This window comes from Pseudomonas huaxiensis (genome assembly GCF_003231275.1).
Lineage (GTDB): Bacteria > Pseudomonadota > Gammaproteobacteria > Pseudomonadales > Pseudomonadaceae > Aquipseudomonas > Aquipseudomonas huaxiensis.
Genome location: NZ_QKVL01000027.1, coordinates 1 through 57,671 on the forward strand (window position 1 = coordinate 1; position 57,671 = coordinate 57,671).

The 57,671-nt window shown below is 61.0% G+C and carries 48 protein-coding genes (1 of these 48 running past the window's edge); 12 read left to right on the plus strand and 36 right to left on the minus strand.

Annotation, left to right across the window (positions count from 1 at the left end):
• Positions 1 to 2,626 (plus strand): RHS repeat domain-containing protein (locus DM374_RS22890; protein ID WP_177431594.1); only part of this gene is annotated, 2,626 nt, incomplete at its 5' end.
• A 188-nt stretch (positions 2,627 to 2,814) separates the two neighbouring features.
• On the opposite strand, the gene DM374_RS22895 is transcribed toward DM374_RS22890, so the two are convergent.
• The 6 genes from DM374_RS22895 to DM374_RS22920 all read right to left on the minus strand — a co-directional run bounded on the left by DM374_RS22895 (position 2,815) and on the right by DM374_RS22920 (position 10,911).
• Positions 2,815 to 4,275 (minus strand): Ig-like domain-containing protein, encoded by a 1,461-nt coding sequence (locus DM374_RS22895; protein WP_157969737.1) that lies wholly within the window; start codon positions 4,273 to 4,275, stop codon positions 2,815 to 2,817.
• A gap of 167 nt (positions 4,276 to 4,442) precedes the next feature.
• On the minus strand, positions 4,443 to 6,641 hold the full coding sequence (locus DM374_RS22900; protein ID WP_225422565.1) for an autotransporter outer membrane beta-barrel domain-containing protein: 2,199 nt from the start codon (positions 6,639 to 6,641) through the stop codon (positions 4,443 to 4,445).
• Positions 6,642 to 6,889: 248 nt separating this feature from the next.
• Positions 6,890 to 8,836, minus strand: coding sequence for a hypothetical protein (locus tag DM374_RS22905; protein WP_110971940.1), 1,947 nt, complete (start codon positions 8,834 to 8,836; stop codon positions 6,890 to 6,892).
• Between the two features lie 231 nt (positions 8,837 to 9,067).
• The gene (gene sixA, locus DM374_RS22910) at positions 9,068 to 9,523 is read right to left on the minus strand and encodes a phosphohistidine phosphatase SixA (protein WP_110971941.1); all 456 of its coding nucleotides are present in this window, start codon (positions 9,521 to 9,523) and stop codon (positions 9,068 to 9,070) included.
• Entirely contained in the window at positions 9,520 to 9,867 is a 348-nt protein-coding gene (locus DM374_RS22915) for a DUF4389 domain-containing protein (protein WP_110971942.1), read from the minus strand. Before DM374_RS22915 ends, sixA begins: the two co-directional genes overlap by 4 nt.
• 18 nt (positions 9,868 to 9,885) lie before the next feature.
• On the minus strand, positions 9,886 to 10,911 hold the full coding sequence (locus DM374_RS22920; RefSeq protein ID WP_110971943.1) for an NAD(P)H-dependent glycerol-3-phosphate dehydrogenase: 1,026 nt from the start codon (positions 10,909 to 10,911) through the stop codon (positions 9,886 to 9,888).
• 99 nt (positions 10,912 to 11,010) lie between these two features.
• On the opposite strand from DM374_RS22920, the gene DM374_RS22925 reads away from it, so the two are divergent.
• From DM374_RS22925 to fabB, 5 genes are all read left to right on the plus strand, one after another.
• Complete coding sequence (locus DM374_RS22925) at positions 11,011 to 13,155, plus strand: TonB-dependent receptor plug domain-containing protein (RefSeq protein ID WP_110971944.1); 2,145 nt, start codon at positions 11,011 to 11,013, stop codon at positions 13,153 to 13,155.
• Positions 13,155 to 14,048, plus strand: a complete 894-nt coding sequence (locus DM374_RS22930) for an ABC transporter substrate-binding protein (protein WP_110971945.1) — start codon at positions 13,155 to 13,157, stop codon at positions 14,046 to 14,048. Before DM374_RS22925 ends, DM374_RS22930 begins: the two co-directional genes overlap by 1 nt.
• A complete protein-coding gene (locus DM374_RS22935) occupies positions 14,045 to 15,970 on the plus strand; it encodes a response regulator (RefSeq protein ID WP_110971946.1) in 1,926 nt (641 codons plus the stop codon). The genes DM374_RS22930 and DM374_RS22935 overlap by 4 nt, the downstream gene beginning before the upstream one ends.
• Before the next feature lie 204 nt (positions 15,971 to 16,174).
• A complete protein-coding gene (fabA, locus tag DM374_RS22940; protein ID WP_095157108.1) occupies positions 16,175 to 16,690 on the plus strand; it encodes a 3-hydroxyacyl-[acyl-carrier-protein] dehydratase FabA in 516 nt (171 codons plus the stop codon).
• 11 nt (positions 16,691 to 16,701) lie between these two features.
• The gene (fabB, locus tag DM374_RS22945; protein ID WP_095157107.1) at positions 16,702 to 17,922 is read left to right on the plus strand and encodes a beta-ketoacyl-ACP synthase I; all 1,221 of its coding nucleotides are present in this window, start codon (positions 16,702 to 16,704) and stop codon (positions 17,920 to 17,922) included.
• Positions 17,923 to 18,257: 335 nt separating this feature from the next.
• Here the strand turns inward: fabB and DM374_RS22950 are convergent, their stop codons facing one another.
• The 3 genes from DM374_RS22950 to DM374_RS22960 form a co-directional block, all read right to left on the minus strand.
• A complete protein-coding gene (locus DM374_RS22950; RefSeq protein WP_110971947.1) occupies positions 18,258 to 19,883 on the minus strand; it encodes a methyl-accepting chemotaxis protein in 1,626 nt (541 codons plus the stop codon).
• 137 nt (positions 19,884 to 20,020) lie between these two features.
• A complete protein-coding gene (locus DM374_RS22955; protein WP_095157105.1) occupies positions 20,021 to 20,485 on the minus strand; it encodes a DUF3859 domain-containing protein in 465 nt (154 codons plus the stop codon).
• A gap of 69 nt (positions 20,486 to 20,554) precedes the next feature.
• Positions 20,555 to 21,559, minus strand: a complete 1,005-nt coding sequence (locus tag DM374_RS22960; RefSeq protein WP_110971948.1) for an amidohydrolase family protein — start codon at positions 21,557 to 21,559, stop codon at positions 20,555 to 20,557.
• A 106-nt stretch (positions 21,560 to 21,665) separates the two neighbouring features.
• On the opposite strand from DM374_RS22960, the gene DM374_RS22965 reads away from it, so the two are divergent.
• Positions 21,666 to 22,526: a pirin family protein gene (locus DM374_RS22965; protein WP_110971949.1), complete on the plus strand. Its 861-nt coding sequence runs from the start codon at positions 21,666 to 21,668 to the stop codon at positions 22,524 to 22,526.
• A gap of 44 nt (positions 22,527 to 22,570) precedes the next feature.
• On the opposite strand, the gene DM374_RS22970 is transcribed toward DM374_RS22965, so the two are convergent.
• The 4 genes from DM374_RS22970 to DM374_RS22985 form a co-directional block, all read right to left on the minus strand.
• Entirely contained in the window at positions 22,571 to 23,296 is a 726-nt protein-coding gene (locus DM374_RS22970) for a dienelactone hydrolase family protein (RefSeq protein WP_110971950.1), read from the minus strand.
• Between the two features lie 176 nt (positions 23,297 to 23,472).
• Positions 23,473 to 25,377, minus strand: coding sequence for a molecular chaperone HtpG (gene htpG, locus DM374_RS22975; RefSeq protein ID WP_110971951.1), 1,905 nt, complete (start codon positions 25,375 to 25,377; stop codon positions 23,473 to 23,475).
• A gap of 109 nt (positions 25,378 to 25,486) precedes the next feature.
• A complete protein-coding gene (locus DM374_RS22980) occupies positions 25,487 to 25,948 on the minus strand; it encodes a PaaI family thioesterase (RefSeq protein WP_110971952.1) in 462 nt (153 codons plus the stop codon).
• Complete coding sequence (locus tag DM374_RS22985) at positions 25,945 to 26,421, minus strand: PaaI family thioesterase (protein ID WP_110971953.1); 477 nt, start codon at positions 26,419 to 26,421, stop codon at positions 25,945 to 25,947. The genes DM374_RS22980 and DM374_RS22985 overlap by 4 nt, the downstream gene beginning before the upstream one ends.
• A 157-nt stretch (positions 26,422 to 26,578) precedes the next feature.
• Between DM374_RS22985 and DM374_RS22990 the strand changes: the two genes are divergently transcribed.
• Entirely contained in the window at positions 26,579 to 26,875 is a 297-nt protein-coding gene (locus DM374_RS22990) for a hypothetical protein (protein ID WP_095157098.1), read from the plus strand.
• 48 nt (positions 26,876 to 26,923) lie between these two features.
• On the opposite strand, the gene DM374_RS22995 is transcribed toward DM374_RS22990, so the two are convergent.
• The 12 genes from DM374_RS22995 to sdhC all read right to left on the minus strand — a co-directional run bounded on the left by DM374_RS22995 (position 26,924) and on the right by sdhC (position 41,348).
• Positions 26,924 to 27,325, minus strand: coding sequence for an MAPEG family protein (locus DM374_RS22995; RefSeq protein WP_110971954.1), 402 nt, complete (start codon positions 27,323 to 27,325; stop codon positions 26,924 to 26,926).
• Complete coding sequence (locus DM374_RS23000; protein WP_095157096.1) at positions 27,322 to 28,062, minus strand: DUF599 domain-containing protein; 741 nt, start codon at positions 28,060 to 28,062, stop codon at positions 27,322 to 27,324. Before DM374_RS23000 ends, DM374_RS22995 begins: the two co-directional genes overlap by 4 nt.
• Before the next feature lie 235 nt (positions 28,063 to 28,297).
• Positions 28,298 to 29,611 (minus strand): branched-chain amino acid transport system II carrier protein, encoded by a 1,314-nt coding sequence (gene brnQ / locus DM374_RS23005; protein WP_110971955.1) that lies wholly within the window; start codon positions 29,609 to 29,611, stop codon positions 28,298 to 28,300.
• 405 nt (positions 29,612 to 30,016) lie between these two features.
• Positions 30,017 to 30,901, minus strand: coding sequence for a succinate--CoA ligase subunit alpha (gene sucD, locus DM374_RS23010; RefSeq protein ID WP_003254203.1), 885 nt, complete (start codon positions 30,899 to 30,901; stop codon positions 30,017 to 30,019).
• Positions 30,901 to 32,067, minus strand: a complete 1,167-nt coding sequence (gene sucC, locus DM374_RS23015; RefSeq protein WP_038613110.1) for an ADP-forming succinate--CoA ligase subunit beta — start codon at positions 32,065 to 32,067, stop codon at positions 30,901 to 30,903. Before sucC ends, sucD begins: the two co-directional genes overlap by 1 nt.
• Positions 32,068 to 32,242: 175 nt before the next feature.
• Entirely contained in the window at positions 32,243 to 33,679 is a 1,437-nt protein-coding gene (gene lpdA / locus DM374_RS23020) for a dihydrolipoyl dehydrogenase (RefSeq protein ID WP_095157094.1), read from the minus strand.
• A 96-nt stretch (positions 33,680 to 33,775) separates the two neighbouring features.
• Positions 33,776 to 34,999 (minus strand): 2-oxoglutarate dehydrogenase complex dihydrolipoyllysine-residue succinyltransferase, encoded by a 1,224-nt coding sequence (odhB, locus tag DM374_RS23025; RefSeq protein ID WP_095157093.1) that lies wholly within the window; start codon positions 34,997 to 34,999, stop codon positions 33,776 to 33,778.
• 42 nt (positions 35,000 to 35,041) lie between these two features.
• Entirely contained in the window at positions 35,042 to 37,873 is a 2,832-nt protein-coding gene (locus DM374_RS23030) for a 2-oxoglutarate dehydrogenase E1 component (protein WP_110971956.1), read from the minus strand.
• Positions 37,874 to 38,107: 234 nt separating this feature from the next.
• Positions 38,108 to 38,812 (minus strand): succinate dehydrogenase iron-sulfur subunit, encoded by a 705-nt coding sequence (locus DM374_RS23035; RefSeq protein WP_095157091.1) that lies wholly within the window; start codon positions 38,810 to 38,812, stop codon positions 38,108 to 38,110.
• 11 nt (positions 38,813 to 38,823) lie between these two features.
• Complete coding sequence (gene sdhA, locus DM374_RS23040; RefSeq protein ID WP_095157090.1) at positions 38,824 to 40,596, minus strand: succinate dehydrogenase flavoprotein subunit; 1,773 nt, start codon at positions 40,594 to 40,596, stop codon at positions 38,824 to 38,826.
• A gap of 3 nt (positions 40,597 to 40,599) precedes the next feature.
• Positions 40,600 to 40,968 carry a succinate dehydrogenase, hydrophobic membrane anchor protein gene (gene sdhD / locus DM374_RS23045; protein ID WP_009396297.1) on the minus strand — a complete coding sequence of 123 codons (369 nt, stop codon included), beginning with the start codon at positions 40,966 to 40,968 and terminating at the stop codon, positions 40,600 to 40,602.
• The gene (sdhC, locus tag DM374_RS23050) at positions 40,962 to 41,348 is read right to left on the minus strand and encodes a succinate dehydrogenase, cytochrome b556 subunit (RefSeq protein ID WP_170946391.1); all 387 of its coding nucleotides are present in this window, start codon (positions 41,346 to 41,348) and stop codon (positions 40,962 to 40,964) included. Before sdhC ends, sdhD begins: the two co-directional genes overlap by 7 nt.
• Before the next feature lie 351 nt (positions 41,349 to 41,699).
• On the opposite strand from sdhC, the gene gltA reads away from it, so the two are divergent.
• A complete protein-coding gene (gltA, locus tag DM374_RS23055; protein ID WP_095157089.1) occupies positions 41,700 to 42,989 on the plus strand; it encodes a citrate synthase in 1,290 nt (429 codons plus the stop codon).
• Positions 42,990 to 43,097: 108 nt separating this feature from the next.
• Here gltA and DM374_RS23060 read toward each other — a convergent pair whose 3' ends face one another.
• The 9 genes from DM374_RS23060 to DM374_RS23100 form a co-directional block, all read right to left on the minus strand.
• Entirely contained in the window at positions 43,098 to 43,700 is a 603-nt protein-coding gene (locus tag DM374_RS23060) for an START domain-containing protein (RefSeq protein ID WP_110971957.1), read from the minus strand.
• A 35-nt stretch (positions 43,701 to 43,735) separates the two neighbouring features.
• Complete coding sequence (locus DM374_RS23065) at positions 43,736 to 43,990, minus strand: YkgJ family cysteine cluster protein (protein ID WP_095157087.1); 255 nt, start codon at positions 43,988 to 43,990, stop codon at positions 43,736 to 43,738.
• Between the two features lie 121 nt (positions 43,991 to 44,111).
• Positions 44,112 to 44,636: a translation initiation factor 2 gene (locus DM374_RS23070; RefSeq protein ID WP_110971958.1), complete on the minus strand. Its 525-nt coding sequence runs from the start codon at positions 44,634 to 44,636 to the stop codon at positions 44,112 to 44,114.
• 69 nt (positions 44,637 to 44,705) lie between these two features.
• The gene (locus DM374_RS23075; RefSeq protein ID WP_095157086.1) at positions 44,706 to 46,151 is read right to left on the minus strand and encodes an aminotransferase-like domain-containing protein; all 1,446 of its coding nucleotides are present in this window, start codon (positions 46,149 to 46,151) and stop codon (positions 44,706 to 44,708) included.
• A 212-nt stretch (positions 46,152 to 46,363) separates the two neighbouring features.
• On the minus strand, positions 46,364 to 47,173 hold the full coding sequence (locus tag DM374_RS23080; RefSeq protein ID WP_110971959.1) for an OmpA family protein: 810 nt from the start codon (positions 47,171 to 47,173) through the stop codon (positions 46,364 to 46,366).
• Positions 47,170 to 47,523: a DUF4398 domain-containing protein gene (locus DM374_RS23085; protein WP_110971960.1), complete on the minus strand. Its 354-nt coding sequence runs from the start codon at positions 47,521 to 47,523 to the stop codon at positions 47,170 to 47,172. The genes DM374_RS23080 and DM374_RS23085 overlap by 4 nt, the downstream gene beginning before the upstream one ends.
• Positions 47,524 to 47,532: 9 nt before the next feature.
• Positions 47,533 to 48,324, minus strand: a complete 792-nt coding sequence (locus tag DM374_RS23090) for a substrate-binding periplasmic protein (protein ID WP_110971961.1) — start codon at positions 48,322 to 48,324, stop codon at positions 47,533 to 47,535.
• Between the two features lie 158 nt (positions 48,325 to 48,482).
• Positions 48,483 to 49,412, minus strand: coding sequence for an electron transfer flavoprotein subunit alpha/FixB family protein (locus tag DM374_RS23095; protein ID WP_110971962.1), 930 nt, complete (start codon positions 49,410 to 49,412; stop codon positions 48,483 to 48,485).
• Positions 49,413 to 50,162, minus strand: coding sequence for an electron transfer flavoprotein subunit beta/FixA family protein (locus DM374_RS23100; protein ID WP_110971963.1), 750 nt, complete (start codon positions 50,160 to 50,162; stop codon positions 49,413 to 49,415).
• 545 nt (positions 50,163 to 50,707) lie between these two features.
• Between DM374_RS23100 and DM374_RS23110 the strand changes: the two genes are divergently transcribed.
• Complete coding sequence (locus DM374_RS23110) at positions 50,708 to 52,372, plus strand: electron transfer flavoprotein-ubiquinone oxidoreductase (protein WP_110971965.1); 1,665 nt, start codon at positions 50,708 to 50,710, stop codon at positions 52,370 to 52,372.
• A 73-nt stretch (positions 52,373 to 52,445) separates the two neighbouring features.
• Here the strand turns inward: DM374_RS23110 and DM374_RS23115 are convergent, their stop codons facing one another.
• Both DM374_RS23115 and DM374_RS23120 read right to left on the minus strand, forming a co-directional pair.
• Positions 52,446 to 53,756 (minus strand): MFS transporter, encoded by a 1,311-nt coding sequence (locus DM374_RS23115; RefSeq protein WP_095157134.1) that lies wholly within the window; start codon positions 53,754 to 53,756, stop codon positions 52,446 to 52,448.
• A gap of 93 nt (positions 53,757 to 53,849) precedes the next feature.
• Positions 53,850 to 54,335: an ANTAR domain-containing protein gene (locus DM374_RS23120; protein ID WP_110971966.1), complete on the minus strand. Its 486-nt coding sequence runs from the start codon at positions 54,333 to 54,335 to the stop codon at positions 53,850 to 53,852.
• 371 nt (positions 54,336 to 54,706) lie between these two features.
• On the opposite strand from DM374_RS23120, the gene DM374_RS23125 reads away from it, so the two are divergent.
• Both DM374_RS23125 and DM374_RS23130 read left to right on the plus strand, forming a co-directional pair.
• Complete coding sequence (locus DM374_RS23125) at positions 54,707 to 55,885, plus strand: efflux RND transporter periplasmic adaptor subunit (RefSeq protein WP_110971967.1); 1,179 nt, start codon at positions 54,707 to 54,709, stop codon at positions 55,883 to 55,885.
• Positions 55,886 to 57,671, plus strand: partial view of a MacB family efflux pump subunit gene (locus DM374_RS23130; RefSeq protein WP_110971968.1) — the 5' portion only. Its footprint extends 179 nt past the window's final position; 1,786 of the gene's 1,965 nt are visible here — the first part of the coding sequence; its start codon is at positions 55,886 to 55,888; the stop codon falls past the right edge of the window.

The window sequence follows — 57,671 nt, forward strand, 5'->3', positions numbered from 1 at the left end:
CATCGCCCATGCTCTCTACGACCCGGTCAGCATGACCCGTCGCACCTGGCAGGAAGGCACCGACGGCAAGCGCGGCAACGTCGATCGGGTGGTCTACAACCTGTTCGAAAAACCGCTGAAAAGCGAAGTGCTCGACAGCCAGGACAAGGTCGTCAGCACCGCCGAAATGCGCTACGACGGCCTCGGCCATTGCCGACAGGAAATCAGCGTCCTGGGCAAGAGCACCTTCTACCGCTACGACCCGTGGGACCGTGTCAGCCTGACCGTGCTGCCGGACGAAACCCAGATCGTCCGCGCCTACGCCGAGCACAGCAGCGCCGAACTGGCGATCAGCATCGATGTGACGCCGGGCGGTGGCAACCGCACCACCCTGCGCCTGGGCAAACAGCAGTTCGATGGCCTCGAGCGCCTGACCCGCGCCGATGTCGGTCCACGCAGTCAGCAGTACCGGTACACGAGCGGCCAGTTGCAGCCCGATGAACGGATTACCGCTGGCGGCCAGAGCATCCACTACGAATACACCCCGAACCTCACCCAGCAGCCGGTCGCCCTGATCGCCCTGGACGAAGACGCCAGCTACACCTACGACCCTGACAACGCGCAGTTGATCGCGACCAAAAACAACCAGGGCCGTCGCGAGTTCGACTACGACAGCGCCAGCTACCTCAGCCATGAACGCTGGGTCGTCGACGGCACGACCTGGGAAGCGCTGTCCACGTACTCGCTGGCCGGCCGCCTGATTCAGCACACGGACGTGAACGGCCAGCAAAGCGTTTATGGGTACGACCAACAAGGCCGCGTCGAGACCATCACCCAGGGCCGCCTGCACGCCAGCTTCGCCTACGACAGCCTGGGCCGGGCGTGGCGCACCACCACCCGCGACCTGGACGCCGAAACCGAACTGGTCACCTCGCTGACCTTCGACGACCATGGCCGGGAAATCGAGCGCGCCCTGGCCCTGAGCGGTCAGCCTACGCAGACCCTCACCCAGACCTGGCGCCTCGACAACCGCCTGCAGAGCCGGCACCAGCAAAGCGCCGGCTCCTCGCTGCTGAAGGAAGTGTTCGATTACGACGTGCGCGGCCGGTTGATCAGCCACGTCTGCTCGGGGCAAACCCTGCCGACGGATCGCTACGGCAACGCTATCGCCTCGCAAAGCTTCAAATACGACGGCCTGGACAACCTGCTGCAGGTGAGCACCCGCTTCGCCGATGGCAGCAACGATGAGTCGACGCGCAGCTTCGCCGACGACGATCCGTGCCAACTGGTGCGTATCACCCACACCCACGCCGACCACCCGACCAGCCAGGACCTGAGCTACGACGCCGACGGCCACCTGCTCGCCGACGAAAACGGCAACGGCCTGCACTACGACAGCCAGGGCCGCCTGCTACGGGTCACCGGCAAGAGCGGTCAAAACATCAGCCAGTACCACTACGACGGGCACAACCAGTTGACCGGCGTCACCCACGACGGGGAGGCACAGACCCGGCGCTTCTACCAGGGCAATCAGTTGGGCAGCACGGTGCAAGGCAACACCCGCATCAGCTACCTGTACGACGGTGATCGGCCGCTGGGCCAGCAAAAGATGAATGCGCCCGCCGAAACCCTGCTGCTGCTGACGGATGCCAACCGCAGCGTGCGCGGCGAAAGCCAGCAACAGACACTGCGCGAAACCGCCTACGGTGCCTATGGTGAACGCGGCAATGACGGCATGAAAACCGTGCTGGGCTTCAACGGTGAAGTGCGCGACAGCCTGTCCGGCTGGTACCTGCTGGGCAAAGGCCACCGTGCCTACAACCCGGAACTGAAGTGCTTCCACAGCCCCGACTGGCTGAGCCCGTTCGGCGCCGGGGGCCTTAATCCGTATATGTACTGCGGAGGCGATTCGGTAAACCGCAGCGACCCTACCGGGCAATTCTGGCAAGGTGCGGGTTGGGTAGGCCTTGGCCTGGGTGTCCTCGGGGCGGGGCTGACCTTACTGTCGTTCGGCGGCCTGGCGCCCGCCTATACACTGATGATGAGCGGCGGCCTCGCGGCAGCGGCACAGGGTGGCGCAGCGTTGACCGCCATTGCTGCCGGCGCGGGCGCGTTGGGCACGGGGGTGGCGCAGTCACTGGTCAGTGACAAGCAGACAAAGAAGGTCCTGGGCCAGCTGAGTTTCGGGTTGGGGATCGTTTCGATGGCCGCGGGATTGGGTTCGTTGAAGTTCAATGGGTTGAAAAAGGGCTCATCGTCAGGCGATGACCTGGCGACCGGTACTCGCGAGCAACTGCCCTTCAATCACGAATACAGACCTCATCGCTTTGGCCGTCCAGTGCCTAAGGCGCCAACTGAAATACTTACGACCAACCCTCCTCCAGTTACGTCACCGTCACCGCCACCGTCACCGCCACCGTCACCGCCACCACCCAAGGCAACAGGGCCGTTGCCCGATGCATCTGTTCCTAAAATCTCCGTTCCCAAGAGCAAGGGAGCCCGTCCTGGCGGACCACACCCTGAAGATCTATATAGTTCGGAACTGAAAAGCGCTACGGAGGCTATGAGCAAGACCAATAAGGTAGGTAAGACTGTTGCCGAAGTGCGGAGCAAGCATCAGTTTAAATCCGCCTTCAAAGTTAACTGAAAATCCAGAGAGCCTGACGCCCCAGTCGTCAGGCTCTCTGGCCCGGGGACTTCTGGCAACGGCTAGCTACTTGCATCACTCGCGATTAGCACCCCGGCATATTCACAAACCGAATCACGATCGCAGTGGAAGCGACTTGCCCTTCATCACGGACAACAACTCAGCCAGGGTGCTCATCACCTGCCTCCTTAGCTCACCAGGTTGAGATCGAGGGACCGGAAATCCAGGTAAGTCTCCCCGTCATCGAAACTGACGGCGGCACGTATGGCGAAGACCTTGTCAAGTTGCAACTTCAGCAGGTCGGCCCTGGGCAATAACGCCGTCACCGGAGAGGAGTCCCTGGGCACATCCTTACCGTCCATCAGGGGGAGACTGATCGCCCCGCCCTGATGATCCAGCCCGGAGACCCAGAGGTTGATGCGCATGCCGTCCGCCAGCGGTTTGTACGGCCAGGGGTCCATCCACAGGTTGGCGCCCTGCGGCACGCTGGCGAGACTGAGCTTGCTGCCCACCGCCTGAGAGCAACGGAGCAACATCATGTTGATAGTCGCCAGCTTCTGGACGGTGAGGAGATAGATCGCCGAGATTTCCGGCTCGCCGGTCGGCCATTTCACGCTGTAATAGACCTCGACCTTGCGCCCCATATTGGCGGGAATTGCGCTCGCGGGGATCTTGAAGTCCATGCCATCCGGCGAGCTGGGCGTGGCGGTCTGGAACGAGCCGAGGTCGCCGAAACCACGCCAGTGCAGGGTCAGGGTTGCGCCGCTGATATCGTCCTGCTGCGCGGGGACCCGGGCGGTGACGCCGCCGGTGGTGTTCGCCGGATTGATGTGGCCTTCGCCCGGGTTACCGGGCGTGGCCAGCAACACCGTTGCCAGCGGTCGTGGTTCAGGAGGACGGATGTTCACCCTCAGTATTTGGGATTTGGACAACATGGACTCGTTGCCGGCACGGTCCTGCAGCACGTAAGTGATTGCCCGGTCGCCATTGCCCTCGCGCTTGATCATCTCGCCATCAAAGAACACGGACAGGTCCGGGGTCAGCTCGACATCGATGACCTCGTTCTTGCCATCCGCTGACTTCTTCCAGAACCCTTTGAGACGGTCGCCGGGCTTGAACGCATAGGAGGTCTCGGGCACGGTGGCCTCGACTCTGTTGTTGTTGTCCTCCAGGTAGCGGTTGGTGATCCCGCCAATAACGACCTCCGCAGGAAAGATCAACTTGTCGGGATTCAAGGGGTACGCTGGCGGTATGGTGTCGATGGTGATCGTCAGCGGCAAGGAGCGATGGCTGTTGCCCGCCCAGTCAACCACCTCGTAAAGCAGTTGATGAGGACCATCCGGCGCCAGGTTTTCCTTGGGAAGCATGATGAACAGGTCATTGTCGGGAATGGGCGCCGTCCAGCGTTTGCTGGCCGCCACCCGACCGTCCCACAGCAGGTCAAGGCGCTCCTCACCCAGCCCGGGGCTGGACGTCGGCCACTTGTCGAAATCGACTCTCAAGGGTGCAATGAGTGCAGCCCTCGGCAACAGATTTTCGTCACCGCCGGGAATGGGGTCCAATACCGCCGCCACTCTTGGCGCCGGTAGTTCGAGGAGGTCGGACACGGACGTCGAGGCAGAATCGGATGGAGGATGGAAATCATTCATGGCAGCTCACTCGTCAGGGTTTGGAGCCCCATTGAACAATAGGGTGGAGAAGTGCCGAAACTGACAGAAATATCAGGTGGTCGCCCTTTTACAGCGCATTACTCCAGGACGAAAAAAGCCGGAGGCCGATGCCGTCGATGGCACCGGGCTCCGGCTTTCAAGGTTACTTACCAGCTATAGCGAACGCCGAAGTTGGCACCCCAGGGTTGGTCGATCTTGTCGCCGTTGCTGTAGTCAAAGTCCGCATGCACGGCGATGCGATCGGTCAGCGACAACGCGATCCCCGCGCCCAGTTCGCCACGCGATCCCGACAGGTCGTTGTCGAAGCGGTTGTCGTTGACCTGGGCTTCGTTGTTGTTGATGAACTCATGGGCCAGCGCCGCACGGACATAGGGCTGAACCCGCATCTGGTTGTTCATGAGAATGTCACGGCCAACCGTCACACCGACTTTGCCGAGCAACGAACGACTGCGGTCGCCATCGACCTGCATGCCGTTGTTCAGGTCGTAGCTCTGCCCCTGGATGACCGCCCCGATCAACTGGCCATAGGGCTCGACGAACCAGCCGTGGTTCAGCTTGATATGCCGACCGGCTTCCAGTGAGGCAGTGACCGCGCCATTGTCGAAATCCCCCTTGGCCTTGGTGCCGTCGCTCAAGTGCACATCGGCCTTGTTCTGGAAGCGGTTGAATTTCAGCACGCCATCGACGTAGTAGCCGGACTCCGGTTGCAGCCAGGTGCTGTACACGCCTGCGTAGTAACTGTCGATCTTGCCGGAGGTGCCGCGCCCCATGTCCAGGTCGGAGGTGCTGTAGCCGCCGAGCAGACCGATCAGCCACTGGCCGTCGCCGTAAGGCAGCGGCGCATCAGCACCGAACGCAAGTCCTTGCTGCACCTGGTTGTAGCTGCTGCCCTGGGCGGTCACGTTGAACTTGTTGCCGTAGGTGCGCATCCAGCCGCCGGCCTTGCTGTCGTTCAGGCGGATCTCGCCCATGCGGCTGCGCAGGGTGCTCAGTTCGCCGTAGAGCACAGTCGGACCGGCCTCGAAAATCGCCAGCGCAGTGCGGGCGCCGGGGCTGATCTTGCGAGTGCTGGCATCGAGGTACCATTTGTTGCCGTCCTGGGCCAGGCCGTAAGACCAGGTGCCCAGGTCCACTTCGCCGCCCAACAGGGCGAACTGCGCATTGCCGCCGGCGATTTCCACCAGTAACAGGCGGGCGTCGGAGAGTGGATCGGCGCCGCTGCTGTGTACGAGGATTTCATGATTGCCGTCGGCGACACCGGTCACTTCGAGTTTGTCGGACAGGCCTTGGGAAAAGTCAGCCTCCATTTCGAAAATGCCGTTGCCCGAAAGGTTTTCCACCGACAGGGTGTAGAAGTCGCCGGGGTTGCCGAACTTGATGCTGCCACCGCTGCCCATTTCCAGGTTCTGCACGGTCGAGTCCTCGACCATCACCCATTGCGCCGCGCTGTCGACGCTCAGTGCCTCGACGTTCTCGAGCCGCCCGGTCAGTACCGAACCATTGCGCAGATTCACTGCGCCACTGCTGCCAGCCTCGATGATCACATCGCCGGTGAGTAGGCTGCTGGACACATTGAACGTCGCACTGCCGCTATCGACCACCTGCAGCAGCACGCCGTCGGCGCCTTGCAGTTGCGAGCCATTGTTGACGTTGATGGTGGCTTCAGGATCGCCCACCAGACCGTTGACCAGAATGGCCGGGCCGCTTCCGCCGAACACCGTGCTGTTGTCCAGCGTCAGCACGCCGACGCCATCGCCACTCGAATCCGCAAATATCTGCACGCCACTCTTCGCGCCCCGGATAACCGTGCCATTGCCTGCCACGACCGTACCGCTGACCAGGCGCAGGCCCTCCTCGGTGGTGCCGGTCACTTGCGCGCTGTTCAACTGCAGGACGCTGTGCTTCGAAACCGAAGCGCCGATCGTCCCGGTAATGACTGTGCCTGTCACCGTGGCCTTGGATCCGGTGCCCGTACCGGCGACTCGTGCCAACGCCAGGCCGGTCGCGTCAGCGGAGGTAATAGACCCGCCAATGATCGTGGCAAAGCTGTCGACCAGCCAGACTCCGCTTTGCCCCGACCTGGCCACGATCTTCGTACCATTGAGGTTGACCGTGGAGCCACTTCGCGCACTGATATTGAACGCACTGCCACGGGTCATGTTCAGTTCCGACTGGTTTTTCATGTTGATCGAGTCGGCGATATCACGGTCGGGGGTCGGGTTGAATATCTGGCGATCCAGTTCGAGCGCCATCGCCTGCTGTCCGGCGAACAGCAACGGCGCGAGGTACATGAACTTACGGGCAAAGGGAAAACGGCGCGAAACAATTAGTGACGAGCTAGCCATGAATTTATCCTTGACTGGTTTAACGTCCGACTGGCAGGCGCACTGATGAATAACCAACGCCACTTTCGGAAAGGCCCGAAAGAATAAGCACCCATCACTTATGTATATGTAGGGCTTTTCAACAAGAGCCATAGCCAAACTCAGCAGGCATCATCTCGAATAATGAAAAAACGGCACGATCAGGTCTTGTCTGTAGGACCTGATCGCGCCGTAATCATTGCCTCTTCAACGGCCGCTGGCCGGGCCTGTCAGGGCATAGGACACTGAGGGTTGACCCCGATGTACTCGGCTGCCGTCGCCGACGAAACAAGTTCGCCCCCCGCGATCACACGGAAATGAGCATTGGAAAGCCCGACGCCATTGGTTGTCTCCGTATAAGCGGGCAGGATGCACGTTGCGTAAGGCTGAACGAAGAACTCGATACCATTGGCCTCATGGTTGGTATCGAGGGTGAGCCGGCCAGTGAACTCGGTGCCGGGAACTTTTCCACCGCCACCGTCGACCAGCCATTCATCCACCCACCAGTCCAGGGTCACTTCCACGCCGGCCTTGAGGTATTTACCATCAGGCGCGATACGAACGACGAAGCCGTGCTCCCCATCGCGGCTCCGAATCGAAGTGCAGTTCAGGACTTTGCCCCCATCTGGGCGTACATAAATATCCGGGAAGGTGGGAGCAGGGAAGGTGATGATTTCGACCTGCACATCAACGTCCGTCACTTTCGATTTCTGGTAGTTGACTCCAGCCAGGTCAGTAATCAGGTAATGCACGGGCAGGTCCGTACGGTTGCCGGTCTGCTCGATCAACGCCCACGGGATGGTCATTTCCACAATGTCTCCAGGGACGTCGCCTGGATTGACCTCGTAATACTCGGGAATACGCATCCCATTCCAGTAAAGCCAGATCATGTCACCCTCTTTGGCCGACTCATAAAGAGGAATGAAGGCCGTGGCGTCTTTTCCGTTGTCGGCCTGGACCAGCTTGTTGTCCTGCCCCGACTCGCCCTGGACCACAAACACCGGCAGATTAGGATTGACGGGGTCGGGAGCACCTGGGTTCTCTGGCCCGACCACCTCGAAGTTGACACTGACGTCCGTGGTCAGCGGTGCTTCGGGGAATGACAGGCTCCCCCGCTTCACCTCATAGCTCACCACAACTGACTGAGCGCCGCCCGTGTCGAAGTCGTAGACATCTCTCATGATTGCCCAGGGCACTTGCACTTCCAGCGGGAAGCTAGGTGAAGGGCCCAGTGGATAGGCCGCCAGTTCCGTCGCGCCCCACTTCACATGGATCAGGTCGCCGTTCTTTCCGCCATCGAATGCCGGAATCTCCACTACTACGCCAAGTAAAGCGTCATCGCGATCGATGCCGTCACCCAGAGCCAGCGGCACTACCGGATCCTTGAGATTTTCCGGCAGCGCCCCCAGAGCCACCGACACCCTGGTCGGGTAGGAGAGCCTGCTAAGGTTTCCAGCCCGGTCCTGGAGCACGTGCAGGGCATACCAGTCACCATCACCAGCAGTGGTCAGAAATTCCCGGGTGAGTGTGAATGCCATGGTCGCATCCAGATCGATCATGCCATCGAAAGAGATACCATCTATGACGTCCGGTACGTACTTGAGCCAAAATAGATAGGCAGTTTCACCTGCTTCTTTATCAGGATACGCCGCGACAGTTGCGAGTAAATTTCCCCCGTGTTCATCAAGCCAGGCGTCTGTGATCACCGTAGACTCGATTGCCAGCGCAGGAGGAGATTGAAGGTCGTAAGGTGGTGTAGTGTCCAGTCTCAAGCGAAGGTCTTGCGAATTAATGGGGTCCCCAGTCCAAAGCACCACCTCATAACCCAACAACCTGCGCCCTTCAATGAAGTCCTCGACCGGGATTGACAGCTCCAAGGGAAAGGTCACGCCGGCAGGTACCGACATGTTAAGAATTGTCAGGTACTGATCACTTCCCTGCTGCGCCCAGTACAGCGTCAACGTCTCCGGGAACGGGAAATCCGGGCCTGAGCGCCAGTTCGGGATCGTGACTCTCAGCGGTTTGGCGAGCACAGAGGCCCGAACCAGACCGTCGGGATCGCCGGGGATGATATCCGGAACAGTGGGTGCCGCCATTTCGTTCCGGCTTTCCCTCAGTTTGCGCCGGTAATCGGCACGTACCTGCTGCGCGATGGTCAGCGGATTGAATGTGTTCATGGTCCTTCTCCTTTGGGTTTCGCCGTCTGCACCTGCATCGCATTCCTGCTGGGGTGACTGGAGGCACTAATGGACGCCGACACTGGCGAGTAGCGTGGCCGGCGACTGCATGACGACGAGTAAACGCCAAACACCGAAGGCCCGAAACTGACAGAAATGCTAGGTAGCGCGCGCACGCGACGCCGTGAAACACGGCATCGGTGTGCTGCAGCGGAGAAAGGAGAAAGACAATCAGGCGTGGTGCAGGTGACGCAGTTTCATCAGCCCAGCCAGCGGGAAGTCACCTTCCAGTTCTGCCAGGCTCGCGGTACTCATCGGAGCGCTCTCCTGGCGCGAGCCCTTGGTCAGCAGACCAATCAGTTGCCCCACCAGCGGTTGATGGCTGACCAGCAGAACGTGGTCGAGACCGAGCCCCTCAAGCTCGTCGATGACCCGCGCCGGGGCGCTTTCCGGAGTGAGCCAGGACACGGTGACCAGCGGCTTTGCGAACCCCAGCGCCTCATGTACCAATCCCGCTGTCTGCTGGGCGCGGACATAAGGGCTGACCAGGATCGCGTCAAGCGGCTGGCCCAGCAGGTGCGCGGCACTGCGCAGCACCTGCTGACGACCGTGGGCGGTCAGGTTGCGCTGGTCGTCGCTGCGGGCGTGCGGCTCGGCTTCGCCGTGGCGCAATACCCAGACCTTCACAGCTTCGGCTCTTCGTCACGCACCGGATGGGCCGCAGGTGGCACGCTGTGCGGCGCTTCGCCCTCGGCCGGACGCGGGGTCGGCCAGTCGGCGAACGGCCACGGTTTCTGCTCGGTGTGGAAGCTGCCGAAGCGACCGATCTGGGCGAGGAACTGGCTCAGGCTGTCACCAAAATTCATCAGGCTGCCGTTCGGCGCGCCGTAGACCAGGCGGTAGATCAACTGCAACAGCACCAACACGCCGAGCAGGGTCTGGGCAACCTGCCAGACCAGCAGGAACAGCAGCATCCAGAGAACGCGCAAAACGATCGACTCACGTTGCGCCTGGTTGGGGGACTCACTCATGTCGTGCTCCTGTATCGCTTAATTGAAACCGCTGGTGGAAATGAAATCGACGTCAGTCTTGGGCTCGCCGCGCATCAGCAACTCGATCACCTGGGCGAGGGTCCGCCCTTCGAACAGGATCGCGTGCAACCCGGCCACCAGCGGCATGTAGATCTGCGCCTGCTGGGCCTTGGCCTTGAGCACCTTGAGGGTGTTGACACCCTCGGCCACCTCGCCCAGGCGGTTGACCGCCTCGTCCAGGCTCAAGCCCTGGCCGAGAGCGTAGCCCACCTGATAGTTGCGGCTCTTGGGCGAGGAACAGGTGACGATCAGGTCACCAACGCCGGCAAGGCCGAGGAAGGTCATCGGGTTGGCGCCCTGGCTGACGGCGAACCGGGTCATTTCCGCCAGGGCCCGGGTGATCAGCATGCTCTTGGTGTTTTCGCCCATGCCCAGGGCGACCGCCATGCCGGCGATGATGGCGTAGACGTTCTTCAGCGCGCCGCCCAGCTCGACACCAAAACGGTCGGCGCTGGCATAGACGCGGAACGTGCGGCCGTGCAGCACGGCCTGGACCCGCTGGCACAGCGCTTCGTCTTCACTGGCGACGACGGTGGCGGTCAGCGCGTGCTCGGCCACTTCTCGCGCAAGGTTCGGCCCGGAAAGCACGCCGATGCGTGCCTTGGGGGCGATCTCTTCGAGGATCTGGCTCATCAGCTTGAAGGTCTGCGCTTCGATGCCCTTGGTCAGGCTGACCAACATCTTGCCGCCGAGCAATTCGGCATGCGGCGCCAACACGCTGCGCAGAGCGCTGGACGGCAGGGCGACGAAGATCAGTTCGCTGCCCTGCAGGGTGCCGAGCAGGTCACTGACCGGCTCAACCGCCGGATGGATCTTGATGCCTTTGAGGTAACGCGGGTTTTCCCGGGTGGTGCGCATGGCCTCGGCCTGTTCGGGATCGCGCATCCATTGCCGTACCCCGATACCGTTTTCGGCCAGCAGGTTCGCCACGGCAGTGCCGAAACTTCCGCCTCCCAGAACCGCAACAGGCTGCTGTTCAGTCATATCCAATCCGTTAAAACCATAAAAAGTGGCGAAGCCAGCATTATACGGAGCGCCGCGACCAGCGCCAGATCACTGGAAAATGCCGGGCGGTCGGTTAACATGCCCGCTTGTCCTTCCGATCAAGGCCGCCTTGTGTCCTCTGGCCCTCGCCCTTCACACCCTTATCTGCTGCTGGCCGCCCTGCTCGGCGGCCCCGCCGTGGCCGACGACCTGTTCATCGACAGCCAGGCCGTACCGGAAGTTCTGACCGCCACCCGCCTCAAACAATCCCCGGCCGCAGTGCCGGGCAGCATGACCGTGCTCGACAGCGAGCTGATCAAGGCCAGCGGCGCTCGCGACATCCCCGAACTGCTGCGCCTGGTGCCGGGCATGATGATCGGCTACGGCGCCGGCAACCAGCCGACGGTCAACTACCACGGCAGCAACGTCAACGACGCCCGCCGCATGCAGGTGCTGATCGATGGCCGCTCGGTGTACCGCGCGGGCCTGGCGACCGTGGACTGGAGCGACATCCCGTTGGCCATGGAAGACATTGAGCGGATCGAGGTGTTCCGTGGCCCCAACACCGTCAGCTACGGCGCCAACGCGCTGATGGCGGTGGTCAACATCCTCACCCGTAGCCCGGCCGACAGCCATGGCACGCGCCTCAAGATTACCCGTGGTCAACGCGGCATCGACGATTTCTACGCCAGCCAGGGCATCGGCTGGGACGGCGGCGACCTGCGCCTCTCGCTGTCCGGCATGCAGGACGACGGCTTCGACAACAATCTGTTTGGCGCGGACTACCGCGACAGCCGCCGCCTGACCCGCTTCAATATCAGCGCCAGCCACACCCTGGACGCGAGCCAGAGCCTGGACTGGCAGCTCTCGGCCAAGGAAGGCAGCGACCAACGCCCCTACACCTACAAGCCGGTGTTCTATGGCATCACCGACAACGGTGACAACTCCGACGTCAACGCCAAGGACTACGCCGGGTCGCTGCGCTGGAACATCGATTTCAGCCCGCAACACAGCCTGTATGTCCAGGGCTCAGCCCAACACTGGGACCGCCAGCAGGTCTGGCGTGCCTGCGACGCGGCGATTTCCTTCAGCCAGGAACTCACCCAGCTCTGGCAGTTGAACCCCAACTACACCGAGCAACTGGCGCGCAACATCACCGCCCCGATTCCGCAAGGCACCGGCGAAGAACAGCGCCTGGCCGGCATCGTCAAGCAACAGTGGGAAAACGGCGGCAAACAGCCGGTCTGCGGCGACATCGATCAAAGCACCCGCGAGACCCGCTACGACCTGGAAATCCAGGACACCCTGAGCCTCACCGACAACCTGCGACTGCTCAGCGGGGTCAACTACCGCTATGACCGCGCCAACTCGCAGACCTACTTCAACGGCAGCCTTGATGACCAGACCTGGCGCCTGTTCGGCCAGCTCGAATGGCGGGCCGACGACCACTGGATAGTCCAGGGCGGCGCGATGTACGAGTCATCGCAACTGGCGGGCGATTCGCTGACCCCGCGCATGGCGGTCAACTACCTGATTACTCCGCGCCACGGCCTGCGCGCGGTGTACTCCGAAGCCGTGCGCTCGGCGGACATGTTCGAGAACAACGTCAACTGGAGTTACCGGGTCACCAACCTGAATCCTCCTGCCCTTGGCCAGGGCACCGGCGAGTACTTCGTCAAGACCCGCGGCCCCGGCAACCTCGACCAGGAACGCATGCGCTCGCGGGAGCTGGGCTACAACGGCTATTTCGCCGAGGTGGACCTGAGCGTCGACTTCAAGCTGTTCCACGACGAAATCAGCGGGATGATCAGCGAACCGCTGCGCAACAACCAGTACATCGCCAGCAACAGCAACAACGCCCGCTTCACCGGTAGCGAAACCCAATTGGACTGGCGGCTGGGCAGCGACGACCGCGTGCGCCTCACCTACGCTTACGTCGACGCCGAGGCCAGCAACCCCGACGACCAGCGCCTGACCGCCAGCAACAGCGGCTCGGCCGGCTGGATGCACGACTGGGGACGGGGCTGGTCGAGCGCCCTCTTCTATTACGGGGACGACGCACTGAACCAGTACCGTTTCGAGCGGGTCGATCTGCGCGTGGCCAAGCGTTTCGCCCTGCCCCGCGCCAGCCTGGAGCTGGCCGGAACCTTGCAACAGCGCCTTGACGATGAGCCCCTCACCAAAGCCGACAACCGCTACGACAGCCGGCACCTGCTGTATTTCAGCGCGGAGCTGGAATTCTGATGCGCAGGTTGCGGCGCTGCCTGTTGCTGGTCCTGCTGTGGCCCCTGGCATCGCTCGCTGGCGGCGAGATTCTGCTCACCGGCGCTCAAGACAACGACAGCGTGCACGACTTTGTCGAGGCACTGGCCGCGCGGCGCCCGGCGGATACCGTGCGCTTTATCCCGATCGAACAACTGCCCGCCCCCGGCCAGGTCAAAGCCGGTACCCGGCTGATCCTGCTCGACCTGCCCGCACTGGACTGGCGCCTGCGCGAGCCGGCCGGCCCGCCGGCGCTGGTCCTGCGTATCAGCCGGGTCCAGGCCTACCAACGCCTGGGCGATCTGCGCCCGCCTTACCTCAGCCTGCTGTGGAGCGATCCACCGCTACCTCGGCAATTGCAGTTGATCCGCTACCTGCTGCCGCAGGCGCGGCGGGTGGGCGTGCTCTACAGCGAACACAGCCGGTTTCTGCTCGATGAACTGCGCCATGCCGCCCAGCCACTGGGCCTGGAAATCGACGCACAACCGTGGCCCGACCTGAAGGACAACCGGCCCTTGCAGGCCCTGCTGCGGGACACCGATGTCCTGCTGGGCCTGGACGATCCACAGCTCTACAACCCGAAAACCGCGAAGAACCTGCTGCTCAGCAGCTACGCCCGGCAGATGGCGCTGATCGGCCCCAACGCCGGCTTCGTCCGCGCCGGCGCCCTGGCCAGTACCTTCAGCGACCAGAACAATTGGCTCGCGGTGCTCGACCGCCTGCTCGACAAGCCTGCGGACCAGTGGCCGCGCATGCATTACCCGGAATATTTCAGCGTTTCCGGCAACCAGCAGGTCGCCCGGGCCCTGGGCGTCGAGGCAATCGACCCTGATGCCGCCAGTCAGGCCGTGGCCGCAGGAGAATCCACCCGATGAAAGCCGTGAGTTGGGACATCAGCACCCGCACCCAGATCATCAGCCTTGGCCCGGCCCTGGTGCTGACGCTGCTGCTGATCAGTTTTTTCACCTTTGTACGTATTCAGGACCTGCGTCAGGAGTTGAACCACACCGGTCAGTTGATCGCCAACCAGTTGGCACCGGCTTCGGAATACGGGGTGATCGCCGGTAACGACGAAGTGCTGGAAAGCCTGATGCGCGCCACCCTGACCATCCCCCATGTGCGTTTTCTGGAGGTGCAGGACAACGCCAATCACATCCTGGTGTACGTCGAACAGCCCGATGAGCACGTCAACCGCGCCCAGCAGGTCGAAGTATTCCAGGCACCAATCCGCCTGCAACGGATCAACCTCGACGCCGATTTCCTGCAAGAGGGGGAAGAACCACCGAGCATCATCGCGGACGACTACCTGGGCCGGGTGATCGTCGGTATGTCCAACGACGCCTTCAGCCAGCGCCAGCAGGAGATCGTGATCAAGGCCGGGATCCTCGCCCTGTTCGCCCTGCTCTTCACCTTCCTTCTGGCCCGGCGCCTGGCGCGCAGCCTCTCGGAGCCGATCCGCGACATGGGTCATGCGGTCAAGGCGATCCAGAAAGGCGACTTCAACACCCCGCTGCCGGAGGTCGATGACAGTGAGCTGGGGCACTTGGCCCGGCACATCAACAACCTCGCCAGCGGCCTGGCCCAAGCTTCCCGCGAGCAGGCAGAAGCCATGGCGCAAATGACCCAGGCGCGGGAAGAAGCTGAGCAGGCGAACAAGGCCAAGTCGGAATTCCTGGCGATGATGAGCCATGAGCTGCGCACACCGATGAACGGCGTGCTGGGCATGCTGCAATTGCTGCAGACCACCGAGCTGAGTGACGAACAGGTCGACTACACCAACGTTGCCAGCGAATCCACCGGACACCTGCTCAAGGTCATCAACGACATCCTCGACTTCTCCCGCATCGAGCGCACCACGCTGGAGCTGGAGCAGATCGACTTCAACCTCGCCGAACTCATCGGCAACAGCGTGCAATCGTTCCTGCACACCGCCCAGCAACGCAACCTGACGCTGGAGCTGGAAATGCCCGAGAGCATGGAACAGCTCCAGGTGTGCGGTGATCCGACCCGCATCCGTCAGGTACTGGTCAACCTGATCGGTAACGCCCTCAAATTCACCGAAGCGGGCCGGGTGCAGGTCCTTCCGCGCTGGCAGATACTCGACCGGCAACTGATCTGGTTCACCTGCGCCGTGCGCGACACCGGCATCGGCATCGACAATTCGCGCCTGGAAACCATGTTCGTTGCCTTCCAGCAGGCCGACAGTTCGATTTCCCGCCGCTACGGCGGCACCGGCTTGGGTCTTTCAATCGCCCGAAACCTGGCCGAACGCATGGGTGGCAGCCTGCGCGCCGAGAGCCGCGTGGGCGTCGGCTCGACGTTCACCCTGGAAATGCCGCTGACGCTCCAGATGCGCCCGGCGCTGCTGACCATCGCGGGCAACACGACACCGAGCGATGCCGCGGGAAAACCGGTTCTGCTGGTGGAAGACAACCCGGTGAACCAGACGGTGATCCAGGCCATGTTGCGTAGCCTGGGCTTTGACGTGTGTGTCGCGGGGGACGGCGCCCAGGCCATCAGCCTGATCGCCCGCCAGCCGATCGCCGCCGTACTGATGGATTGCCGGCTGCCGATCGTCGATGGCTACGAAGCCACCCGGCGGATCCGCCAGATGCCGCAGGGTCGTGACCTGCCGATCATCGCCCTTACCGCCAATGCCTTGCAGGGTGATCGGGAGCGCTGCCTGGAGGCGGGAATGAACGACTACCTGACAAAGCCGTTCAAACGTAATGATCTACAGCAGATTCTGCAGCGTTGGTTGCCCGGTCAAGCAGTCGTGACTGGCGATAAATGCTAAATTGCGGCAGTCTTAGAGGCCGGAACTGACCTAAGAAAGGTCTGTCGGAAAAATTTCAGTGCACAAGTGTACATCTTCGTCCCCTGTGCTGTGACTTTCACTACAACGCAATAGTCTATGGGTAGGCTACCGCCCAAGGCCGAAGGGTCTGGGTCGGTCGGGAAGATTCGCCCCTTGCCGCACGGGGACTATTGAGGAGCTCGCATGACCAAACAAAACGCCTTTACTCGGGAAGACCTGCTGCGCTGCAGTCGCGGTGAGCTGTTCGGCCCAGGTAACGCGCAACTGCCCGCCCCCAACATGCTGATGGTGGATCGCATCACCCACATCAGCGAAGAGGGTGGCAAGTACGGCAAAGGTGAGTTGGTCGCCGAGCTGGATATCACTCCAGACCTGTGGTTCTTCGCCTGCCACTTCGAAGGCGATCCGGTGATGCCGGGCTGCCTGGGCCTTGATGCCATGTGGCAACTGGTCGGCTTCTTCCTCGGCTGGCAAGGTCTGCCAGGCCGTGGCCGTGCGCTGGGCTCGGGCGAAGTGAAGTTCTTCGGCCAGGTACTTCCGACGGCGAAGAAGGTTACCTACAACATCCATATCAAGCGCGTCCTGAAGGGCAAGCTGAACATGGCCATCGCCGATGGTTCGGTCAGCGTTGACGGTCGCGAGATCTACACCGCAGAAGGCCTTCGCGTCGGTGTATTCACTTCCACTGAAAATTTCTAAGGGTTATTCGCATGCGCCGCGTCGTAATCACAGGTCTGGGCATCGTTTCTTGCCTGGGCAATGACAAAGAGACCGTCTCCGAAAACCTGCGTAAAAGCCGTCCGGGCATCCGTTTCAACCCGGAATACAAGGAAATGGGACTGCGCAGCCAGGTTTCCGGCTCCATCGACCTGAACCTCGAAGAACTGATCGACCGCAAGGTCTACCGCTTCGTCGGCCACGCGGCTGCCTACGCCTACCTGGCGATGCAGGACGCAATCAAGGACTCCGGCCTGACCGAAGAGCAGGTTTCCAACCCGCGCACCGGCCTGGTTGCCGGCTCCGGCGGCGCTTCGACCCTGAACCAGATGGAAGCGCTGGACACCCTGCGCGAGAAAGGCGTCAAGCGCGTCGGCCCGTACCGCGTCACCCGCACCATGGGTAGCACCGTTTCGGCGTGCCTGGCCACTCCGTTCAAGATCAAGGGCATCAACTACTCGATCTCCTCGGCCTGCGCGACGTCCGCACACTGCATCGGCACCGCCATGGAGCAGATCCAGTGGGGCAAGCAGGACATCGTCTTCGCCGGCGGCGGTGAAGAAGAGCATTGGAGCCAGTCGTTCCTGTTCGACGCGATGGGCGCCCTGTCCACCAAGCGCAACGAAACCCCTGAACTGGCCTCCCGCGCCTACGACGCCGACCGTGACGGTTTCGTCATCGCTGGCGGTGGCGGCATGGTCGTCGTGGAAGAGCTGGAACACGCTCTGGCCCGCGGCGCCAAGATCTACGCGGAAATCGTCGGCTACGGCGCCACTTCCGATGGCTACGACATGGTCGCCCCGAGCGGCGAAGGCGCAATCCGCTGCATGGAACAGGCGCTGTCCACCGTCGACACCCCGATCGACTACCTGAACACCCACGGCACTTCGACCCCGGTCGGCGACGTCGCGGAAATGAAAGGTGTGCGTCACGTGTTCGGCGACAAGGCTCCGGCCATCAGCTCCACCAAGAGCCTGTCGGGTCACTCCCTGGGCGCCGCTGGCGTTCACGAAGCGATCTACTGCCTGCTGATGATGGAAGGCAAGTTCATTGCCGGCTCCGCCAACATCGACGAGCTGGACCCGGAAGTCGCCGACCTGCCGGTCCTGCGCGAAACCCGCGAAAACGCCAAGATCGATACCGTGATGAGCAACAGCTTCGGTTTTGGCGGCACCAACGCCACCCTCGTGCTCAAGCGCTGGGAAGGCAAGTAAGGGCTGAGGCTCTTGCATGAAAAACGCCCCGACTGGTTCGGGGCGTTTTGCATTTTCAGGACTGGTTTTTTTGGCCTCATCGCTGCATGGGTATCTACACATCTCGGGATTGTGTGAAGGTCATGAGTAGCCTGTCAGAGGATCCGTTCAGGGCCACCATGTGCTAGCCGATAGTTTTTCAGAGCTTTCAAGATCGGGCGGCGCTCGATCTTGAGAGCTCTGAAAAACTGTCGGCTAGCGGATGGTCGTCATTACCCGGTTTCCTGACTGGCGCTTCATGGTCCTCAGGCAGTCCCGAGATATGTAGATACCCCATGCAGCGATGAGGCTCTCCCCTACACCGAAAACCTCCCCACCAACGCATTCAACTCCACCGCCAACTGCGACAACGCCTGACTCGCCTCCACCGTCTGGCTGGCCCCCGCCGAACTCTGCAATGCCAGATCACGAATATTGGTCAGGTTGCGATCCACCTCCCGCGCCACCGCCGCCTGCTGCTCGGACGCACTGGCGATCACCAGGTTGCGTTCATTGATCCGGCTGATCGCCTGGGCAATTTCCTCCAGCGCCTCTCCGGCGGCATGCGCGCCATCCAGCGTGTGGCGCGCCCGTTCGCGCGTCTGCTGCATGCCGCCCACCGCACGGTCACTGCCCTGCTGAATGCCGTCGATCATCTGTTCGATTTCCCGGGTCGATTGCTGGGTGCGATGGGCCAGCGCCCGCACCTCGTCGGCCACCACGGCGAAACCGCGCCCGGCATCGCCCGCCCGCGCAGCCTCGATCGCAGCATTGAGCGCCAGCAGATTGGTCTGCTCGGCAATCGAGCCAATCACGTCAAGCACCTTGGAAATGCCGTGCACCCGCTCCGCCAATTGCCCGACTTCATCGGCGTTGGTGCTGACACCCGCCGCCAGTTCTTCGATGGACACCACGGTCAGGCGCACCTGCTCGCGCCCCTGACGGGCGATGCGATCGGACTCCTGCGAAGCCTGTGAAGTCGCCACGGCGTTACTGGCCACCTCCTCCACCGCCGCGGTCATCTGGTTGACCGCGGTCGCCGCCTGCTCGATTTCCTGGGTCTGCTGCTGCAGGCCGCGGGTCGCATCCTCGGTCACCGCGCTGAGTTCCTCGGAGGCCGAAGCCAATTGGTTGGATGAGTCGGAGATACGCCCGATGGTGTCACGCAGGCTTTGCTGCATGGTCTTGAGCGCCACCAGCAAGCGCGCCGGTTCATCCTTGCCGTTAATGGTGATTTGCGGGGTCAGGTCGCCGGTGGCAACCACCTCGGCGACCTGCAGCGACTGCGCGAGCGGATGGACGATGCTGCGGGTCAGCACCAGGGCCAGCACGACGGTCAGCACCAGCGCACCGAGCAACAGGACAATCACCCAGAAGCGCGCCCCGACGTACACCGTCTGTGCCAGATCGGTAGCGAGGTTGGCGTGCTGGTTATTGAGATCGATCAGTTCATTGAGAGTCGCGGTCAGGCGGTCGGCCAACTGGTTCATCTCACCATTGACCACCTCTACCGCCGCCTCGACCCGCCCCTGGGACGCCTCGCTCATGACCTGCGCCTGCAAGACGAAGTACTGTTTCTGCAGCTCCAGGTAACGGTCGAACAGCGTGCGTTCCTCTGGCAGCACGATCAGTGCGTCGTAGGTCTTTTGCGCACTGGCCAGGTTTTCTTTGAGGGTTTCGATGCGGGAAATGTTCTGCTGCTGCGCCGTCGGGTCACGATTCACCAGTAGCCGCAGGGTCAAGGCGCGCACCCGCAGCATGTCCTGGCTCATCTGCCCGACGTTGATCACGCTGGGCAACCAGTTGTTTTCCACCTGGTCGGACTGCTCGCGCATGCTCGCCATCTGCGACAGCGCGAATGTCCCCAGGGCAATCACCAACAGCGCCAACAGGCCGAACCCCAAGCCGGCCCGGGGCGCTATGTTCAAGCTTCTCAGACTCATCGAACGGTTCCTTCCGCAAGCGCTGCTCAAGTCTGCAGCCGACATGCTTAGACGGTATCGGACCGTTGGAGTTTTGCGTAAGAAGAATTGGTGATATCAAAACGCCTAATGATTGCCGGAACAGCAGCGAGCGGAACTCAGCGAACAGTAAATTGCTTCTCCGCGAGCAGGCGGTCGCCCTGGAAAACCATGAAATGCCAGGTGCCCGGAACTGCTTCGTGGTGCTCGGTAAACTCATAGGCCATCACGTCCATCGCCGCGCCTGGCACCAGTTTCTGCACCACTTCGAACTTGTCGTGACGCTTGCCATCCGGGGTAACGATACCGGGGGTGAGATACAGCAGTGTCAGCGGGGTGTCCTCTGCAGTTTTGCCTTCCAGCCGGTAGCGGATGCCAAATTTGCTGCCCAATTTGGCCGGAACCTCATCTGTCGACTGGATGGTCTGGCTGTTCATGGTCAACACCCGCTCACCGGGTTGGGCATTTTGCAGCTTGGTTTCGAACACACCATATTCAACCGGTCCCTGCACCCGCACCTCGGCGCTGGCAACGCCTGCGATGCACATCAGCCCAACCAGGGCGCTCAAACGGCTAGTCAACATACTGCGCTTCCTCTGTAGTGGATCGCGGCAGACTATGACTCGGGCATGACAGGCTGATGACAATCCCGCTCAGCGCGGTTTCGGCAACACCGAGAGGAAGTTGTCCCGGGCAACTTTGCGCGCGATGCCTTCGGGGAGCGCATCGAGAAACGGGTCGAAACCGTGCAATTGCTCCCCCAGGCTGCCGAAACGCCCGACCACATCGGAGCCGAGCATGAAGCGCTCGGGAAAGCGCTCCACCAGCGCCAGCCACTGGCGGTCAGGCGTGCCCTGGTCATCCAGCAGATAAGGTTGCAGGACGCTCCAGGACAGATCGACATAAAGGTTCGGATAGGTCTCCAGCAAGCGTTCCAGGGTCGGCAGAAGAAAATCCATCCGCGTCTGGTGGCGATGGATCTCCAGGCTGCTGCCGGCATGTGCCCAGATGAAGCGCGTGTGCGGATGATTGCGCAGCGGCTCCTCAAGCTCGGCCAGGTACAACGGATTGCGCTCGCGCTTGGAGGTGATATTGGAGTGGATCAACACCGGCATGTCCTGCTCGGCGGCCAGATGATAGATCCGCGTCATCGCCTCGTTGTTGGCCCGAGGGGTATCGCCGCTGGTCAGCGCGGTAAGGTCATCGTGCCGGGTGAACACCTCGCCGATGCCCTGCCAGAGGCCAGGGTGCAGCTCCAGCATGCGCTCGATATGGGCCACGGCATTCTTGTCCACCGGATTGAAGCCGGACAGGAACGGGTGAAAACGCGTGCGTTGCTCAGGGCTGAGTTTTTGCAACGCCGCCGCCACGTAGATATCCGTGGCGCTGTACCAATAGGCATCGGCGTCGTCGCCCGCGTAATAGCGCGGACGCTTGGGCTCGTCTTCGTGCCATTTCTTGGCCACCGGGATACCGCTGATCATCGCCTGGTCGATTCGTGCCTTGTCCATCGCTTCCAGCAGCGCTGGCATGCCCTCGCTTTCCTGGAAGAAATCGACGTAATGCAGGTGCGCATCACTGTAGTGGTACTCGCGCGCCTCGGCCCCCGCGATCAGCAGCCCGGTCAGCACGAATCCACTCAGGTGTCTTGCGAGCATTCCCACGCTCCTTTGTCATTCTTCGGACAGGGTAGACAGCAGGCATCTCCCCGGGGTTCGGCGACCGGGCTATGCTAGGCCCTTCCGTTTCGGCCTGGAGCCCCGCATGACCTCGCCCCTGGTAATCCGTCCCCGCGCTGAGTCGGTGGAAGGCCAGCCCATCCTGCGCCCGCTGCCGTCGGCAAAATGCCGTAGCGTCGGCCCCTTCGTGTTCTTCGACCACATGCTGCAAACCACCTACGCCCCGGGCCACGGCATGGATATCCGCCAGCACCCGCATATCGGCCTGTCGACCCTGACTTACCTGTTCGAAGGCGAACTGTTGCACAAAGACAGCCTCGGTTCGCATCAGCGGGTCAGGCCCGGCGAGGTGAGCTGGATGACCGCCGGCGCCGCCATCGCCCACGTCGAACGCACCCCGGCCGAGTTGCTGGAAACGGGCTCGCGCCTGCACGGGCTGCAAGTCTGGCTGGCGTCGCCGAAGTCCGCGGAACAAGGCGCTGGCCACTACAGCCATCACCCGGCCGACAGCCTGCCAACCAGTGAAGCACTGGGCGTGAAGATCCGCATGATCGCGGGCAGCGGCTTCTGCCTTGAATCGCCGGTGCCGGTGCTCTCCCCCACCCTTTACGCCGAGGTGCGGATGCAGGCGGCGACCACCCTGTGCGTGCCCACGGAGCATCAGCAGCGCGCGGTGTATGTGCTGGTCGGGGAAGTACAACTGAACGATGAGCTACTGGAGCCCGCCACGCTGGTGGTCTTGCCGGAAGGAGAGGACGCAAGCCTGTACGCCGAGGGCGAAAGTCATCTGGTGGTGTTCGGCGGCGCGCCGCTGGATGGGCCAAGGCGGATGAACTGGAATTTTGTCGCGAGTGATCCGGCGCTGATTGAGAATGCCCGGGAACAATGGGCGGCCGGGAATTGGCCGGTGGTCGAGGGGGAGACCGGGAGAATCGAGCTGCCTTGAGCCTGCATCGCTGCGGTTCGGGGCGCCGAACCGCAGCGATCACCTCAGGCCTTGAACACTTCGTCCAGCAGGTTGTGCATCGCCTGGAACGCACGCTTGGACGTGCGCGCGTCGTACTTCATCTTGCCCGGCACATTGGCTGCCGGGTCAGTGAAGGAATGCACTGCGCCGCCGTAGCTGAGCAACTGCCAGTCGACGCCGGCAGCATTCATTTCCGCCTCGAACGCCGGCAACTGCTCGCGCGGCACCAACGGATCCGACGCACCGTGCAGCACCAGCACCGAGCCCTTGATGTTGCCGGCATCCTCGGCGTTGGGCGTATCCAGCGTGCCGTGGAACGACACGGCAGCACTCAGTGGCGCGCCGTCACGGGCCAGTTCCAGCGCGCAGCAACCGCCGAAACAGAAGCCGAACGCTGCCAGCTTGCCGGGCGTCAGCACCGCCTTCGACTGCCCAAGCAACTGAGCCAGGGCGCCCTGCATGCGTTTGCGCAACTCGGCACGGTCGCTTTTCAGCGGCATCATCGCCGCACCCGCCTCATCAGCGTTCTGCGGACGCACCGACTGACCGTAGAGGTCGGCGATCAACACCACGTAACCTTGCTCGGCCACCGCCTTGGCGATGCGCTCGGCGCCTTCGCTGATACCCATCCAGTTCGGCGCCATCACCAACCCGGGCTGCTGCAACGCGCCATGGGTGTAGACCAGACGGCTTTCATAGGCTTTGCCGGCGATGTGGTAAACCAGCGACTCGATTGTCACCTTGCTCATTCAATCCTCCTTGCATGAAAAAAGCCCGCCGAAGCGTAATGCCAGTCAGTTAAGCCTGTTGACACCCATCGCGAGCAAGCTCGCTCCTACAATGTAGGAGCGAGCTTGCTCGCGATGGGCTGCATAAAACGCTAACTGACTGACATTACGCCGAAGCGGGCTTTTCCAACACTAGATCAAACCGAGAGTTCGACCAGCAGTTTGTTCAAGCGGCGAACATAGGCCGCCGGGTCTTTCAGGCTATCGCCCGCAGCCAGTGCAGCCTGATCGAAGAGGATGTGCGAGAAGTCGGCGAAACGGTCTTCGCTCTGCTCGTTATCCAGTTTCTCGATCAGCGGGTGGCTCGGGTTGAATTCGAAGATCGGCTTGGAATCCGGCACCTTCTGCCCGCTGGCTTCGAGGATCTGGCGCATTTGCAGGCCCAGGTCCTGTTCACCAATGGCCAGGATCGCCGGCGAGTCGGTCAGGCGGTGCGAGACGCGCACTTCACTGACGCTGTCACCCAGCGCGGCCTTGAGGCGCTCGACCAGACCTTCCTTGTCCTTGGCAACTTCTTCCTGGGCTTTCTTGTCCTCTTCGGAGTCCAGCTTGCCCAGGTCCAGATCGCCGCGGGCGACATCGACAAAGCCCTTGCCGTCGAAATCGCTCAGGTAGCTCATCAGCCACTCATCGATACGGTCGGTCAGCAGCAACACTTCGATGCCTTTCTTGCGGAAGACCTCCAGGTGCGGGCTGTTCTTGACCTGCGCGTAGGACTCGCCGGTGAGGAAGTAGATCTTGTCCTGACCTTCCTTGGCGCGCGCCAGGTAGTCGGCCAGGGACACGCTCTGCTCGCCGCTGTCGTCGCCGGTGGAGGCAAAGCGCAGCAGGGCGGCGATCTTCTCCTTGTTGGCGAAGTCTTCCGCCGGGCCTTCCTTCAGCACCTGACCGAAGTTCTTCCAGAACGACTTGTACTGTTCAGGCTCGTTCTTCGCCAGCTTCTCCAGCATGTCCAGGACACGCTTGGTCAGCGCCGACTTCATCGAGTCGATGATCGGGTCTTTCTGCAGGATTTCACGGGAGACGTTCAGCGACAGGTCGTTGGAATCGACCACACCCTTGATGAAGCGCAGGTACAGCGGCAGGAAGGATTCCGCCTGGTCCATGATGAACACGCGCTGCACATACAGCTTCAGGCCGCGTGGCGCTTCGCGCTGGTACAGGTCGAACGGCGCGCGCGCCGGGACGTACAGCAGCGAGTTGTATTCCAGCTTGCCTTCGACCTTATTGTGGCTCCAGGCCAGCGGGTTCTCGAAATCGTGGCCGATGTGCTTGTAGAACTCCTGGTATTCCTCGTCCTTGATCTCGGTACGCGGACGGGTCCACAGGGCGCTGGCGCGGTTGACGGTTTCCCATTCTTCGGCCGGCGCTTCTTCACCCTCGGCAGCTTCGACCTGCTTCGGCAGCTCGATCGGCAGGGCGATGTGGTCGGAGTATTTCTTGATGACGTTGCGCAGGCGCCAGCCGTCGGCGAACTCGGTCTCGTCTTTTTTCAGGTGCAGGACAATGCGGGTACCGCGCTCGGCCTTTTCGACGGTGGCAACTTCGAAATCACCCTCGCCCTTCGACGACCAGTGCACGCCTTCGGCGGCCGGCAAGCCGGCGCGGCGGCTGAACACGTCAACCTTGTCAGCGACGATGAACGCCGAATAGAAGCCCACACCGAACTGGCCGATCAGGTGCGAATCTTTTTTCTGGTCGCCGGTGAGGTTTTTCATGAAGTCGGCGGTGCCGGACTTGGCGATGGTGCCCAGGTGCGCGATCACGTCCTCGCGGCTCATGCCGATGCCGTTGTCTTCGAGGGTAACGGTACCGGCATCCTTGTCGAAGCTGACGCGAATTTTCAGGTCCGCGCCGCCTTCCAGCAGTTCAGGCTTGGACAGCGCTTCGAAGCGCAGTTTGTCCACGGCGTCGGAGGCGTTGGAAATCAGTTCCCGGAGGAAGATTTCCTTGTTCGAGTACAGCGAGTGAATCATGAGGTGCAGCAGTTGCTTCACCTCGGTCTGGAAGCCCAGGGTTTCTTTTTGTGACTCCACGCTCATGGTCTTCAAAACTCCGATCTGATGGCATTGGTCACGCTGGCTGGCGGGCCCGTAAGCACTCGCCCGGCCTTGCGTGGCGGGATGAACAGCAGATGGGGGACGTCCCCGGCTATTTCAAGGGCGCGGTCAGCTCTTTGATCTTGAAGTGCGCGCGAGCAGTGGCGATCGGCTCGCCTGGATCGGTCTGCCAGGCGGTAATCGCCACGTTGGTGACCCGCCGCCCTTGGCGCCACAACTGGCAGCGCGCATAGGTGTCGCGAAAATGTCCGGCACGCAGGTAGTCGATGGAAAAGTCGATGATCTTCGGAACGCTCGCACTCTCGCTGAAGATCAGCAGATAGAGCGCCGCCGACAACTCCATGAAGCCGGCGATCACGCCGCCGTGGATCGCCGGCAGCAAGGGGTTGCCGATGTTGTCCGGATTGGCCGGCAGGCGGAACAGCAGGTCATCGCCGTCACGGCTGCATTCGATACCGATCAGCCCGGCATAAGGAATGAATTGCAGCAGTTGCGAGTAATCGCCCCGGGCATGGGCTTCGCGCAGTTGAGCGTGGATATCAGCCGGGATCATTGTGCGCCCTCCTTCAACTGGCGGGAGAAACCCAGGCCGCCTTTGATGTCCTTGCCCAGGCGCATGTAAGTACCGACGACTTCGGCGATCGGCTGTGCAGGATCGCCCTGGTAGGCGGTGCCGCGAATGAAGATCACATCGCGACTGACCCGATAGCAATGGGCATGGCCGTACACATCCTGATCGGCGACACCCGGGCTCATGTAATCGATACGCAGGTCAAGGGTTGGGCACACCTCGAATTCAGGCAGGGCGCACAGCGTGGCCATCCCGAGCGCGGTGTCCATCAGCGTGGTGATGGCGCCGCCGTGGATCGACCCGGTCTGCGGGTTGCCAACAATAGAGGGTGAATAAGGCAGCAGCAGCGTGATGCCCGTTTCGTCCGCGGCTTGAACTTGCATGTTCAGTACCTGGCAGTGGCGCAAGGCGGAAAGGAAGCGCCTGGCACGCCCCATCAACGGCGTTTCATTCATTTCTGGTTATTCCTCGACCCTTGTGCGGACCTGCATAAGACCAGCAAAAAGTCTATATGGATCCGTAACTTATATATGTGTATGGTGCGCGGAACTTAAACCGGCAGAGACAACTCGAATGGTTTAAGTAAAGTTATTCCACAAGGAGAAACACCCCATGCGTAAACCTTTTGCTTATGCCGTTATGCTCGCCGCTGCTCTGGGCCTCGCCGCTTGCGATAAAGCCAGCGAGAACAAGGCTCAAGACGCCCAACAACATGCCGAGCAAGCCCAGCAGAAGATGGACGAAGCTCAGGATAAAGTGAACGAGGCCGCCAAAGAAAACGCCGAAGCCGCCAAAGACAGTGCCGAAGCGCAACAGAAAGCTGCTGAAGAAGCCGCTCCAGCCGCTCCGGCTCCAGCCCCAGAAGCCGCGCCTGCTGCACCAGCTGCTCCTGCAGAACCTGCCAAGTAAGCGTTCTTGCTGGAATAAAAAAACCCGACTCAGGTCGGGTTTTTTTATTCATATCAAAAGCTGTCTGAACGTCGGGCTCAACATCAACAAGAGTGAACAAATCAGGCCAACACTCCAGACCAGCGAGCGTTGCCAGGCAAAGTCATACCAGTACAGCGGCAAATAGATAATCCGCGCCAGAACAAAGATGATCGCCAGTGCATCGATCAGAAAACCCTGGGTCTGCGTGGTATGCGCCATCAGCACACCCACCGCAAACAGCATGAACGCCTCGAAACTGTTCTGGTGCGACGCTACGGCCCGGGCACCGAGGCCAGTCAAGCGGGCCTGCTGCTCCCGCGGCAGATGGTTGTCATAGCCGCCCTGCTCTTTCATGGCCCGGCTCACCGGGATTCGCGCGACGAAAATCAGCACGGCACTGATCAATACACACCAGAACGGAATACTCACGGAAGCGCCTCCTTGCCAGGTTCGGACGATGATACGTCTGTAGGGGTATAGACCATCACGTCGAGCACGTCGGAATGAAACTCCCGGCGGTAGAGCACCAGCACCACGCCCGCACTCATCACCATGAACATCCACGGGCTGATGAACCAGCTGAGCATGGTCATTCCGAAGTAATAGGAACGCAGACCGAAGTTGAATTGGTTCGCCGCCATCGAAATGACCCGGGCGCCCCGCGAAGCGAAGGCCTTGCGCTCCATCTCGCTGACCTGGCGCTCACCGATCATGGGCGCCGAGCCCACCAGCACTGCCGCGAAGTTGTACTGGCGCATGCACCAACTGAAGGTGAAAAAGGCGTAGACGAAGACCATGGCCAGGCACAGCAGCTTGATCTCGGACATGCTCTGGGACGCCTGCTGCACCAATGGCAGGTCGGCCAGCAACGACAGCGCCCGATCCGAAGAACCGAGCACGGTGAGAATACCGGCGAGAATGATCAGGGTGCTGGAGGCGAAGAACGAGGCGTTGCGCTCAAGGTTGCCGATCACGCTGGCGTCGGCGATCCGGTTGTCACGCAGCAGCATGCGGCGCATCCAGTCTTCACGGTACAGGTGCATCACGCTGGCCAGGCACGCGGTGTCGCGGCCCTTCCAGGTGGCGTAACGGGTGTAACCGCCCCAGCAGGCGATGAACCAGACGGCAGCCAGAAGATTGATCAGATTGCTTTGAATGAAGCTCATGGACATTCCCGGAAGAAGTTGGCCTGCACAGTAAAGTGCAGCGACCGGGTTTCGACGCCAACCAACAAAAAAAGACACTAAAAAGCAGCTTCGAGCCTATAGCTGCAAGCGACAAGAAGAGGCTTGCCCTGCAGAAAGCAAAAGCCCCGCTTCCTGGGTAGGAAACGGGGCTCTTGGAAGCGCCTGGGTCGGGTATCAATGGCTTGTGGCCTTACCCTGCCCTTTGGCTATTCAGTCAGGCAATCACTTCACGCGGCTTGCCGAGCATGCGGTCGCAGACCACGGCGACGAGCAGGGTCGCCACGCATGGAACCAGCCAGGCCAGCCCCTGCTCGCTCAGCGGCAGGTGAGCAAACGATGCCGGCATCCAGGCATCCAGCTTCGCGCCCTTGAGGGCGTCGATGACGCCGAACAGCAGCGAGACCGCCATGACAGGCGCCATGATGCGGGTTTGCGAATGCCACATGCCTTTGCAGAAGCTCAGGCCTACCAGCACGATGCACGGCGGATAGATTGCGGTGAGCACTGGCACGGAGAACATGATCAGCTTGGTCAGGCCGAGGTTCGAGACCAACAGCGAGAACGCCGCCAGCAGGACCACCAGCGCGCGATAGGACAGCGGCAGGATACGGCTGAAGTACTCGGCGCAGGCGCAGGTCAGGCCAACCGCAGTCACCAGGCACGCCAGCGCGATCAGCACGGCGAGGAAGCCACTGCCCAGCGAGCCGAAGGTGTGTTGCACGTAAGCGTGCAGAACCACCGCGCCATTGCCGGCGTTGGCCGCAATGTCATGGCTGCCGGCACCCAGGCGGAACAGGCTGACGTACACCAGGGTCAGGCCAAGGCCGGCGATCAGGCCGGCAATGATCGCGTAACGGGTGATCAGACGCGGCGACTCAACCCCACGGGAGCGAATCGCGTTGACGATAACGATGCCGAACACCAGTGCGCCCAAGGTATCCATGGTCAGGTAACCCTGAATGAACCCCTGCGAGAACGGCGCCGCCACGTAGGCCGGCTGTGCTTCACCGATGGTGCCGGCGGGCAGCGCGAATGCCGCGATGCCAAGCACCGCCAGGGCGATGATCTTCAGCGGCGCGAGGAAGCGACCGACGGTATCCAGCAGCTTGCCCGGATACATCGACACCGCCAGCACGACGGTGAAATACACCAGGCTGTAGATGAACAGTGCAATCGGGCTTTCGCCGGTCAACGGCGCCACGCCCACTTCGAAGGATACGGTGGCGGTACGCGGAGTGGCGAACAGCGGGCCGACTGCCAGGTACGCAGCGGCCGCCAACAAACCACCGGCCACCTTGCCGATCGGACTGCTCAGCGCGTCCATGCCGCCACCGACCTTGGCCAGCGCGACAACGGTAACGACCGGTAGGCCTACTGCGGTGACCAGGAAGCCCAGGGCCGCCATCCACACGTTCGGACCGGACTGCAAACCAACGATTGGCGGGAAAATAATATTGCCGGCCCCGACGAACAGCGCGAACGTCATGAAGCCAAGCGCCAGGATGTCCTGGCCTTTCAACACTTTCATTTAAGGAAATACCACACTACTGAAATCGGAATTTAGAGAGGGATTTCCCCTTGGATTAGGGAAATGTTTTATCCACCCTGATGAGGCGGACCTTTAACGCGTGGCGCTCCCTTTTGGGGAGCGGGCACAAAAAGAGTGCGCATGTTAACGAATTTGCCGGGCGGACGCACGACCGCAAGGCGGCTTGTCCGATAAGCGAATCTCTATGTCGCAAACGGTTGCGCTGAGTCAAACGAAAAGCTGCAAGCGCTAAGCCTCAAGCTGCAAGAAGAAGCAGAGCGCGGTGCTCTCGCTTTAACTTGCCGCTTGCCGCTTGCCGCTTGCCGCTTGAGGCTTGAGGCTTGCAGCTAAAACGAAAAAAGCCACCCGAAGGTGGCCTTTTCCTGGTGCATCAGCGAAGAAGGATTACTTCTTGGCTTCCCAACCGGTCAGCTCGGCCAGGGCCTTGCCGATGTCGGCCAGCGAACGCACGGTTTTGACGCCCGCGTCCTGCAGAGCAGCGAACTTCTCGTCCGCAGTGCCTTTGCCGCCAGAGATGATGGCGCCAGCATGGCCCATGCGCTTGCCCGCTGGGGCAGTCACACCGGCGATGTAGGAAACCACTGGCTTGGTCACGTGTGCCTTGATGTAGGCAGCCGCTTCTTCTTCGGCCGAACCACCGATTTCGCCGATCATGACGATGGCTTCGGTTTTCGGGTCTTCCTGGAACAGCTTCAGGATGTCGATGAAGTTCGAGCCTGGGATCGGGTCACCACCGATACCAACACAGGTGGACTGACCGAAACCGGCGTCAGTGGTCTGCTTGACCGCTTCATAGGTCAGGGTGCCGGAACGGGAAACGATACCGACCTTGCCTGGCAAGTGGATGTGACCAGGCATGATGCCGATCTTGCACTCGCCCGGAGTGATGACGCCTGGGCAGTTAGGGCCGATCAGGGTAACACCCAGCTCGTCGCACTTGACCTTGGCATCCAGCATGTCGAGGGTAGGGATACCCTCGGTGATGCAGACGATCAGCTTGATGCCGCCGAAGGCCGCTTCCAGGATCGAGTCTTTGCAGAAAGGAGCCGGAACGTAGATGACCGAAGCGTCAGCGCCGGTAGCTTCCACAGCTTCCTTGACGGTGTTGAACACCGGCAGGCCCAGGTGGGTGGTGCCACCCTTGCCTGGAGTAACGCCGCCGACCATCTTGGTGCCGTAGGCGATGGCTTGTTCGGAGTGGAAGGTACCTTGCGAGCCGGTGAAGCCCTGGCAGATAACTTTGGTGTCTTTATTGATCAGGACGCTCATTACTTGCCCTCCGCAGCTTTGACAACTTGTTGAGCAGCGTCGGTCAGGCTGGTGGCCGCAATGATGTTCAAACCGCTTTCTGCCAGTACTTTAGCGCCCAGTTCAGCGTTGTTGCCTTCCAGACGAACAACAACCGGTACCTTGACGCCAACTTCTTTCACTGCACCGATGATGCCTTCGGCAATCATGTCGCAACGAACGATGCCGCCGAAGATGTTGACCAGAACGGCCGCGACATTGCTGTCGGACAGAATGATCTTGAACGCTTCGGTAACGCGTTCCTTGGTAGCACCGCCGCCCACGTCGAGGAAGTTGGCTGGCTTACCGCCGTGCAGGTTGACGATGTCCATGGTACCCATGGCCAGGCCAGCACCGTTGACCATGCAACCGATGTTGCCTTCCAGCGCCACGTAGTTCAGCTCGAAGCTGGCAGCGTGGGCTTCACGAGGATCGTCCTGGGACGGGTCGTGGAAGGTTTTCAGCTTAGGCTGACGGTACATGGCGTTGGCGTCGATGTTGATCTTGGCGTCCAGGCAATGCAGATCGCCGTCAGCCTTGATCACCAGCGGGTTGACTTCCAGCAGGGCCAGATCGTGTTCTTTGAACAGCTTGGCCAGGCCTACGAAAATCTTGGCGAACTGAGCAACTTGCTTGCCTTCCAGACCCAGCTGGAAAGCCAGTTCACGACCCTGGAACGGCTGAGCGCCGACCAGTGGATCGATAGTAGCCTTGATGATCTTCTCGGGAGTGTCGTGAGCGACTTTCTCGATGTCCACGCCACCTTCGGTGGAGGCCATGAACACGATACGGCGGCTCGAACGATCGACTACAGCGCCCAGATACAGCTCTTTGGCGATGTCAGTGCAGGATTCGACCAGGATCTTGGTCACTGGCTGACCGTTGGCGTCGGTCTGGTAAGTCACCAGACGCTTGCCCAACCATTGCGCAGCGAACGCCTTGGCGTCTTCCTTGCTGCGAACCAGCTTGACGCCGCCTGCTTTACCGCGACCACCGGCGTGAACCTGGGCTTTGACAACCCACTCGGTGCCACCGATTTTTTCGCAGGCTTCTGCTGCTGCTTCAGGGGTGTCGACTGCGAAACCCTTGGAAACTGGCAGGCCGTATTCAGCGAACAGCTGCTTACCCTGATACTCGTGAAGATTCATGCTTTTTACCGTCTTCGTTAGGTACTGCGCTTCGGCGCTGCGCTCCACTGGAGTGCCGCGCCACCTGTGACCGCTTGCTCCCGGTATGCTCCGGGAGTTCGAGTCCGGCGGACTTTCCGCGGTGAGTCATGCACGCAAGACTCACGACGGGCCGCCCGCCGTGGTTTTCTTATAGTTAACGCTTTTTACGGTTGGCTACGTGGATGGCACCGCCATTCACAGCCAGCGCGGCTTCATGCAGCGCTTCGGACAGGGTCGGATGGGAGAAGACCATCATGCCCAGGTCTTCGGCACTGGTGCCGAATTCCATTGCGATTGCACCCTGCTGAACCAGTTCGGCAGCGCTTGGGCCAATCACGTGTACACCCAGGACGCGGTCGGTCTTGGCATCGGCGATGACCTTGACGAAACCACCGGTGTCGTTTGCGGCCATTGCACGGCCACTGGCCGCGAACGGGAAGGTGCCCACGTTAACCTCAACGCCTTCAGCCTTCAAGGTTTGCTCGGTTTTGCCGACCCATGCAATTTCCGGGTGGGTGTAGATAACCGACGGGATCAGGTCGTAGTTCATCTGGGCTTTGTGGCCCTTGATGCGCTCGACGACCATGATGCCCTCTTCCGAGGCCTTGTGCGCCAGCATCATGCCGCGAACCACGTCACCGATGGCGAAAACGCCAGGAACGCTGGTAGCGCAGTGATCGTCGACGAAGACGAAACCGCGCTCGTCGATGGTCACGCCGCTGTCGGCAGCCAGCAGATCGGTGGTCACCGGACGACGGCCGACCGCAACGATCAGTTTGTCGAAGGTGATTTTCTGTTCGCCGTTGGCGTCGGTGTAGGTCACTTCGACTTCTTCGCCGTTGACCTTGGAACCGGTTACGCGGGCGCCCAGCTTGATGTCCAGACCTTGTTTGGTCAGGGTTTTCAGCGCTTCCTTGGAGACGGCGGCGTCAGCAGCCATCAGGAAGGTGTCCAGAGCTTCCAGGACGGTAACTTCCGCGCCCAGGCGAGCCCAGACCGAGCCCAGTTCCAGACCGATGACACCGGCACCGATAACGCCCAGGCGCTTCGGCACGGCCTGGAATTCCAGGGCGCCAGTGGAGTCGACGATAACGTTCTGGTCAACCGGAGCTGGCGGAATGTCGATCGGACGGGAGCCGGACGCCAGGATCACGTTTTCGGCTTCGATGACTTCGGTAGTACCGTCAGCCTTGGTGACTTCGACCTTCTTGCCAGCCAGCAGCTTGCCGTGGCCCTGGATCGAAGTAACGCCGTTGGCCTTGAACAGGGTGGCAACGCCACCGGTCAGGTTCTTGACGATACCGGCCTTGCGGCCAACCATCGCGGCGACGTCCATTTTGACTTCACCGGTGGAGATACCGTGGACGTTGAAGCTCTCTTTCGCTTCCTTGTACTTCCAGGAGCTGTCCAGCAGCGCCTTGGATGGAATGCAGCCAACGTTCAGGCAGGTGCCGCCCAGGGCCAGTTTGCCCTCGCCATCGGTGTACTTCTCGATGCAAGCGGTCTTCAGGCCCAGTTGCGCGGCCTTGATAGCGGCCACGTAGCCGCCAGGACCTGCACCAATTACTACTACGTCGAACTTCTGGCTCATAAAAGATTCCTTTATAGCTACAAGCAGCAAGCCACAAGCTACAAGGCGAGCGGCTTCTGTTTCGAAGCTCGCCGCCTGTAGCTTGCAACTGCGTGTTTAGATATCCAGCAGCAGACGCGCCGGGTCTTCCAGCAGGTTCTTGATGGTCACCAGGAAAGTCACAGCTTCTTTACCGTCGATCAGGCGGTGATCGTAGGACAGCGCCAGGTACATCATCGGACGGATCACGACCTGGCCATTGATGGCCATAGGACGCTGGATGATGTTGTGCATGCCCAGAATGGCGGCTTGCGGCGGGTTGACGATCGGGGTCGACATCATCGAACCGAAAGTACCGCCGTTGGTGATGGTGAAGGTGCCGCCGGTCATCTCGTCGATGGACAGCTTGCCGTCACGGGCCTTCTTGCCGAAGGTGGCGATGCCGTTCTCGATCTCGGCCAGGCTCATCAGTTCGGCGTTACGCAGAACCGGTACCACCAGGCCACGGTCGCTGGAGACAGCAACACCGACGTCAGCGTAACCGTGGTAGACGATGTCGCTGCCGTCGATCGACGCGTTGACTGCCGGGAAACGCTTCAGCGCTTCGGTGGCGGCCTTGACGAAGAACGACATGAAGCCCAGGCGTACGCCGTTGTGGGACTTCTCGAACAGGTCCTTGTACTTCGAACGCAGAGCCATGACTTCGGTCATGTCGACTTCGTTGAAGGTGGTCAGCATGGCCATGTTCGACTGTGCTTCGACCAGACGCTCGGCAACCTTGGCACGCAGACGGGTCATCGGAACGCGCTTCTCGGTGCGGTCGCCGGTGGCGACAACAGGAGCAGCGGCAGCAGCAGCGGCCGGCTTGGCAGCAGGCGCGGCGGCTGGAGCGGACTTCTTGGCGGCAACAGCAGCCACGACGTCTTCCTTGGTCACGCGACCGCCTTTACCGGTACCTGCAACGCTAGCCAGGTCGATGCCGTTTTCTTCAGCCAGCTTGCGCGCGGCTGGAGCAGCGATCGGATCATCTTCGCCAGCGTCGGCAGCAGCGGCCTGGGCAGGCGCGGCAGCTTGAGCAGCGGCGGCAGGAGCGGCGGCAGCGCCACCGGCTTCGATCGAACCCAGAACTTCGTCGGACAGAACGGTGTCGCCTTCGTTCTTGACGATTGCGCCCAAGACGCCATCAGCGGTGGCCAGTACTTCCAGGACGACCTTGTCGGTCTCGATGTCGACGATCAGTTCGTCACGCTTGACGGCTTCGCCCGGTTTCTTGTGCCAGGTGGCAACGGTGCCATCGGCAACCGATTCCGGGAAAGTAGGGGCTTTGATCTCGATAGCCATTATCAGTGGTTCCTTAAATTCGGTTTCTAGTGCGCGATGGCATTAAACAGTGAAAGCATCTTGCAGCAGTTTTTCCTGCTGCTCGGCGTGCATCGAAGCGTAACCACAGGCTGGAGCCGCGGACGCATCACGACCGGCGTACTCAAGGACCAGCGCCTTGTTGTGACGACCGAGGATACGGCGCATGTGGTGTTGGCTGCTGTACCAGGCGCCCTGGTTCATCGGTTCTTCCTGACACCACACCACGTTCTTCAGTTCGGTGTATGGCGCGAGGATTTCAACCAGATCGTCTTCAGGGAACGGATACAGTTGCTCGATACGCACGATGGCGATGTCTTCACGACCTTCGGCACGGCGTTTTTCCAGCAGATCGTAGTAAACCTTGCCGCTGCACAGGACCAGGCGAGTGACCTTTTTCGGATCGAGGGTATCGATTTCCGGGATCACGGTCTGGAACGAGCCTTCGGCCAGATCTTCCAGGGTCGAGATGGCCAGCTTGTGGCGCAGCAGCGACTTCGGCGTCAGTACGATCAACGGTTTGCGCAGCGGACGAATGACCTGGCGACGCAGCAGATGGTAGATCTGCGCCGGGGTGGTCGGTACGCACACCTGAACGTTGTGCTCGGCGCACAGTTGCAGGTAACGCTCAAGACGTGCCGAGGAGTGCTCAGGGCCCTGACCTTCATAACCGTGTGGCAGCAGCATGGTCAGACCGCACAGACGGCCCCACTTGTGCTCGCCGCTGGTGATGAACTGGTCGACGACCACTTGCGCGCCGTTGGCGAAGTCACCGAACTGGGCTTCCCAGATCACCAGCGCCTCAGGCGTGGTAGTCGAGTAACCGTATTCGAAGGCCAGTACCGCTTCTTCCGAAAGGAAGGAGTCGTACAGGTCGAATTTCGGCTGACCGGCAAACAGGTTCTGCAGCGGCAGGTAGGTGCCGGCGTCCTTCTGGTTGTGCAGCGCCGCATGGCGGTGCGAGAAGGTGCCACGACCTACGTCCTGACCAGTGATGCGCACAGGATGGCCTTCGAACAGCAGGGTCGCGTAAGCCATGGTTTCGGCGTAGCCCCAGTTGATCGGCAAGCCACCGGCCTGCATCTTCTGGCGGTCTTCGTAGATCTTCGAAACCTGACGCTGGACCAGGAAGCCTTCCGGCAGCTCGAGCAGCTTGGCCGACAGTTCCTGCAGGGTCTTGAGGTCGAAACGGGTGTCGTGACGCGCAGTCCAGGCATGGCCCAGGTACGGACGCCAGTCGACGAACAGCTCTTTGTTCGGCTCTTTGACCAGGCTCTTGACCACGTGCAGACCGTTGTCCAGCGCGCTGCGGTACTCATCGACCTTGGCCTGGACACGATCGCTGTCCAGACGACCGGCCTGGATCAGGCTGTCGGCGTACAGTTCACGGGTAGTGCGCTGCTTGGCGATCTGTTGGTACATCAGCGGCTGGGTGCCGTTCGGCTCGTCGGCCTCGTTGTGGCCGCGACGACGGTAGCAGACCAGGTCGATGACCACGTCACGCTTGAACTGCATGCGGTAATCGACCGCCAGCTGGGTCACGAACAGCACCGCTTCCGGGTCATCACCGTTCACGTGCAGGATCGGCGCCTGAATCATCTTGGCGACGTCGGTGCAGTACTCGGTGGAACGGGAGTCCAGCGGGTTGCTGATGGTGAAACCAACCTGGTTGTTGATCACGATGTGCACGGTACCGCCGGTCTTGAAACCGCGGGTCTGCGACATCTGGAAGGTTTCCATGACCACGCCCTGCCCCGCGAACGCGGCATCACCGTGGAGGGAAATCGGCAGAACCTTGTCGCCAACGGTATCGTTGCGGCGGTCCTGACGGGCACGGACCGAACCTTCCACTACTGGCGAGACGATTTCCAGGTGGGACGGGTTGAAGGCCATTGCCAGGTGGACTTCGCCACCTGCGGTCATCACGTTGGACGAGAAGCCCTGGTGATACTTCACGTCACCGGAGCCCAGCTCGACCTTCTTCTTGCCTTCGAACTCGTCGAACAGCTCGCGCGGGTTCTTGCCGAAGGTGTTGACCAGCACGTTCAGACGGCCACGGTGGGCCATGCCGATCACGATTTCCTTGGTGCCGTAGGAGCCGGAACGCTGGATCAGTTCGTCCAGCATCGGAATCAGGCTTTCGCCACCTTCCAGACCGAAACGCTTGGTGCCCGGGTACTTGGTGCCCAGGTACTTTTCCAGACCTTCGGCGGCAGTGACGCGCTCGAGCAGGTGGCTCTGGATGTCGGCGGAGAATGCCGGACGGCCACGCACGCTCTCGAGACGCTGCTGGAACCAGCTGCGCTGCTCGGAGTCGACGATGTGGGTGAACTCGGCGCCAATGGTGCGGCAATATGTCTGCTGCAAAGCGTCGAAGATTTCGCGTAGGCTCGCTTCCTCTTTGCCGATGAACAGGTCGCCGGCACGGAAGGTCGTATCAAGATCGGCATTGGTCAAGCCGTAATGATTGATCGACAGGTCTACTGGCGCAGGGCGCTGCCACAACCCCAACGGGTCGAGCTTGGCCGCTTGGTGGCCGCGCATACGGTAGGCCTGGATCAGACGCAGCACTTCAACCTGCTTCTTCTCGTGCTCGCTGCTCACGCTACCGGCAGACACCGGTTGGGCGCGGCGCTGGTTCTTCGCCAGCAGTACGAAATGGTCGCGGATTGTAGAATGCGATACATCGGTAGCAGTGCTGCCTTCAGCGGGCAACTTCTGGAAGTAGGTGCGCCACTCTTCTGGCACAGCGTTAGGGTCGTGCAGGTAGAGCTCATAGAGCTCTTCCACATATGCAGCATTACCACCTGAAAGGTGGGCGCTGTTCCACATGCGCTGCATCACGCTTTCTTGCATGCTTGGTCACCCTCGGTTAGGGGCCTCGATCGGCAAGAACCACGAAAGCCTGGAATCACGTCAGCAAACCAAGCCACCAAGGATCCCGCAGATTTACCGGGTACCAGCCCGGATGCCCCTGCTGGTCTCATATCTTCATAGGTCAAGCTCGGGCTTTTGACCCTCGCTCGGGTTTCACCTCGGTGCGGGCTGATGCCCGCACCTTGGCGTACTACGGCTACAACACTTTTTGAATCAGGTGCCGCTTTGCAGCAGCATGTTACGAACGTGGCCGATTGCCTTGGTCGGGTTCAGACCTTTCGGGCAAACGTTTACGCAGTTCATGATCCCGCGGCAGCGGAATACGCTGAACGGGTCATCCAGGGACGCCAGGCGCTCCTGGGTTTTGGTGTCACGGCTGTCGGCCAGGAAGCGATAAGCTTGCAGCAGAGCGGCTGGACCCAGGAACTTGTCCGGGTTCCACCAGAACGACGGGCAGGAAGTCGAGCAGCAAGCGCACAGGATGCACTCGTACAGACCGTCCAGCTTTTCGCGTTCTTCCGGCGACTGCAGACGCTCGATGGCCGGAGCCGGCGTATCGTTCTGCAGGAATGGCTTCACCTTCTCGTACTGCTTGTAGAAGATGCTCATGTCGACGACCAGGTCACGGATAACCGGCAAACCAGGCAGCGGACGCACGACCAACTTGTTACCTTTTACGACAGCGGACAGTGGCGTGATGCACGCCAGGCCGTTTTTGCCGTTGATGTTCATGCCGTCGGAACCGCAAACGCCTTCACGGCAGGAGCGACGATAGGAGAAGCCCTCGTCCTGCTCCTTGATCAGTGCCAGTACGTCAAGCACCATCAGGTCCTTGCCACCGGTATCGACCTGGAACACCTGGGTTTTAGGTGCCGAGTCGGTGTCCGGGTTGTAACGATAAACTTCGACTTGCAACATAGCGGCCACCCTTAGTAAGTCCGGACTTTTGGTTCGAACGCCGGTACGGTCTTCGGCGCGAAGTTGACTGCACGTTTGGCAACCCGCTTCTCACCTGGGAAGTACAGGGTGTGGCACAGCCAGTTTTCGTCGTCACGGTCTTCGTAGTCTTCACGGGCGTGAGCGCCGCGGGACTCTTTACGAACTTCGGCCGCGATGGCGGTTGCTTCGGCAACTTCCAGCAGGTTCTGCAGCTCCAGCGCTTCGATACGCGCGGTGTTGAAGGCCTGGGACTTGTCGCTGATCTTGACGTTGGCGATACGCTCGCGCAGGCCAGCCAGTTGCTCGATACCCTTCTGCATGTATTCGCCGGTACGGAACACACCGAAGTAGTTCTGCATGCAGCTCTGCAGCTCGCGACGCAGGGTTGCAACGTCTTCGCCAGAAGTACGCTCGTTGAGCTTGTTCAGACGGTTCAGGGCAACTTCGATATCGGTGTCGCTGGCGTCGCGGTATTCGATACCGTCAGTCAGCGCTTTTTCCAGGTGCAGGCCGGCAGCGCGACCGAAGACCACCAGGTCGAGCAGCGAGTTGCCGCCCAGACGGTTGGCACCGTGAACCGATACGCACGCCACTTCACCTACGGCGAACAGACCTGGGATGATGTGGTCCACACCATCGGCATCCTGGGTCATGGCCTGACCATGAATGTTGGTGGCAACACCACCCATCATGTAGTGGCAGGTTGGAACGACTGGAACCGGGGCAACGACCGGGTCAACGTGAGCGAAGGTCTTGGACAGCTCACAGATGCCTGGCAGGCGGCTGTGCAGAACTTCTTCACCGAGGTGGTCGAGCTTCAGCATCACGTGGTCGCCGTTAGGGCCACAGCCGTTACCGGCGATGATTTCCTTGACCATGGAACGGGCCACAACGTCACGACCAGCAAGGTCCTTGGCGTTTGGCGCGTAGCGCTCCATGAAACGCTCGCCGTGCTTGTTGATCAGGTAACCGCCTTCACCGCGGCAACCTTCGGTGACCAGTACACCTGCGCCGGCGATGCCGGTTGGGTGGAACTGCCACATTTCGATGTCTTGCACCGGAACGCCAGCACGCAGTGCCATGCCAACGCCGTCACCGGTGTTGATCAGGGCGTTGGTGGTCGACGAGTAGATACGACCCGCACCGCCGGTAGCCAGTACCGTTGCCTTGGCACGGATGTACTGGGTTTCGCCGGTTTCGATGCAGATTGCGATCACACCGACGAACGCGCCGTCCTGGTTTTTCACCAGGTCAACAGCGTAGTACTCGTTCAGGAAGGTGGTGCCTGCTTTCAGGTTGCCCTGGTACAGGGTGTGCAGCAGCGCGTGACCGGTACGGTCGGAAGCGGCGCAGGTACGGGCGGCCTGGCCACCTTTACCGAAGTCCTTGGACTGACCGCCGAACGGACGCTGGTAGATACGGCCGGTTTCGGTACGGGAGAACGGCAGACCCATGTGGTCCAGTTCAAATACCGCAGCAGGACCTTCCTGGCACATATATTCGATAGCGTCCTGGTCACCGATGTAGTCGGAACCCTTGACGGTATCGTACATATGCCAGCGCCAGTCATCGTTCGGGTCAGCCGAAGCGATTGCGCAGGTGATGCCACCCTGAGCCGATACAGTGTGTGAACGGGTCGGGAACACCTTGGTGATCACGGCCGTCTTGTGACCGCCCTGGGCCAGTTGCAGCGCAGCGCGCATGCCGGCACCGCCGCCACCAACAATGATGGCGTCGAAAGAAATCGTTGGAATGATAGCCATGAATCAGATACCCCAGAGAATCTGCACACCCCAGACGAAGTACGCGAACATCGCGACACCACATACTGCCTGGAACAGGAAACGTATCGCTGTAGCCGACTTGCCGAACGCCATTGGCGTCAGGTAGTCGGTTGCAATGGTCCACATGCCGACCCAGGCGTGAGCGCCCAGGGCAACCAGTGCCAGCAAGCTGAAGATACGCATCGCGTTATTGGAGAACAGGGCGTGCCACTGGGCATATTCGATGCCAGGGTGCGCCACCAGGTAGCCGATCAGGAAAATGAAGTAAGCCGCGAGAACGACCGCAGAAACGCGCTGCGCCATCCAGTCATAGAGGCCCGAACGCGAAAGGTTCGTGACGTTGGTTACCATATCCAAACTCCCGCCAGAACGATCACCACCACGGAGATGACGATGACAATTTTCGAGCCCAGTTTGCCGCCTTCCAGCGTCTCACCGATGCCCATGTCCATGATCAGATGGCGCACACCGGCCACCAGGTGATACAGCAAGGCGGACAGCAGGCCCCAGAACACGAACTTGGCCAGCGGACTGGTCAGACACGCCTTCACCTCACCAAAGCCTTCTTCGGAACCCAGGGATTTGCCCAATGCATAAAGCATGATGGCCAGGCCCAGGAACAGAATAACGCCGGAGATGCGGTGGAGAATGGACGTGTAAGCGGTGATCGGGAGTTTGATGGTCCTTAGGTCTAGGTTTACAGGTCGTTGGCTTTTCACGGCTTTTTTCACACTGAAGAGCCCCTAGCAATCAGGGCAAAGTTGTTGGTAAGTGTACTGGTCAGGTACCCACCACCCAGGGAGCGGCGACCCCCAGTGAGACGGGCAAGAAAGCCCCTGGCGGTCGGGTGCCGAGTATAGACAGTTAGGCTACTAATGACAACGTGAAGGGCTAGCCCAAATAGCGCATTGCCTTTACCGAACAAAAGGCGTAAATGGGCGCCAATTTCGAGGAAAAACAGGGCCTAAGGCCCATTACAACCGTGCTTTAGGCAAATTGACATTCGAATTTATCTCACTATAGTGGTGCGGGCCCTGCGTGGGGGGTCTGTCAGATGATTTCAAGCATTAATAGGAGGCCACATGGCTGACAAAAAAGCGCAGTTGATCATCGAGGGCGCAGCCCCCGTCGAGCTGCCCATTTTAACCGGCACCGTTGGTCCAGATGTTATCGACGTCAGAGGGTTGGGGGCCACGGGTCACTTCACTTTCGACCCTGGTTTCATGGCGACCGCATCTTGCGAGTCGAAGATCACCTACATTGATGGCGACAAGGGCATCCTGCTGCATCGCGGCTACCCGATCGAACAGCTCGCCCAGCAATCCGACTACCTCGAAACCTGCTACCTGCTGCTCAACGGCGAACTGCCGAATGCCGAGCAGAAGGCTCAGTTCGTCAGCACCGTGAAGAACCACACCATGGTGCATGAGCAGTTGAAGTCCTTCTTCAACGGCTTCCGCCGCGACGCCCACCCGATGGCCGTCATGTGCGGCGTGGTTGGCGCCCTGTCGGCGTTCTACCATGACTCGCTGGACATCAATAACCCGCAGCACCGGGAAATCTCTGCCGTTCGCCTGGTCGCCAAGATGCCGACCCTGGCCGCGATGGTCTACAAGTACTCCATGGGCCAGCCCATGATGTACCCGCGCAACGACCTGTCGTATGCCGAGAACTTCCTGCACATGATGTTCAACACCCCGTGCGAGATCAAACCGATCAGCCCGGTACTGGCCAAGGCAATGGACCGGATCTTCATCCTCCACGCCGACCACGAACAGAATGCTTCCACCTCCACCGTGCGCCTGGCCGGCTCGTCGGGTGCCAACCCGTTCGCCTGTATCGCCGCCGGTATCGCCGCACTGTGGGGCCCTGCCCACGGCGGTGCGAACGAAGCCGTACTGACCATGCTGGATGAAATCGGCGATGTTTCGAACATCGACAAATTCATCGCCAAGGCAAAGGACAAGAACGACCCGTTCAAACTCATGGGCTTCGGTCACCGCGTTTACAAGAACCGCGACCCGCGCGCCACCGTGATGAAGCAGACCTGCGACGAAGTCCTGCGCGAGCTGGGCATCACCAACGATCCGCAGCTCGAACTGGCCATGCGCCTGGAAGAGATCGCCCTTACCGATCCTTACTTCATCGAGCGCTCGCTGTACCCGAACGTCGACTTCTACTCGGGCATCATCCTGAAGGCAATCGGCATTCCAACCAGCATGTTCACCGTGATCTTCGCCCTGGCGCGTACCGTCGGCTGGATCTCGCACTGGAAAGAAATGCTCTCCAGCCCTTACAAGATCGGCCGTCCTCGCCAGCTGTACACCGGCTACGAGTCCCGCGACCTGATCAAGCTGGAAGACCGCAAGTAAGCTTCGGCCGAACGCAAAAAAAGGCTGCCTGATGGCAGCCTTTTTTATTGCCCTTGAAACGTACAGTTATCGATAACGTTACACGTCTCGATAACTGTAATGCTCACATCAGGGCTTTTCAGCTTTCTCTTTCAATGCCTTGAGCGTATTGAAGGGTGCATCCACGACGAACTTGTTCGCGACCATGGAAGGCACGCTGCCGCCCGGGTTGGTGTGCAACTGATACGTCACTTCGGTGGCATCGCCTTTCGGAACCAGTTTCCAGTAGCCATCGGCAGCCGCCACCCGCACGAAGCCTTTTTCTTCCGGCAGATAGGTGGGCACGCCTTCGATTTTGCGCGTCACACTGCCATCAGCGCCCTGGATAGTCGTCACATGCAACACGGAATCGCGCGGCGCCACCGGCCATGGCGTGTTGAACTGTGCGTAGGTCCAGCTCTGGTCGCCTTCGTGCTTGAGCAGCTTCTGCAATTTGCACTCGTGAATCCACGCACAGGAACCGGCAACGTCCTCCTGCAGCGCCCGAATTTTCGCCACGGGCGCGTTGATCAGGACTACGCCACGGTAGGCCTTGTAATCGGAGCCCTTCACCTCGCTGAGGGAGACCGTGATACCGTCCTCAGTCTTGACATCTTCCCATTGCTCAGCGAAAGCCAAAGTCGACAACGCACTCAAACCTACGATTACCGCTACACGCTTGAACGATCTCATCCGGTTGTTTTCCTTATTGGTCGGTGATCCAGCATTCAGGCCGCCGTCATTTGCTCCCACCAGCCGATTAGCTTGATAGCCTCGTCACGGTCACTGCCGCATACCTCTGTGTCCGCCTTGAAGCCCGAACAGACTGCCGGCCTTTCCGGCTTGCCGAACAGGTCACACAGATTGATGGCAGACAGATGAATACAGCGTTCGCCAGCCGGCTTGCCATCAGGCATTCCAGGAATGAACGAACTGATCGACGGAGCTATGCAGCAGGCGCCACAGCCTTCGCGGCACTTCATGACGTGGTAGACCTCGGAAAGAGCAAATGATGCAGATAGGAAGGATAGTAACGACTAAAACAACCGTTTGAAATTACCGGCCAAATGAAATATTGCTGACTGGGCGGTTCTCGTTTTGACGCTATTGCTTGAATTCGAAATCGATCGCAGCGCCTTCGATGTCCTGGCGGCTATCGTTGCGCAACTGCAATTGCATTTCGTTGCTCAGCAAGCGCCCGTTGAGCTGGAATGGACTTTCAACCGCAGGCTTTTCCCCGAACATCGAAGGCAGCAGCGGCTTGCGCACTTCCGCCTCAATCTGCTCGACAGACTTCATTTCCTTGACCATGTCAGGTGGCAAGGTCAGATCGAGTTTGGCTTTGGGCAGCGGCGCAGCGATCGCATCCGCCTTTTTTCGGCTAGCGGTCTTGCTGGCTCTGGCCGGCACCTTTTTCGCAGGTGCAGCCTTCTGCCGGACTGCGGGCTGGGCTTTTGCCGCCGGCTGCGCGGGCTTTTTCTTCTGGCTGACAGTGCTGGGTTTCTGCTCTTGAGGCTTTGCTTCGGCCAGCAATACGGACTGAGGAGCAGTCGCGGCCATCGCGGAGTCAATCAGCGATACCGCGAGCAGCCCAAGCAATACCAATCCGCCACGCCGTAATACAGTCATAGACAACAACAAGCACTCCATGAAAGCCGCTATGCTCCGCGTTCCAAGCGCGCCTGACAAGTCCGTCAGCTACAGATAGCCATTATTTGCAGTTTCCTGACACAGCTGATTGGCCAGCATCCCCAACGTCATCAACACCCGCTCCGCCTCTCGATTCCACGGAATACCGCAATTGAGGCGAATGCAGTGATTGAACTGCTCAGTGTTACTGAAGATCAGCCCCGGCGCGATACTGATGCCCTGCTGCAGCGCACGCACGTGCAGCTCCTGAGTATTGACCCGCCCTGGCAGGCTGACCCACAGAATGAAACCACCCGTGGGCCGAGTCATCTGCGTGCCTTCCGGGAAGTACTGCTGAACCGCCAACTGATAGGCACTGAGATTCTTGCGATATTCCTGGCGAATGAAGCGCAGGTGCCGATCGTAGCCACCGTTTTCCAGATAAGCCGCTACCCCCATCTGCGTCACGCTGCACGCGGAGTGGGTGCTGAACGTCTGTAGCCGCTGAATCTCCTGCTGGTAGTTGCCAGCGATCATCCAGCCAATCCGCACACCTGGCGAGAGGGTCTTGGAAAAACTCGAACAGTAGATGACACGATCCAGCCGATCGAACGCCTTGAGCGATTTGCTCTTGCCCTGCTCGAACATCAACTCGCCGTAGATATCGTCCTCGATGATCTGGATATTGAAATCCGAGGCCAGGCGCAGCAGTTGTTTCTGCCGATCTTCCGGAATGGTGCCGCCCAATGGGTTGCTCAGGCGCGCCGTGAGCACCAGCGCCTTGATGGACCATTGATTGGCCGCGAGTTGCAAGGCTTCCAGGCTGATGCCGGTGGACGGATCACTGGGGATCTCGATCACTTTCAAGCCCAGCAGGTCAGCCAGTTGCAACAGACCATAGTAGGTAGGCGATTCGGCGGCGATCAGGTCTCCCGGCCGGGTCAGCACGCGCAGCGACATCTGCAGTGCATCAACACAACCGTGAGTCACCACGATCTCGGAAGGATCGACAATCACGCCAGCATCGCGCATGCGAATTGCAATCTGCCGACGCAGCGGCTCGAAGCCGGGGCTGAACATATAGCTGAAGGCCCGCGGACTCTGAAAGCGAGTGACCTTGGCCAATTGCTGATGTAGCGCCCGCACCGGCAGGTAATCCACATGGGGAACCGCTGCGCCCAACGGGAAAACACCGTCCCGGCGCGCTTCGTCCAGGACCTGCTGGATGATGCTGGCGCGAGTGACCAGTCCCGGGCGCTCAACTCGCGCGATATCCGGGGTCGACGCGGTCAATGCCGGAGTCTGGTGAACGTAATATCCCGATTGCGGCCTGGCCCGGATCAGCCCCTGGTCTTCCAGGTTGGCGTACGCCTGCAGCACGGTTGCATGGCTGACATTCAACTGTGAGCTCATCTTGCGCACAGATGGCACACGCTCACCCGGCTGATAGACACCACGCCGTATGTCTTCGGCGAGTTGCTGGGCGATACGCTGATAAAGCAACAGGTTGGTCATGATCCACTCTCGGCACGCAGGCAATCTGGTTATTCTTGTACAAGCCCGCACAGAATACCGGAACAGTTCCCAAGTGTACTGGGACAGATTGCAGACTCGTCGACAATACCGTTATGTGACGACGCATCAAAGCGCTGAAAGTGCATAAAAAAATTGCTGCTAATAAAAAACCCGGCGTCTTTCGATCACCGGGCTTTCGCGTCAGGGACGTATCAACGCTCGGCGCCGAGGCTGCCCTTCTCGTCGGAGAAAACGATTTCCACACGACGGTTCTGCGCCCGGCCACGCTCCGAGGCATTTACCTCGACCGGGTACTGGTCACCGTAGCCGCGAACCTGGATGCGTTTCTCATCCACGCCCAGGTCAACCAGCATGTCAGCCACCGACTGAGCGCGATCACACGACAGCTTCAGGTTGTCCTCCGGGTTGCCGGTGCTGTCGGTGTAACCCTCGATGCGAACAACGCGCTTGGGGTTCAACTGAAGGAACTGCACCAGCTTGAGCACCGTACGGCTGGCGGAGTTTTTCAGTTCAGCCTGCCCGGTATCGAACAGCACATCGCCCAAGGTCATGACCAGGCCGCGATCACTGTCCGTGGTTGCCAGACTGACGATCTGCTCCTCGAGCCATTTGCCCTGCTGCTGCACGCTGGACAACTTGGCCTCGCGCAGCGCCAGTTGCAGGCGTTGACGCTCCAGCTCCAGCTTGGCCTGACGCTCCTGATTGAGCACCAGATTGCTGTGTTCGCGAGCAATCTCGCTGTAGCGCTGACTCAGATAGGCGTAATGCCGCACATCCGCGCCGGTGCCGATATAGCTGGCCAGACGCTCCGCCCGCGCCAACGACTCACCTGCGCGGATGACATCCCTCGGCGCACTGCGCAGCACGTTTGAATCGTCCTTCACCGACTGAAAGCTGGCTGTCGCTTGTTCCAGCGCGACTTCACTGCGCTCACTGGCACAGCCCTGTAACCCGAGAACACCGGCAATCGCCAGCAATGCCAGAGGCTTTATCGAACTCACTTCTGTTCCCCCAACTGCTTGCGAAGACGATCCACCCGCGACTGCAGAAGGGTCAGTTGCTCCTGACTTTTCAGGGTCAGTACCCGGGCCTCGGCCAGACGCGCATCCAGCTCGGCCTGTTCGGCACGCATGCGCGCGTCGCGGAACGACTCGCTGAGCATATTGCTGCGGGCCCGCGTCAACTTCTCTTCAGCCAGCTTCAGCTCGGCCACTTCATCGGTGGCACCAACGGCCTTGGCCTGCTCAAGCGCCTGCTCGGACAAACGCAGCTGTTCATGAGGCGCCGGATCGGACGCACAACCGGCCAGGGCCAGCAATGCCAGGACGGCGAATAGGGGTCGAGTTTTCACACAAGTTTCCTACTGTTTGGGGGCGTCAAGCGGCGCCTGCAACTGCGCTTGCCAACGCTCGATATTGCGTTGCAGGACCTCCTGGGCTACGCCAGAGGCCGGCAATTCTGTCAGTTTTTTCGCCAACTGTCCGCGTAACCAGGCGTCATTGCAGGCGGAATTGTGAGACAGCGCCAGATACAACCCCGGTCGATCCAACGGCAGACCGCGCGCAATCAGGTCGTTGGCCATCCCCAGGCTCTGAGCCATGGCCATGCCGGCGTAGCGGCCTGCAAGCACATAATCCACCTGCCCCAGCAAGAGCTTCTGAAATGCCTGGGTGAGGTTCGGGACACGGGTCAGTTTCAGCTCGGCCTTGCTGAATGCCTCGAAATCGGCGGTCAAACGCGCCTTTTCGGAGATTGCACCCTGATGCTGGTGCAGATCGGCCAGGTTTTCATAAGCCAATGCTGCGTCGTGGCGAGTCCAGACCAAGTATTCGTTCTGCAGCACCGGCGGGTGAATGTAGTCCAGGGATGTCAGCTCAGCGACCGCCAGAGGCGCATCCACCAGCAGGTCCATGCGCCCACTGCGCACCTCGGCCTGAGCGTCGCTGCGCTTGCCGGCGTACAGCACTTCGACCTTGAGCCCCAGCTCGCTACCGATCTGTTGCAACAACTCGACATTGGCACCGATCAGGTGCCGGGGATCCTGCGGGTCACGCCAGGAATAAGGCGGCGCATCCGGACTGCCGGTCACCACCAGCCGCTCACATTTGCCGACCGCCATGGCCATCGATGGCAAACACGCGAGCCCGAGCATCGCCACTGTTCCTTTTCGACCAAACCACCCCATGCCAGCGCCCTTTCTCAATCGCGGAAATCAAAAAGCCCGGTTGTCGCGGGCTGCGGCGAAGCGACCGGAGGATCGCCTGCGCACAGCCCGGAACAACCGGGCTCTTTATAAGTGAAGCGACTGGATTAAACCAGCTTCTCCAGCTCAGGGATGGCTTCGAACAGGTCAGCCACCAGGCCGTAATCGGCCACCTGGAAGATCGGCGCTTCTTCGTCCTTGTTGATCGCAACGATCACTTTGGAGTCCTTCATGCCGGCCAGATGCTGGATCGCGCCGGAGATACCGACGGCGATGTACAACTGTGGCGCAACGATCTTGCCGGTCTGGCCGACCTGCATGTCGTTCGGCACGAAGCCTGCGTCGACCGCGGCGCGGGAAGCGCCGACTGCCGCGCCCAGCTTGTCGGCCAGGGCGTACAGGTGCTTGAAGTTGTCGCCGTTCTGCATGCCGCGGCCGCCGGAAACAACGATCTTGGCAGCGGTCAGTTCAGGACGATCGGACTTGGCCAGCTCTTCGCCGACGAAGGACGATTTGCCTGCGTCGTGAACGGCAGCAACGGCTTCAACAGCAGCCGAACCACCTTCGGCGGCAACGGCGTCGAAGCCGGTGGCGCGAACGGTGATGACCTTGACGGCAGCGGTCGATTGCACGGTAGCAATGGCGTTGCCAGCGTAGATCGGACGCTTGAAGGTGTCAGCCGATTCGACCGCGATGATCTCGGAGATCTGGTCGACGTCCAGCAGCGCAGCAACGCGTGGCAGAACGTTCTTGCCATTGGAGGTGGCAGGCGCCAGCACATGGCTGTAGGCCTTGCCCAGCTCGGCTACCAGCGGCGCGACGTTTTCCGGCAGGAAGTTGGCGTAGGCGGCGTTGTCGGCTACCAGCACCTTGGCGACACCGGCGATTTTCGCGGCAGCTTCAGCAACACCACCCACGTTCTGGCCAGCGACCAGCACGTGGACATCGCCACCGATCTTCGCGGCAGCAGCAACGGTGTTCAGGGTAGCGGGCGCAACGGCACCGTTTTCGTGTTCAGCGATAACCAGGATAGTCATTTAGATTACCTTCGCCTCGTTCTTCAGTTTCTCGACCAGTTCAGCAACCGACTTGACCTTGATGCCTGCGCTGCGTGCAGCCGGCGCTTCGACTTTCAGGGTCTTGTTGGTGGAGGCGGTGGAAACGCCCAGCGCGTCTGGAGTAACGGTCTCCAGCGGCTTCTTCTTGGCCTTCATGATGTTCGGCAGCGACGCGTAGCGCGGCTCGTTCAGGCGCAGGTCGGTGGTGACGATCGCCGGCAGGTTCAGGGAAACGGTCTGCAGGCCGCCGTCGACTTCACGGGTGACGCTGACCTTGTCGCCCGCCACTTCGACTTTGGAAGCGAAGGTGCCTTGAGCGAAACCGGTCAGCGCAGCCAGCATCTGGCCAGTCTGGTTGTTGTCGCTGTCGATGGCTTGTTTGCCGAGGATCACCAGTTGTGGCTGCTCCTTGTCGACGACAGCCTTGAGCAGCTTGGCCACGGCCAGGGAGGTCAGCTCTTCGGCGGACTCCACCAGCACGGCGCGGTCAGCACCCAGTGCCAGGGCGGTGCGCAGTTGTTCCTGGGCGGTAGCCGGGCCGACGGTAACGACGACGATTTCGCTGGCCACGCCTTTCTCTTTCAGGCGGACGGCTTCTTCGACGGCGATCTCGCAGAACGGGTTCATGGACATTTTGACGTTGGCGAGGTCGACGCCGGAGTTGTCCGCCTTGACGCGAACCTTGACGTTGTAGTCGACCACTCGTTTGACAGCTACAAGAACCTTCATGGATTCCTCGTTACTCTCCGGTGAAAAGAATGTCGCCTGGGCCGAACCCGGCGATTGCGCGTGGGTACAAGGGCACCTCTAAAAACGATTGCAGCCGGTCGAATTTAAGCTGACTCGATAGTCGCGTTCCGACCCTTCATCACAAAACCCGTGGGTCATTCTTTGTGGTGGCGTGTAAACTCCACTACAAAACCCCGGTTTGGCGTAACTGCCCTGCTCTTTGCCAGGTCTTTAGGGGTGCTCCTGCATCCGACGGTCAGCCTACGGCGAGCGTAAAACCGCCCGTATCTTGACCGTAACGCCCAATCCGGTCAATACGGCAAAACCGCCAGCTTCCAGCCGCGCCTCTTTGATTTTACTGGCCTGCGGCAAATTCAAACAAACGTTTGTATTGGACCTCGCAAGTGGTGTAGATATAATGCGCGGCCAAGAGAAAGCGGTGTAGTGCGTCATCTTCCGGAGCTACATACCCGGCCCTTCGAAATGACCGCACTGACAACCCGCCAACAAAGAAAAACCGATGAGCCTTGAGTAGGAGAGAACCTGTGGAACGCGAATACATGGAATTCGACGTGGTCATCGTCGGCGCCGGCCCGGCGGGCCTGTCCGCCGCCTGCCGACTGAAGCAGAAGGCCGCCGAAGCCGGTAGCGAAATCAGCGTCTGCGTGGTCGAGAAAGGCTCCGAGGTCGGTGCCCACATCCTCTCCGGCGCCATCTTCGAGCCGCGCGCCCTGAACGAACTGTTCCCCGACTGGAAGGAACTGGGCGCGCCGCTGAACACCGAGGTCAAGCGCGACGACATCTATGTCCTCAAGGATGGCAGCAGCTCGGTGAAAGTCCCGGACCTGTTCGTGCCCAAGACCATGCACAACCAGGGCAACTACATCATTTCCCTCGGCAACCTGTGCCGCTGGCTGGCCCAGCAGGCAGAGAACCTGGGCGTGGAAATCTACCCGGGCTTCGCCGCCCAGGAAGTGCTGTTCGACGACAACGGCGTGGTTCGCGGCATCATCACCGGTGACATGGGTGTCGATCGCGAAGGCCACCCGAAAGACGGCATGTACACCCCCGGCATGGAACTGCGCGGCAAGTACACCCTCTTCGCCGAAGGCTGCCGTGGTCACCTCGGCAAGCAACTGATCAAGCGCTTCAACCTCGACAGCGATTCCGATGTCCAGCACTACGGCATCGGCCTCAAGGAAATCTGGGAAATCGATCCAGCCAAGCACCAGCAAGGCCTGGTGGTCCACACGGCCGGCTGGCCGCTGGACGTGGTCAGCACCGAAAACACCGGCGGCTCCTTCCTCTATCACCTGGAAAACAACCAAGTGGTGGTCGGCCTGATCGTCGACCTGTCCTACGGCAACGCCTACCTCTCGCCGTTCGATGAATTCCAGCGCCTGAAACACCACCCGGTGATCAGCCAGTACCTGGAAGGCGGCAAGCGCATCAGCTACGGCGCCCGCGCCCTGGCCAAGGGCGGCCTGAACTCGCTGCCGAAGATGGTCTTCAACGGTGGCGCGCTGATCGGCTGCGACCTGGGCACCATGAACGTAGCCAAGATCAAGGGCAGTCATACCGCGATGAAGTCCGGCATGCTCGCCGCCGATGCAGTGGCTGCTGCCCTGCTGGCCGGCAGCGAAGGCGGCGACCAGCTCAACAGCTACGTCGATGCCTTCAAAGCCAGCTGGCTGCACGACGAACTGTTCTCCAGCCGCAACTTCGGCCCGGCCATGCACAAGTTCGGTCCTCTGTTCGGCGCGGCGTTCAACTACCTCGACCAGAACTGGTTCGGCGGCAAGCTGCCGTTCACCCTGCACGACACCAAGCCGGACTACGCCTGCCTCAAGCTCGCGGCCGACTCGAAGAAGATCGACTACCCGAAACCCGACGGCAAGCTGAGCTTCGACAAGCTGAGCTCGGTGTTCCTCTCCAGCACCAACCATGAAGAAGAGCAACCATGCCACCTGAAGCTGGCCGACGCCGGCATCCCGATCGGCACCAACCTGCCGCTCTACGATGAACCGGCGCAGCGCTATTGCCCGGCAGGCGTGTATGAAGTGATCACCCAGGAAGACGGCAACAAGCGCTTCCAGATCAACGCCCAGAACTGTGTGCACTGCAAGACCTGTGACATCAAGGACCCTTCGCAGAACATCACCTGGGTCACCCCGGAAGGCGCCGGCGGCCCGACTTACCCGAACATGTAAGACGGCGGCCACGAAAAAGCCTCTCCACCGCAAGGTGTGAGGGGCTTTTTTACGGCCGGGCGGAAAACCCGCGTCAGCCCTTGGCCAGCAACAAATCTTCCTCGCTGCACAGACGCTCGCGGCCACTGAAGTACAGCGAGGTCAGCACGCCGACAAAGCCCATCACCGCGCAAAACGCCACGCACACCCACGGACTCCAGGGCATCAACGCGATCAGCATCAACGGCGTGGTACTGGCCCACAGCGCGTAGGCGACGTTGTAGGTGAACGAAATGCCGGATACCCGGATCCGCGCCGGGAACAATCCGACCATCACCGAAGGCACCACCCCTACTACCCCGCAGCCAAGTCCGGCCAGAGCGTAGGCAATGCCGACCGTGTCCCAGCCGGCAACCAGACTGCCGTACAGCGCACCGATGCCCAGCGGCAGTAGCAGCGAATACAGCAGCAGCGCCCGCCAGGCGCCGATGCGATCCACCAGCAGGCCCGCCAGCACGCAGCCGATATTGAGGAAGACAATGCCCAGGCTGCTCAAGGCGAAGGTATGCCCGGCGGTCATGCCGAAGCGCTGCTGCATCACGGTCGGGGTGATCACCACCAGCACCACCACCGCCGAGGTCAATACGCAGGTCAGCAGCACCGCCGGAAGCAACGCCTGACGGTGCTCGCGCAATACCGCCCGCAGTGAAAACTCCTTCGGCCGGTCGCTGCTCTGGCGCGCCAGGGCGAGGAACACCGGCGTCTCGCTGAGCCAGCGGCGCAGCCACACACCGATCACCCCGAACACACCACCGAGCAGGAACGGATAACGCCAGGCGTAATCGAGGATTTCCTGCGGGGTGAACATCTGCGCCAGCGCCGTGGCGGTCAGCGCGCCGAGCAGGTAGCCGAACGTCAAACCGGCCTGCAGGAAGCCCAAGGCATAACCGCGCCGGCCAGGCGGCGCGTGCTCGGCGACGAAGGTCCAGGCGCTGGGCACCTCACCGCCGACCGCCGCGCCCTGCAGGATCCGCAGCGCCAGCAGGATCAGCGGCGCGGCATAGCCGATATCGGCGTAGGTCGGCATCAGCCCGATCAGCAGGCAAGGCAATGCCATCATCAGAATGCTCAGGCTGAAGACTTTCTTGCGCCCGAGATGATCAGCGAAATGCGCCATGAGGATGCCGCCCAGCGGACGCGCCAGGTAGCCCGTGACGAAAATCCCGAAGCTCTGCAACAGCCGCAGCCACTCGGGCATTTCCGGCGGAAAGAACAGCTGGCTGAGGGTCAGGGCGAAGAACACGAAGATGATGAAATCGTAGATTTCCAGCGCGCCGCCCAGCGCCGCCAGGCCGAGGGTCTTGTGGTCACCACGCGACAGGCGCGCGGAGTCGTTGGCAGTCATAAGGGTTTCCGCAGGGATGAACGGGACCGCGCGCAGCCACGCGCGCCTGAACGAGCGCCAGAGCATAACAAAATGAGCCAGGACGCAGGCGTTTCAGGAGGGCCGGGAGAACACCGTCTGCCCCAGGCCCAGCCTTTGTCGGGACGGGGCGTGCGGCGAGTTTTTGCCCTTGGGACTGGGCAACTGACCCAACAGCCGCGGAGTATCGATGATCGCCATGAACGCATGCAGCGTCTCATCGTCCGGAACCTTCGCCAGGCTGATGGTCACCGGCTGGCGCTGCCCCCTGGGCACGGCGGGCATCTTCAGGTGCTGCGACTCATAAAGCAGCGCATGCTGAATCTGCACATTGACCCGGCAGAAACGTTCCAGGTCGACCCCGGCATGGCTGGCCAGGTCGATATTGCCGATCAGCAGGTTGAACGGCAGCAGTGCGTTCTGCACCAGGTGCCGCAGGTCTTCGAAGGACTGTACCGGTGCGATGCGGTAGTAGCCCATGCCGTTGAGCATCTTCTCCAGTTGCAGCAACTGCATGGGATGCGCGTCGGCCAACAGGATTCGCAAGGTTTTGTCAGCCATGGTGAATGACCAAGGTAATAGTTGTTGGGGAACACTCCTTGACCATTCACCACACCGACGAATCGGGCAGCAATTCCGTAGGAACTTTTACTGATAGTTGTCGGGAAACCGTCGGAAATCAAGCGAGCGTCAATATATTGTTGGGATGCCCGTTTTCGGGTCGCTCAGAGCGGCCGTGGATAATACCCAGCAAATGAAAATGGTTCTCACAAAGATTTAGCCATTTCAGCATAGTATTGCCCTCCCCTCGGACGGGCCATCGACGGCCAGCGCCGCGGGTAAATTACAGCGTGCCCCTCTCGTTTATCTGGGAGCCTCCCGTACCGGTGTCAAATGCCGTGCGGGCCGAATCCCTCTGGCTGGAACCCCGCATGAGACGTCCTACTTTCAAACGCCGCCTGCTGATCTGTGCCCTGGGGCTGGTCAGCCTGGGTGCCCTGGTTGCCTGGAAAACACTGCCGGGCAACGACCCGCTGAGTACCGTTGCGGTGACCCGTGGCGATATCGAAAGTAGCGTGACCGCGCTGGGCAATCTGCAACCGCGGCGCTATGTGGACGTCGGCGCCCAGGCGTCCGGGCAGATCCGCAAGCTGCATGTCGAGCCCGGCGACGAAGTGCAGGAAGGCCAATTGCTGGTGGAGATCGATCCGTCGACGCAGCAGGCCAGGCTCGATGCAGGCCGCTATTCCATCGACAACCTCAAGGCGCAGTTGGCCGAACAGCAAGCCCAATACAAGCTCGCCGAGCAGCAGTACAAACGCCAGCAAAGCCTCGCCGCCGGGGGCGCCACCCGCGAGGAAGACGTACAGACCGCCCAGGCACAGCTCAGGGTGACCCAGGCGCGCATCGACATGTTCCGCGCGCAAATCCTTCAAGCCCAGGCGAGCCTTCGCAGTGACGAAGCTGAACTCGGCTACACCCGCATCTACGCACCAATGTCCGGCACCGTGGTCGCGGTGGACGCCCGGGAAGGCCAGACCCTCAACGCCCAGCAGCAGACGCCGTTGATCCTGCGCATCGCCAAGCTGTCGCCGATGACGGTCTGGGCCGAAGTTTCGGAAGCGGATATCGGTCACGTCAAACCCGGCATGACCGCCTACTTCACCACCCTCAGCGGCGGCAAACGGCGCTGGAACAGCACCGTGCGACAGATTCTGCCGATTCCGCCCAAGCCGCTGGATACTTCGTCACAGAGCAGTGGCGGCGGCAGTGGCTCGCGCAGCGCAAGTGGCAGCAGCGGCAAAGTGGTGCTCTATACCGTGCTGCTGGACGTCGACAACCCGGACCACAGCCTGATGGCAGAAATGACCGCCCAGGTGTTCTTCGTCGCCGGCCAGGCACAAAACGTACTGACCGCGCCCGTCGCGGCGCTGGAAGACGACGGCGACAAGGCCGACCAGCGCCTGGTCCAGGTGGTGAACCGCGATGGCAAGATCGAGCAGCGTCATGTGCGCACCGGCCTGAGCGACCGCCTGCGGGTGCAGATCCTTGACGGCCTGGCCGAAGGCGACCACCTGCTGATCGGCGCCCCCATCGCCAGCGGGGGTTGAATGAGCACGCCTCTGATCGAACTGCGGGACATCCGCAAGTCCTACGGCGGTATCGACACGCCCAAGGTGGAAGTGGTTCGCGGCGTGAGCCTGGCCATCCATCCCGGTGAGTTCGTCGCCATCGTCGGCGCCTCCGGCTCCGGCAAATCGACGCTGATGAATATCCTTGGCTGCCTCGACCGCCCCACCAGCGGCGAATACTTCTTCGCCGGCAAGGACGTCGCCGACCTGGACAGCGACGAACTGGCCTGGCTGCGCCGCGAGGCGTTCGGCTTCGTCTTCCAGGGCTATCACCTGATCACCTCGGGCTCGGCCCAGGAAAACGTCGAGATGCCGGCAATCTATGCCGGTACGCCCGCCGCCGAGCGCCACGCCCGCGCCGCTGCCCTGCTCGACCGCCTCGGCCTCGGCGACCGCACCGGCAACCGCCCACACCAGCTCTCCGGTGGCCAACAGCAACGGGTGTCGATCGCCCGTGCGCTGATGAACGGCGGTCACATCATTCTTGCCGACGAACCCACCGGCGCCCTCGACAGCAAGAGCGGCGCCGAGGTCATGGCGCTGCTAGACGAGCTGGCCAGCCAGGGCCACGTGATCATCCTGATTACCCATGACCGCGAGGTCGCCGCCCGGGCCCAGCGGGTCATCGAGATTCGCGACGGTCTGGTCATCAGTGACTCGGCCAACGAGCAGCCCGAACGGCAGCCGGCCAAAGCCGGCCCGAAAGCCGAGGAACTGCGCCAGTACCTCGACCACGGCTCGACCCAGACCGGCGCCTGGAAAGGCGAACTGGTGGAAGCCCTGCAGGCCGCCTGGCGGGTCATGTGGATCAATCGCTTCCGCACCGCGCTGACCCTGCTCGGCATCGTGATCGGCGTGGCGTCGGTGGTAGTAATGCTGGCCGTCGGTGAAGGCAGCAAACGCCAGGTGGTGGCGCAGATGGCCGCCTTCGGCTCGAACATTCTTTACCTCAGCGGCAAGTCGGCGAGCATGCACGAGCCCGCCGGGATCATCACCCTCGACGATGTCGAGGCGGTCGGCGGGCTGCCGCAGGTGAAAAAGATCATGCCGGTGATCGGCAACCAGTTGATGGTGCGCTACGCCAACAACAGTCAGAAGTTCTACGTCGGCGGCAACAACACCTGGTTCTCGGAAATCTTCAACTGGCCGGTGGTCGAGGGCAGTTTCTTCACCGAGTCCGACGAGCTGAGCGCGGCCTCGGTGGCGGTGATCGGGCAGAAGGTCAAAGAGAAACTGTTCGCTGAACGCAGCCCCATCGGCCAGTACATCCTGATTGGCAACGTGCCGTTCCAGGTGCTCGGCGTGCTCGCCGGCAAGGGCTCCAGTTCCGGCGACCAGGACAGCGATGGGCGCATCGTGGTGCCCTACTCGGCCGCCGCCATCCGCCTGTTCGGCAGCCGCGACCCTGAATACGTGACCATCGCCGCTGCCGATTCGGCCCGGGTCAAGGAAACCGAAGCCGCCATCGACCAACTGATGCGCAAGCTGCACCGCGGCAAGCACGACTACGAACTGACCAACTACGCGGCACTGATCCAGGCCGAGGCCCGCACGCAGAACACCCTGTCGCTGATGCTCGGCGCGATCGCGGCGATTTCCCTGCTGGTGGGCGGCATCGGGGTGATGAACATCATGCTGATGACCGTGCGCGAGCGGACCCGCGAGATCGGCATCCGCATGGCCACCGGCGCCCGCCAGCGCGACATCCTGCGCCAGTTCCTGACCGAGGCGGTGATGCTGTCGATGGTCGGCGGCGTCACCGGCA

Coding starts and splice junctions, on each gene's coding strand:
- odhB (WP_095157093.1), bottom strand. CDS start 34,999: ATGGCTATCGAGATCAAAGCCCCTACTTTCCCGGAATCGGTTGCCGAT.
- sucD (WP_003254203.1), bottom strand. CDS start 30,901: ATGAGCGTCCTGATCAATAAAGACACCAAAGTTATCTGCCAGGGCTTC.
- fabA (WP_095157108.1), top strand. CDS start 16,175: ATGACCAAACAAAACGCCTTTACTCGGGAAGACCTGCTGCGCTGCAGT.
- DM374_RS22960 (WP_110971948.1), bottom strand. CDS start 21,559: ATGCTCGCAAGACACCTGAGTGGATTCGTGCTGACCGGGCTGCTGATC.
- DM374_RS22935 (WP_110971946.1), top strand. CDS start 14,045: ATGAAAGCCGTGAGTTGGGACATCAGCACCCGCACCCAGATCATCAGC.
- DM374_RS22970 (WP_110971950.1), bottom strand. CDS start 23,296: ATGAGCAAGGTGACAATCGAGTCGCTGGTTTACCACATCGCCGGCAAA.
- DM374_RS22900 (WP_225422565.1), bottom strand. CDS start 6,641: ATGGCTAGCTCGTCACTAATTGTTTCGCGCCGTTTTCCCTTTGCCCGT.
- sdhD (WP_009396297.1), bottom strand. CDS start 40,968: ATGGTAACCAACGTCACGAACCTTTCGCGTTCGGGCCTCTATGACTGG.
- DM374_RS23095 (WP_110971962.1), bottom strand. CDS start 49,412: ATGACTATCCTGGTTATCGCTGAACACGAAAACGGTGCCGTTGCGCCC.
- DM374_RS23030 (WP_110971956.1), bottom strand. CDS start 37,873: ATGCAAGAAAGCGTGATGCAGCGCATGTGGAACAGCGCCCACCTTTCA.
- DM374_RS22895 (WP_157969737.1), bottom strand. CDS start 4,275: ATGAATGATTTCCATCCTCCATCCGATTCTGCCTCGACGTCCGTGTCC.
- DM374_RS22920 (WP_110971943.1), bottom strand. CDS start 10,911: ATGACTGAACAGCAGCCTGTTGCGGTTCTGGGAGGCGGAAGTTTCGGC.
- DM374_RS22915 (WP_110971942.1), bottom strand. CDS start 9,867: ATGAGTGAGTCCCCCAACCAGGCGCAACGTGAGTCGATCGTTTTGCGC.
- DM374_RS22955 (WP_095157105.1), bottom strand. CDS start 20,485: ATGTTGACTAGCCGTTTGAGCGCCCTGGTTGGGCTGATGTGCATCGCA.
- DM374_RS22980 (WP_110971952.1), bottom strand. CDS start 25,948: ATGATCCCGGCTGATATCCACGCTCAACTGCGCGAAGCCCATGCCCGG.
- lpdA (WP_095157094.1), bottom strand. CDS start 33,679: ATGAGCCAGAAGTTCGACGTAGTAGTAATTGGTGCAGGTCCTGGCGGC.
- DM374_RS22985 (WP_110971953.1), bottom strand. CDS start 26,421: ATGAATGAAACGCCGTTGATGGGGCGTGCCAGGCGCTTCCTTTCCGCC.
- DM374_RS22930 (WP_110971945.1), top strand. CDS start 13,155: ATGCGCAGGTTGCGGCGCTGCCTGTTGCTGGTCCTGCTGTGGCCCCTG.
- DM374_RS23060 (WP_110971957.1), bottom strand. CDS start 43,700: ATGAGATCGTTCAAGCGTGTAGCGGTAATCGTAGGTTTGAGTGCGTTG.
- sucC (WP_038613110.1), bottom strand. CDS start 32,067: ATGAATCTTCACGAGTATCAGGGTAAGCAGCTGTTCGCTGAATACGGC.
- DM374_RS23090 (WP_110971961.1), bottom strand. CDS start 48,324: ATGCTCGGGCTCGCGTGTTTGCCATCGATGGCCATGGCGGTCGGCAAA.
- htpG (WP_110971951.1), bottom strand. CDS start 25,377: ATGAGCGTGGAGTCACAAAAAGAAACCCTGGGCTTCCAGACCGAGGTG.
- brnQ (WP_110971955.1), bottom strand. CDS start 29,611: ATGAAAGTGTTGAAAGGCCAGGACATCCTGGCGCTTGGCTTCATGACG.
- DM374_RS22925 (WP_110971944.1), top strand. CDS start 11,011: ATGCCCGCTTGTCCTTCCGATCAAGGCCGCCTTGTGTCCTCTGGCCCT.
- gltA (WP_095157089.1), top strand. CDS start 41,700: ATGGCTGACAAAAAAGCGCAGTTGATCATCGAGGGCGCAGCCCCCGTC.
- DM374_RS22965 (WP_110971949.1), top strand. CDS start 21,666: ATGACCTCGCCCCTGGTAATCCGTCCCCGCGCTGAGTCGGTGGAAGGC.
- DM374_RS23070 (WP_110971958.1), bottom strand. CDS start 44,636: ATGACTGTATTACGGCGTGGCGGATTGGTATTGCTTGGGCTGCTCGCG.
- fabB (WP_095157107.1), top strand. CDS start 16,702: ATGCGCCGCGTCGTAATCACAGGTCTGGGCATCGTTTCTTGCCTGGGC.
- sdhA (WP_095157090.1), bottom strand. CDS start 40,596: ATGGCTATCATTCCAACGATTTCTTTCGACGCCATCATTGTTGGTGGC.
- DM374_RS23075 (WP_095157086.1), bottom strand. CDS start 46,151: ATGACCAACCTGTTGCTTTATCAGCGTATCGCCCAGCAACTCGCCGAA.
- DM374_RS23125 (WP_110971967.1), top strand. CDS start 54,707: ATGAGACGTCCTACTTTCAAACGCCGCCTGCTGATCTGTGCCCTGGGG.
- DM374_RS23100 (WP_110971963.1), bottom strand. CDS start 50,162: ATGAAGGTTCTTGTAGCTGTCAAACGAGTGGTCGACTACAACGTCAAG.
- DM374_RS23120 (WP_110971966.1), bottom strand. CDS start 54,335: ATGGCTGACAAAACCTTGCGAATCCTGTTGGCCGACGCGCATCCCATG.
- DM374_RS23115 (WP_095157134.1), bottom strand. CDS start 53,756: ATGACTGCCAACGACTCCGCGCGCCTGTCGCGTGGTGACCACAAGACC.
- DM374_RS23035 (WP_095157091.1), bottom strand. CDS start 38,812: ATGTTGCAAGTCGAAGTTTATCGTTACAACCCGGACACCGACTCGGCA.
- DM374_RS23000 (WP_095157096.1), bottom strand. CDS start 28,062: ATGAGCTTCATTCAAAGCAATCTGATCAATCTTCTGGCTGCCGTCTGG.
- DM374_RS23065 (WP_095157087.1), bottom strand. CDS start 43,990: ATGAAGTGCCGCGAAGGCTGTGGCGCCTGCTGCATAGCTCCGTCGATC.
- DM374_RS22905 (WP_110971940.1), bottom strand. CDS start 8,836: ATGAACACATTCAATCCGCTGACCATCGCGCAGCAGGTACGTGCCGAT.
- DM374_RS22990 (WP_095157098.1), top strand. CDS start 26,579: ATGCGTAAACCTTTTGCTTATGCCGTTATGCTCGCCGCTGCTCTGGGC.
- DM374_RS22950 (WP_110971947.1), bottom strand. CDS start 19,883: ATGAGTCTGAGAAGCTTGAACATAGCGCCCCGGGCCGGCTTGGGGTTC.